This is a genomic window from Micromonospora sp. GCM10011541 (assembly GCF_042650725.1).
GTDB lineage: Bacteria > Actinomycetota > Actinomycetes > Mycobacteriales > Micromonosporaceae > Micromonospora > Micromonospora sicca.
This window is the reverse complement of sequence record NZ_JBHSBP010000086.1, coordinates 1-52,820: the sequence shown is the minus strand read 5'-3', so window position 1 is coordinate 52,820 and position 52,820 is coordinate 1. Positions and strand designations below refer to the sequence as shown.

Here is a 52,820-nt window from a genome sequence, read left to right as displayed (position 1 = left end):
TGATCACGCCAAGGCCGCTTACTGTCCACAATGTACAAAACGATCCCCGGCCGAATCCGCAGCTAATCGGGCCGGGAGGTTAAACGACAAGCTAAGAGCCTGGTAAATAAGGGTTTCAGGTGTTTTGGTGGCGGGTGAGGCGGCGGGTCATGACGATGATCATGGCCCATTGGACCATCGCGGCGTGGTGGGCGGGTAGCCGTTTATAGTCTCGGACGGTGCGTCGGCACCGGTTGATCCAGGAGAACGTGCGCTCGACCGCCCATCTGCGGTGCAGGACGACGAAGGTGGTCTGCCCGGCGAGCTTCGCGACGATCTGCACGGTCAGGGTGAGGTGGGCGGCGGCCCAGCCGACGAGCCGGCCGGCGTAGCCGCTGTCGGCCCAGGTCAGGCCGATGGTGGGAAAGCAGGCGCGTAGCGCCGACAGCAGCGGCCTGGCGGCGTCGCGATCCTGCACGTTGGCGCCGGTGACCAGGATCGCGAGCAGTAGTCCGCAGGTGTCGACGGCGATGTGCCGTTTCCGGCCGTTGACTTTCTTCCCCGCGTCGAAGCCGCGCCCTGGCCGGCCGACGGTCTCCGCGCCGCGTACCGACTGGGAGTCGACCAGCGCAGCCGTCGGCTGCCGGTTACGACCCTCGACCTGTTCGCGGACCTGTTCCCGCAGGCTGTTGTGCATGCGGTTGAGCGTTCCGTCGCGGGTCCAGGTCGTGAAGTAGTGGTAGACCAGCTTGTGGTGCGGGAAGTCGGCAGGCAGCGCGTCCCACTGGCAGCGTTGACACACGCTGACCTCCGGCGCGCCGCTCACGACGCATCGCCGAGCAACTCCTGAGCAGCAGCTTGCCACAGCGGGGACCAAATAGTCCAGGAAAAGACTCGCCCTATCGATGATCTCGCGGACACCCGTTCAATCAAGCTGACGGCGCGTGCGTTCGTTCTTCACCATCACACGAATGCGACATGACGCCGAATGGACTCAAAGGTCCCATTCTCCATAAATTATCTGGCGCGCTGGATACACTCGACCGATGGGCGACGAGCAGGTGGCTGCGCCGACGAAGCAGCGGAGGATCAGTCAACGGGGCATCGCGACGCGAGAGCGGATCCTCGAGGCGGCGAACCGGCTGATGTTCGTGCGCGGAGTGAACGCGACGACCCTTGACGACGTCCGCGAGGCAAGCCAGACGAGCAAGTCTCAGCTTTACCACCACTTCGCCGACAAGCAGGAGCTCGTGCGCGCGTTGGTCAAATATCGAGGCGCGCTTGTGCTTCAGCGCGAGCGCGGAGGGCTCGAACGACTGAGATCGTTCTCAGGGCTGGTCCGGTGGCGTAACGCGCTGGTCCAGGCCAACTCGCTGAACAACGGCAAATACGGGTGCGGCCTCGGGTCGATGGCTGTCGAGCTGTCCGATCAAGATGAGCAGGCTCGATCGATGCTGTTGGAGACGTTTGCGGCATGGGAAAAGCTGATCAGTGACGGTCTGCACCGGATGCGGGACAGCGGTGCACTGCGCCAGGACGCCGACCCGGAGAAGTTGGCCACGGGGTTGATGGCAGCTTTGCAAGGCGGCTACTTGCTGGCGAACGCCGCGCACAACGTCGCACCCATGGAAGTTGCTCTGGACATGGCGCTGGAACACATCAAATCGTTCCTCTCGGAGCCGTCCGGCGAGCCGACCCGTTAATTGAGCCCTTTCATCGTGATCAGGCTGGTCACGGCGGGTGCGAGCAGCCCGGAGATCGATGAGGGCGAGGCTACAGGTAAGACAGCAGTCGACCAAGATCCGATGCCCCGACCGGGAGCCTCGCCGTGCTGTCTCACCCCGCCACGATCCCGCTGTCCAGTCGAACCCTGAACCACCTCGCCGAATGCCTCCGTAACCACCGCCGGCAGCGTCGATCCCGGTGGCGGCGCCTGGAACCCGGCCGGCAAGCCCTACTCACCCTCGCCCCTCTGCGCAACGGCGACACCTACGCCCGCCTCGCAGCCGGGTTCGGCATCGGCGTCGCCACCGCCTGGCGCTACGTCCGCGAAGCTGTCGCTCTACTCGCCGCAGCCGCGGACGACCTGGCCGCCGCCATGGACCGCATCCAAAGGCTGGCGTACGCGATCCTCGACGGCACGCTGATCCCGATCGACCGGGTCGCCGACCAGAAGCCCTACTTCTCCGGGAAACACAAGCGGCACGGCATGAACGTGCAAGTCATCGTGGACGCGGCGGGTCGGCTGATCTGGGCATCGACCGCGCTGCCCGGTGCCACCCACGACCTCAGCGCCGCCCGCGCTGACGGCAATGCTGCGGAGGAACTAGGCCACCGCGCGACAACGTCGTGAGGCCGCGATAGGGCTCGTCCGAGGCGTCTCCGGCGCCCGGCGCGCGGCCCGGTAGTCTCAGCCACCGGCCTTCGCCCGCGCCGACTCGGCAGCAGCACGATCGGAGTAGCCGGGGTGTCGGGCGTCGATCAGATCGACATAGGTGGTCGTTCGCGATAGGTAGTCGACCACAAAGGGGCAGATTGCGGTGATCGTGCCCTCGCGGGCGCGGATCTCGTCGAGTACTCGCCGCACCATCGCGCCCGCCACGCCCTGGTGTTGATGACTCGACTCGACTTCGGTGTGCCGGAGGGCGTACCGGTTGGGCTTCAGGTGGGTGTAGTAGAGCCAGCCGACCAGCTCGCCGTCGCGGTAGAGCTCAAAGCGGCCATGATCGAGGCTGTCGATCAGCTCCTCGGCTACCAGTGCTTGTCCTTCACTGCTCATCGGCTCACCCTTCCAACGTGTAGTTACGCCGCGCGATCAGACAGGCTCCGTCGGACCTTTAGGTCCAAGTATGGCATGAATTTCGCGGTGCCAGGGGTCTGAAGACCATCGCCGTACGCTCAGGCGTTGCCCACGGTGCCCGGTGGAAGTTGATGTACGGCAAGCATCAGCCCGATGGCACCCAGACTGGCGAGCTTCCGATCCAGTCGAGCTCGTCGGTTGTCCATTTGGTCATCAGGTGTTCCTATCCATCACTTTGATTAACTCACCATGTTGGCTGTTCCTGGTCGTGTCGGTGTACGGGTTGCATGCAGCGAGGACAGTGAACAGGGTGGCGACGATGGCAAGTCCGCCGTATCCGAGGGCGATCTGCGGTAGCGAGAAGGTGTTCGAGAGTTCCCCGGAGATGAGGCTGGGGAAGGCGGCGCCGCTGTAGCAGAGGAGGTAGATCGCGCTGAAGATCGGTGCCCGATCGGCCAGGGTGCTGTCGTGCAGCAGGCTTGCTGCCTCCGAGTCCTTATGGACGAACGCGGATGATCGTCTTCCCCTTGGTCCGCTCGGTCGGGTTGAGGGCGGCGACGGCGTCGTCGAGGGCCGCGACGTTGCCGATGTTCGTCCGCACGCGTCCGTCCCGGACCCGCCGGACGATCTCACCCAGCTGGGCGCGGTCGGACACGACAACGAAGTCGATCGCGAGGCCGTCAGCTGGCCGCACCTCCGGCGGCCCGGTGACGGTCACCAGCGTTCCTCCGGCTCGAACCAGACCCGCGGACCGCTTCTGGATGTCGCCGCCGATGACATCGAAGACCAGATCGACTCCGCCGACGTCTTCCAGGGTGTCGTTGTCGAGGTCGACGAACTCGTGCGCGCCGAAGTCGACTGCGGTCTGCCGGCCGCTGGCACGTCCGGTGCCGATGACGTAGGCGCCGGCCTGACGGGCGAGCTGCGCCGCCATCGAACCGACTGCGCCAGCCGCGCCGTGCACCAGGACGCTCTGCCCCGCCAGGAGGTGGCCGTGATCGAACAGCCCCTGCCACGCGGTCAGGCCCGCCATCGCGACGCCAGCGCCCACCGTGAAGTCGACGTCGCCCGGCAGCGGCGCAAGGTTGCGCGCCTCGACGACGACATACTCCGCCAGTGTGCCGTCGCGAGTCCAGTCCGTAAGGCCGAACACCCGCTGTCCCACCGACAACCCCGTTGCTCCATAGCTGAGAGCGGTGACTACCCCGGCCACCTCGTGGCCAGGGATCGACGGCGTCCGGTCACGGCCGAGGCGATCGATCCAGGTCGAGGGCCACTCCAGCTCATTCCCGGTGAATCCCGACCCATGAACTTCAACGACGACATCGCCGTAGTTCGCGCCCTCAAGACTGGCGAGCCTCGCCGCGTCCGGCTCGGGCCGCTCCACCAGCGTCATCCCCGCCGTTCCCGCGGCCCGGTCCGTCACCACGATGGCTTTCATCTGACTACCTCTCTCCCCGCGGGTTCGTGCTGGGGGTAGGCGCCGGCACCGGGATGAACCTTGTCGATGAGATCGAGGTATTCCGGGTTGCGGGCAATGAACTCACCCACGACCGGGCAGATGACCGTGATCTTCTTCCCGCTCTCGCGGATCTCGTCCAGCACGCGAGCGACGAGCTCCGTGGCCACCCGATTGCGTCGGTAGGCGGGGTCGACCCAGGTCGTTAGCAGCACGACACGGCCGCCCACGAACCGGTACGGGAGCTCGGCGATCGCTTCGGCGCCGAGGGCGGCGATCCAGCGACCGCGCTCCGCGTCGTTGATGACATCGAGCTCCCAGCTGGATTCCACCTCGCTGAGACTTGCCTCGTTCAGAGCAGCGATGAGCGCCGCGTTGTTCTCTTCCCGGGTGGCCGCCTCGGCCTCGAGATTGGTCGTCATTGTCACACTTTCTGTCGGGGCAGCTAATAGGTGGATTTAGGACAAATAGGTGTGACCCTGGGTAACTCCCGGGTGCTCGGGGTCGATGAGGTCGGCGTACTCGGGGTTGTGCTCGATGAAGGTGCGCACGATCGGGCACATGATGGTGACCGTCTTGCCTTGCACGCGCACGTCGTCCAGGACGCGTCGGATCAGCTCGGTGGCGATGCCGTGTTTGCGGAACTCGGGGAACACCGAGGTGGCCAGCAGCACGAGTCGGTCGTCTCCGGCGACGTTGTAGGTCAGCCCGGCCACCGCTCGGTCCCCGACGATGGCGTCGTAGATGCCGAGTTTCTCGTCGTTGACGACTTGGAAGTCAAACGCGGGGGCGTGGGGATCGTCGATTACCTCGTCGATGAGGACGGCCTGGTCCTGGCTGAGGGTGCCTTTCTCGTCGGGGTATCCAGCCTCGTCGGGGTACTCGAAGGCGTAGCGGGTCGGCTCGGTTGGGTCGGTCATGGGGCTGCGCCTTCGTTGATGGTCATCAGATCACTCCCGGGTCGTGGCGGTAGTCGTACTCGCGCAGCCGCATGTCGTCGACGGGAGGTGAAGGCCCAGCCGTCGACGTACTTCTCGCTCCTGCGGGGGTCGTTCTCGTGCTTGGGTGTGCCGAGTCCTTACGAGCGAACGCGGATGATCGTCTTTCCCTTGATCCGCTCGGTCGGGTTGAAGGCGGCGACGGCGTCGTCGAGGGTCGCGACGTTGCCGATGTTCGTCCGCAGCCGACCATCCCTGATCCGCTGGACGACCTCGCCCAGTTGCGCGCGATCGGCCTCGACAACGAAATCAACCGTCAGGCCGTCCGCCGGCCGTGCTTCGGGCGGGCCGGCAATGGTCACCAGCATTCCTCCGGCTCGGACCAGACCCGCAGAACGCTTCTGGATGTCGCCACCGATCACGTCGAAAACCAGATCGACGCCGGCGACGTCTTCCAGGGCGTCGTTGCCGAGGTCGACGAACTCCTGCGCGCCGAAGTCGAGCGCGGTCTGGCGGTCGGCGGCACGTCCAGTGCCGATGACGTAGGCGCCGGCCTCTTTGGCGAGCTGGGTCACCATCGAGCCGACTCCACCGGCCGCACCATGTACGAGGACGCTCTGCCCCGCCTGGAAACGGCCGTGCACGAACAGTCCCTGCCACGCGGTCAGGCCCGAGATCGGCAGGCTCGCCCCTACCGTGAAATCGACATCGCCCGGCAGCGGCGCAAGGTTGCGCGCCTCGATGGCCACGTACTCGGCCAGGGTGCCGTCGCGACTCCAGTCCGCGAGGCCGAACACCCGCTGTCCCACCGACAGACCCCTCGTGCCATAGCCGAGCGCGCTGACCACGCCAGCCACCTCATGGCCGGGGATCGACGGCGTGCGGTCCCGCCCGAGGCGGTCGGTCCAGGTCCCGGGCCACGTCAGCTCGCCCGGGGTGAATCCCGACGCATGTACCTCAACGAGGACGTCGTTCGCCGTCGCCTCCGGCTCCGGTCGCTCCGCCAGCGTCATCCCCGCCGTTCCGGCGGCCTCATCCGTCACAACAATCGCTTTCATTTGGACGCCTCTCTGTATCAGTCGTTCGCCGACACGCTTCACTTCCCCCATTTGGTGGCGCCAGACGTCGGTGTCTTACCCAGCTGACCGGAAAGATCTGTGACGCGGAGTGGGGCCCGGTGGAGTCGCGGGAGGCCGACGACGATCGCCGCCCTGATGCGTGAACGGCGGCATATCCTAGCCTTAACGGACTGATGAGTCCATCTCTGGGTTTGGCGTTGAGCGAGTTCAGCTGGGGGCGTCTTGGTCCTAACCGCCTCTCGGTGTAGCTTAAAACACCCGAGGTGATGGTTCACGAGGGCCTGCGCGGTTCTGGCAACGAGCGATCAACTGGACTATCCAGTCCGCGAAGGCTAGCCTGCGGAGGTACTCGGTCATGGGGTGATTCGCCCGGCCACAGCCCCCGCTCAGACTGCGGCTCGGCTGCTGCTGGATCCGAGTATCTGGACCGTCACTACCAGGATCTACAGGAGGGCGCGGCTGATGGAAACCGATCGGGATCGTGTCGTCGCATCCGCCCGAGCTGTCCTTCCGGCGACTGAGCGCCGGCGCACGGACATGACCACCCGCGGCTTCACGTTCGTCGCCGATGAACCGCACAACGGCGCACTCGGCGAAGGCCCGACGCCGACGGAGTACCTGTTGATGGCGCTCGCGTCGTGCACTGCTCAGACGCTGCGGCAGTATGTCGACTATAAGTACGACACCGCCGGTGACATCACCGTCGAGATCGACTACCACGAACCCGGGCAGGAAGGCGCAGAGCGTTACCTGCAGCGCACGATCACGCTGAGCGAAGAACCTGACCCCGACGACTTGAAGGTGATGCATGACATTGCCGAGAAGTCCCCGGTGACCCTGCTGATTCAGTTCGCATGGAGCGTGAGGACCGAGTTCGTCGGGCCGCGCTGAAATCAGGCCGCTTGCTGCTCGGCGATCACGGCCGAGCGGCAAGCGGTTGTCGTTCCGCCCCAGGCGGCGACAGTGTTTCCGTCGACCGCGACAGCTTGAACGCGATGCGGCGCCTTGCATGCGGCGCAGGTCCTGGTCCTGGCGGATGGCCGGTGACTCGTGCCGGCAGCTCAGAACAGAGTCGGTGCGGTCGGCTCGGTGACGGTGGAGCGTCTGCCGAGCAGGGCGAACTTGTCGGAGGTCGTGTCGTCGGGGATCGGCAGCCCGTGGCGCTGCAATGCCTGGTTCACCCGTGCCCGGACGAGGTCACGGTAATGACGGGGCGTGCGCGAGCCGTGCGCGTAGAAGTCGGCGTACGTGGAGAGCAGTTCGGGATGCTGGCGGCGCAGCCAGGCGAAGAACAGGTATTTGGGGCCGCGCATCAGGTATAGCGGTGTCGGGAGAATGTTGCCTGCCCCTGCGTCGGCCAGGGTGCCGATCAACTCGTCGATCTGCTCGGTGCTGTCTGTCAGTTCGGGCAGGATCGGCGCGACGAACACGGTGGGGGTGAGGCCGGCGTCGCGCATGGCTCGCAGGGCGATCAGCCGGGCCACGGTGGACGGTGCGCTGGGTTCGAGCGAGCGTTGCAGTGCCTCGTCGAGGAAGGCGATGGACATGCCGAGCTCGACGTTGACGCGCTGAGCTGCGACAGCGAGCTGATCCAGGTCACGGCCCGGCCGCGCTGATCCTGCTGGCCGGCGCGCTCGGCGACCGCTACGGCCGCAGGCGAATCTTCCTCGTGGGTATCGCCGGGTTCACCATCGCGTCGATCATGTGCGCGGTCGTCCCGACCATGAGCTCACTGATAGTCGCCCGCATCCTGCAGGGATCGGCGGGCCTCGTCGCTCTCTCCGCAGCCGGCCACAGCTGGGCAGCGCGATCAGTACTGAACCGAGGGGTCGCGTGCCCGCATTGCGGCATGTGATCTAGCTATCCATGCTGGCCCGGCCAGCGCGTCGGAAGGTGACGTGTGACCGAAACCAAGATGAGCGGCCGAACGATCTGGATGCCGGATCTAGCGGCACCGCTGCGAGCCTTTCTGCGAACTGAGTCCGGCAGCGCCGGCGTGCTCGTGGCCGCCATCGTCGCCGCACTGCTCTGGGCCAACATCGACCTCGGCTCCTACGAAGCCGTCTGGCGCACCCAACTGTCCCTGCGCCTCGGGCACCTCGAGCTCTCCCGCGACCTGCACACCTGGATCAACAGCGGCTTGATGACGCTGTTCTTCCTGGTCGTCGGGCTTGAGGCGCGGCGCGAGTTCGACCTGGGCGACCTACGCGACCGGCGACGTTTCGTGCTGCCCAGCGTGGCCGGCGTGGTCGGCATGCTGATCCCGGTGCTGATCTTCCTGGTGATCAACCACGGCGGGCCGGGCGCGCATGGCTGGGGCGTGGCTATGTCGACCGACACCGCCCTCGCGTTGGGCCTGCTGGCACTGCTCGGCCGGGGCGTGCCCGACCGGGTCCGGATCTTCCTGCTCACCGTGTTCGTGGTCGACGACTTGATCGCACTCATCGTCATCGCCCTGGTCTACAGCGACGACATCAAAATGATGCCCATCGTGGTGGCCGTAGCGGCGTTCGCGGTCATGCTGGCCATCCGCGCAGCCGGCGTCCGACGTGGCTCGGCGTACGTGCCGGTCGCCATCGTGATGTGGGGCGCGCTGCTGGTCAGCGGAGTCGACCCGGTGGTGGCCGGACTGGCCATCGGGTTGACCGCGTTCGCCTACTCTCCCGGCCGAGCTGAGCTCGAGCAGGTCAGCGGGCTGTTCCGGTCGTTCCGTGAGCAGCCGACGCCCAAGCTCGCGCGTACGGCTTCGATCGGCCTCGCGAATACGCTATCGCCCAACGACCGCCTTCAGCGCATCTACCACCCTTGGTCCAGCTACATCATCGTGCCGCTGTTCGGCCTGGCCAACGCTGGCATCAGCATCGACGGTCCGTTCCTGGCCAAGGCGTTCGCGTCGCCTGTCACCTGGGGCGTGCTGCTCGGGTATGTCGTCGGCAAGCCGCTCGCCGTGATCGGCACCTCGGCCGGGCTCACCTGGATCTCACACGGCCGCATCCGTCCGGCCGTGGGCTGGGCGGGCGTGCTCGGCAGCGGCACGATCGCCGGTGTCAGCTTCACGGTGTCGCTGCTGATCGCCAGCCTGGCCTTCACCGGCGACCAACTGGCCGAGGCCAAAGTCGGGGTGCTCAGTGCCGCGATCGTATCCTCAGCGCTGACCTGGACCGCGTTCCGCGTCACCAACATGTTGCCCAAGGACAAGCGCACCCGGGCGCTCTTCGGCGACATGACGGAGCTGATCGACCTCATCCCAGAGGTCGACGAGAAGCAGGACCACGTCCGCGGCCCAGCCGGTGCGTCGGTAACGCTGGTGCAGTACGGCGACTTCCAGTGCCCGTACTGCGGGAAGGCCGAGCCAGTCGTCCGCCAGTTGCTGGGCCACGCCGACCTGCGTTTCGTGTGGCGTCACCTGCCTCTGTCAGACGTGCACCCGCAAGCCCGGCTAGCAGCCGAGGCCGCCGAAGCAGCGGCCGCTCAGGGCAAGTTCTGGCAGATGCACGACCTGCTGCTCGACCACCAGGACAAGCTGAACATCACTGATCTAATCAAATACGCCGGCGACCTCGGTCTGGATCAGAAACGCTTCCACGACGATCTGATAAGCCAGGCCCACGCCGGCCGCATCGAAAGCGACATCGACTCGGCCGACAACAGCGGAGTGTCCGGCACCCCGACGTTCTTCATCAACGGCCGCCGCCACTACGGCGCCTACGACATCACGGCCTTGACCGCCGCCATTCGTATGGCCCGAGCCCGGGCCCGCCTCGGCCGCGAGGCACCAGCGACCCGTAAATAAGCGCGTTCCGTTGACTCGACAGCACACCGGTCGGCCGTCAGATCCTGCCGCGCGAACTCTTGCCTTGACCGAAGCGATGGGAGCGTCAAGAGGATCCGAGACGGGTCCTGTTGCGTTGCCGGATCGATGAACACGTTGTAGCCCGGGTGGGGGCCGAGGTCAGATCGCCTGGGCGAGCTCAGCAAACGCCGTCGAAACCAGCGTTGCCGGCGGGGCATCGACGGCGAGTTCGTAGTGGCCACGTCGTAGGTTCTGCATCAAGGCGTGTCCAGCGATGATCACCTGTGGTGTCCTGTCGGTTCGTAGTCCGCGCATCGGTCTCAACCGGTTTGAGCTGGCTGTGGTCGGCCTCGATCGGGTTGTTCGCGTACCGTTCGACGTGGTGCCAGCAACACTACCGTGTCCTCGTGACCAGGCGGTGCCGCTCCGGTGGCACGAGGATCAGGTCCCCCTGGCGTCCGGTCCAGCTTGCCGCGGAACCGATCAGTTCGACCCGCCCCCGCAGCACCAGCACTGTCGCCTGGCCCGGGTTCTCGTGCTCGCTGAGCTCGACCCCGCGACGCAACGCGATGATTGTCTGTCGCAGCGTACGTTCATGTCCGCCGAAGACGGTCTCGGCGCTGCGACCCGACTCGGATGCCACCGCCTCGGCGGGGGCCGGAACGTCGTACCTGACGGCGTCGGATAGAGCGAGAATACCGATCTCGGGCCAACAGCCGTGTGGTCGACGGAAGTCGTCAGCGCGGCCGTAGGGCCAGCGAGATGCCAGTAAGGACAACAGCATCACGTGACATCAGCCGCCGCCGACGTGGCGGAGGACGGCCAGGACCCGGCGGTTGTCGCTATCCGAGGACGGCAAACCGAGTTTCGCGAAGATGTTCGCCACGTGCTTCTCCACGACTCCGGAGGTGATGACAAGAGCCGCCGCGATCCCGGCGTTGGATCGTCCCTCGGCCATCAGCGAAAGCACCTCACGCTCCCGGGGGGTCAGCGACGCCACCCCAGCCGTGTCCTGCCCGGCCCGCATCAGGTGGCCGACCACCTCCGGATCCAGCGCGGTGCCACCGGATGCCACCCGGGTCAGCGCGTCCACGAATTCGGCGACGTCGGCGACGCGGTCCTTGAGCAGGTATCCGACGCCGGTCGGCCGGTCGGCGAGCAGGCGGGTCGCGTAGCGGGTCTCCACGTACTGGGAGAACACCAGCACACCGACGTCGGGATGGTCGCGTCGGATGTCGATCGCGGCGCGCAGTCCCTCGTCGGTGTGCGTCGGTGGCATCCGGATGTCGATGATGGCTACATTCGGTACGTTGGCGGCAATCGCGGACCGCAACGCATCCGCGTCGGCCACCGCCGCGCACACCTCGAAACCGCGGTCGGTGAGCAGCCGGACCAGCCCTTCGCGCATCATCGCGGCATCCTCCGCGATCACCACCCGCATGTCGTCGCCTCCGTTCACACCTGTGTGGGCAGCTCGATCTCGACCCGGGTCGGACCGCCGGTCGGACTGTGTACGCGCATCCGGCCGTCCACGACGGCGATGCGGCGGGCCAGGCCGGACAGGCCGGGACCGTCCGGGTTCGCCCCGCCGATGCCGTCGTCCTTGACGGTCAGCATCAGGCGCTCACCGGATCGGACGACGCCGAGCCCGATACGGGTCGCCCGGCTGTGTTTGGCCGCGTTCGCGAGCAGCTCGGAGGCGCAGAAGTAAGCGATGGTCTCGATCGCGGGCGCCGGGCGGTCGGGCAGCTCGACGTTCACCGCGACCGGGATGGCGCTGCTCGTCGCGAGCGTCGCCAGCGCGTCGCCGAGACCGTTGTCGAGGACCGGCGGGTGGATCCCGCGCACCAGGTCGCGCAGGTCGGCGAGGGCATCCTTCGCTCCGCGGTGGGCGAGCGCGACCAGTTCGCGGGCCTGTGCGAGGTCGGGTGGCGGGCCGTCGACACCGAGCTTCTCGGTCGCCATGCCGAGGTTCATCGCCAGCGTGGCCAGCCGGATCTGCGCGCCGTCGTGCAGGTCCCGTTCCAGCCTGCGCATCATCGCGGCCGCGTCGTCGATCGCGCGGGCCCGGGTGACCTGCAGTTCGCGTACCCGCTCGGCGAGCCGACGCGGACCGAGCAGCCGTCGCATCGCGGCAAGGTCCAGTGTCGTACCGGCCCGCATCAACCACGGTGCGACCAGCAGCATGGCGAGGCCGGCCGCGGCGATGAGGAACGTTCCGGCGAACGTCCGCGTACCGATAGTGCCGAACGGCGTCAGCGCCCACACCGGTCCGAGGCGCGTTCCGGCCGGGTGGTTGCGAAACAGCGGCCACCACACCGGGTAGCTGAGGTTGACCAGGCCGAATACGTAGCAGAACGCGCCGTAGCCCTCGGGAATGGCCAGTGGCACCTTGAGCAGGCCGTACCCGACGGCGCGCCAGCCCGGTCCGTCGGAGACCACGGCGCTGATCCGCTTCGAGAGCCGGGGCGGCGGGGCGTCCACGTGCATGTGGAGCAGCCGGTCGGCGAGTGAGCGATGCACGGCTCCCATCGCGCGCCCGGTCGGGGCGGCCAGCACGACCAGGAGCGCGATGGTGAGCGGAAACAGGACCAGGAACACCGGTGCCACGGTAGGTGCGGGCTGGTTGGACATGACTCCGGTCGCCCAGAGGATGAGGACGCCCAGGGCCGGCACGATCGCCGGTACGGTCAGGATCGCGGCCGCACTGACCACGCCGACGACGCAGAACACCGCCCGGCGCAGGGCCAGTGTGGTGAACGGAGCGCGCAGCGTTGTCATCGGCCCATTGTCGCTGGTCACGCGTCGCGATGGCGGAGCAGCACGCCGCCGCACAGGATCGCTACCGCCGCGTACCCGCACATCAGCAGCGCGCTGATCCAGCTGGAGAACAGCCCGGGTACCGGCGAGCTCACCGAGATCGAGTTGAGCAGCATCAACAGCGGGACGAAGCGGCCGACCTGGATTCCGCTCTCGCCGAACAGGCCGGCCACGATCATCGGGACGAATATCAGACCGAACAGCGTGCCGATCGCGGCGCCCGAGTGCCGCACGATCGTCCCGATGCCGACCCCGATCAGCGCGGTGACGCCCAGATACACGCCGGTCAGCACGACCGCGCGCAGGATCGCCGCGTCCCCGAGGGATGCGGCCGGGATGGCGGTGCCGCGGATCGCGAGCTGCCCGCTCAGATAGCCGACGAAGCTCGCGACCAGGCCGACGGTGAGAGCCGCGCCGCCGCACACGGCGACCTTCGCGGCCAAGACGATCCGACGCCGCGGGACGGCGGCGAACGTCGAGCGGATCATCCCGGTGCCGTATTCGCCGGTCACCGTCAGGACGCCGAGCGCTCCGAGGAGCAGCTGGGCCACAATGGCGCCGCCGAGGCTGTTGTTCAGGATCTGGGCGGCGGTGGCGACCGGGGTGTGCGATCGGTATCCGAGTCCCACCCCGGCCCCGGCCGCGGCCATCGAGACCACCGCAGCGATCGCCAGCCACCACGTCGACCGGACGCTGCTCAGCTTGATCCGTTCCATCCGGGCCGCGTGCCGGAATCCGTACCCGTTCATGACGCTCCCACTCCGCGATAGTCGGTGGCCTGCGAGGTGAGCCGGAAGAACGCGTCCTCCAGGCTGTCGTCGCCGGCGGCGAGTTCGGCGACGGTCGTCTCGGCCAGCAGCCGGCCGCGGCCGATGACCACCAGCCGGTCGGCGGTCAGCGCCATCTCGGCGATCAGGTGGCTGGACACAAACACCGTCCGGCCTTCGGCGGCGAGTCCGCGCAGCAGGTCCCGGACCCAGCGGATGCCCTCGGGATCCAGTCCGTTGACCGGCTCGTCGAGCAGGAGGACGCCCGGGTCGCCGAGCAGGGCCACAGCGACGCCGAGCCGCTGGCGCATGCCGAGCGAGTACGTACCGGCACGCCGCGTTGCCGCGTCGGACAGACCGACGATGCGCAGCGCCTGCTCGACCCGGGAACCGGGGATGTCGTTGCTCGCGGCCAGCGCGGTCAGGTGCGCGCGGGCGCTGCGGCCGGGATGGAACGCCCCGGCATCGAGGAGCGCGCCGACCGTCTTCAACGGCCAGTTCAGGTCCGGGTACCGGACGCCGCCGATCAGTGCCTCGCCATGGTCCGGGGCATCTAGGCCGAGGACCATCCGCATCGTCGTCGACTTGCCGGATCCGTTCGGGCCGAGGAAGCCGGTCACCACCCCCGGCTGCACCCGGACGCTCAGCCCGTCGACGGCGACCCGGTCGCCGTAGCGTTTCGTCAGCTCACGTAGTTCGATCACACGATCGACGCTAGGCAACGCCGTCGGCGGTCGGAAGCCGGAAACCATCCGACTCCGCCTGGAGGTTTTCCGCCCCCATCGCGGTCCCGACCCAGCTAAGGGATGTCTCGTAACCCCGGCGTCTGTCCGCTGAGGACGATCGTCAAGGATGTCTGGGTGCAGGTGATCTCCGCAGCACGCCCGGAGTGGATCTTCCCGTTCACGGGTCTGCAGCCCTGCCCCTGCCGAAAACCCCATCCGCCCTGGTGAGGACCGGTGCGTGGGTGTCGGAGCCGTTGGCCCGGTCGCTGGGCGCTGAGCCCGGGTGTAGCTGGTGATCGATGCGGCATGATGGGCTGCCGTGCTGCTGCGACTGGCGTACCTGGGCATGACGAACGCGTTCGCGGTGCTGCGACTGCTGCCGATGAGCGACTGGGACAAGGACGTGGAGATCCTTGCCCTGCGCCATCAGATCACGGTGCTGGAGCGCCAACTGGGCAAGGATAAGGTGCGCTTCGACGCCCAGGTGCGCCTGGCCGACGTCGCCGACGTGAGGGTCGTGGCGAAGCCGGAGGTCATCACACACGACCAGGTCTCCCGCAGCATGGACGTCGTCGCGAACGTGCGCGGGCGTGGTCTGGGCACCGTCACGAGTGAGGTCACGGATCGGCTCGCGCAGGTGACCTTCCCCGTGAGCACCATCTGGAAGTGCTCGGAGAGGCCCAGGCGAAGGCAACGTCCGACTTCCGCGTCTGGACCTTCGTGATCGGCGCCGTGATCCTGATCTTTCTCCTGCTGCAGGCCGGTTTCGGTAGCTGGCGGGTGGCGTCGCTGTACTTCCTGCTCCTACCGACGGCACTGGCGGGCGGGCTGCTGCTGGCGGCTCTCGACCGGTCGGCCGTCTCGGTGGTCGCGCTGCTGGGGCTGCTCACCGTGCTGGCGATGGCCGTACGGGGCGGCACCCTGCAAATCAGGCGGTACCAGCGGCTGGCCGACGAGGGTTACCCCCACGGTGCCGAGCTGGTCGAGCTCGGGTCGCGGCAGCAGGTCATCCCGGCCGTGACGGGCATGCTGGCGGCGGGGTTGGCGGTGGTCCCGATGGTGGTCTACGGCAGCGTCGCCGGCCTCGAGATCGTGAGCCCGCTCGCTCTGATCATCCTTGGAGCCGTCCGGACCGCTGCCCGCGCCCAGGCCGCGCCGCGCTTGGCGAGCCGGAAAGCTGGTCGACCCCGGCTCCGGCCTGAGCGGATTCAGGAAGGTCCCATGCACAGACAGGGAGGCGACCACATGCGACGCAGTGGTCGGTGGATGGCAGCGATCCTGCTCACGTTGGCCTCGGCGGCAGCTTGCACCACGCCCGCCTCGACCACCGCAGCGGGCTCGCTGCCGGTTGCCATCGTCGTTCCGGTCGTGCTCGGTCTGGTGGCCGCAGGTGCCAGATACCGCATTCGGCGCATGGGTTGACGGGAGGAACCTCACACTCGAAATTCAGAGTTGCCGACGAACAGCTGAGGCGCCCGACCCAGACCTGCGGTACGTCGTCAACGCGGCCGTGCAGCACGAAGCGTTACGCTCGCCGCCGCGCGGACCATCGAGCCGGTCAGGCGAAGTCGGTGAGCTTCGGCAGGAGCCGCTCGCCGACCTGCTCGGTGAACTCGACCGGGTGCCGGTCCGGGGTCACCTGGACCTCGGTCACACCGAGTGCGGCGTACTCCTGAGCAGCGGCGAGGAAGGCATCCGGCTCGTCCAGGGGCGGCACCCGCATCACGACGGTCTTTTCGATGCTGTCGTAGTCACGCCCCTCGGCCTCGCAGTGCGACCGGAGCACGTCGAGCTTGTGGCGCAAGTCGTCCGTACCGAAAAGGTTGCACGAGTCGGCGTACCGGGCGACCAGGAGGAGCGTCTTCTTCTCCCCGCCGCCGCCGATCATGATCGGCGGGCGGGGCCGACGGATCGGGGCCGGGACGCTGAGGGTCTCGGCCAACCGGTAGTGCCGGCCCTCGAAGGGACCGTTGTTCTCACTCCACATCTGCAGACAGATCTGCAGCGTCTCCTCGAGCCGCTCGAACCTCTCGCCCACGGGCACCACCGGCACGCCCAGACCACGCTGTTCCCGCTCGTACCAGGAGGCGCCGATGCCCAGGCGGGCACGACCGCCGGAGAGCACGTCCAGGGTGGTGACGATCTTCGCCAGCAGCCCCGGGTACCGGTACATCACGCCGGTGACCAGCACACCGAGCGTCATCCGCTCCGTCTGACCGGCGACGAAGCCGAGCGTGGTGTACGCCTCCAGCATCGGCTCGTCGGCCGGTGCCACGGCCTCCATCTGGAAGTAGTGGTCCATCACGGTGAACGAGGCGAAGCCGGCATCATCGGCGATCCGCGCGGTCCGGGCCAGGGTGGGTGTGATCAGCTCCGGCTCCGGCGGGGTGGTGAAGCTCCAGTAGTGCAGGCCCAGTTTCACAACCACACCCTTCCTCGCGCCACGTGGACGCTGGCGACGTACCCGGGAAAGCGTTCCATTTCGAGGGCACTCGACGTCAAGCCATCGCGCGGCGTCACCCATACGACCGACGGCGAGGCCCCGCCGTTGTGCGTCACCTCGTGCAGGAAACCGTCCCAGTCGCACAGCGGCTCGGGCGACCCGACCTCCGGCGCGGCCCCGGGTAGGTTCGCCGCGCAGACTGTCACAACCCGGGAAGCCGTCTTGTCGTTCCTCTAGACAGTCGCTGTTTGGAGGAATAGATGAGCGCTGAACACACACACCTGCCCCCAGGGGTTGAGGTGATCACGACCCTGCCGGAGGCGACGGCCCGGATCCCGGCTGGCGCCGAGGCCAGGACCATCCGGGTCACCCTGTCGCCCGGTGACCCCGGCGCACCGCCGCACCGGCACCCCGGGCCGCTCTTCGGCTACGTGACCCAGGGCGAGATCCTCTTCGAGCTGGAGGGGCAACCGCCCCGGGTGCTCAAGGCCGGTGACGCCCTGTTCGAGCCCGGGGGCGACGTGATCCACTACCAGGGCGCCAACAACCTTCCGGACGCGCAGTCGCAGCTTGTGGTGACCATGTTCGCGCCGCCGGGTACCCCGGTTCTGACCGTGGTCAGCGCGGAGGAGCTGGCCGCACGCCGACACCTACGAGTTACCCAGCCATGATGACCACCAGTATCCCGGATCTCTCACGCCTCAGGGGCCTTGATCAACACTTAGCGAGAGACCGAGGCTAATCCTTGGGCCGGCGGCGGATGAACCTTCCGTCGCGAAAGCTACAGAGGTTCAAATCCTCTACCCGCCACCAGGTGCGAGAACGGCCTCTGATCATCAGAAATGCGGTCAGGGGCCGATCTTGTTCCGTCCCGCCGAGTCCGACTGTTGCCCACCGTCGATCACAGTCCAGGGGCGTATCGGGGGGAGCATTGCACCCTTTGTAGCCTTTCCGACGTTGAGTGGAGTCGGCTTTGATGCTCTCCTTTGAGCCAGGACGAGCGTCAGGGGCGGTTCTTAGGTGGCCGCAAAGACCGCGTGAAGATCGTCCGGTTGGGCGTTAAGAAGGTGTCAAGATCGCGGCCGAGGGCTTGGGCTCGACGTTGACTAGGCTCGTGCTCGAGTTGATGAAACGCTTGGTCGTCGGCCGGCCCCTGTCCAATGACCGGCTCGGCGAGCAGTTGCTGCCTAAACGGATTGCACTGCCGGTGTTCGCCAGCGACCCGCTGTCGTCGGTGGCCTACGCCACCCAGGAGATCATGCTTGTGCTGACCCTGGGCGGGCTGTCGTACCTGTACCTGGCACCGTGGATCGGCCTGGCCGTCATTGTCTTGCTCGCCGTCGTGGTGATGTCCTACCGGCAGGTGGTGCGTGCCTACCCGTCCGGTGGCGGCTCCTACGAGGTCGCCACCACGAATCTTGGTGCCTCGGCCGGTCTCGTGGTCGCGGCTGCGCTGCTGGTCGACTATGTGATGACGGTCGCGGTGTCCGTCGCAGCTGGCGTCGACAACATCATCTCCGCATTTCCGCAGCTCAACCCCTGGCGGATGTTGATCAACCTCGGGTTCGTGGCCGTGCTGACCGCGATGAACCTGCGCGGTGTACGCGAATCCGGGCGGATCTTCGCCGTGCCCACCTACCTGTTCGTCCTCGGCGTGCTTGGCCTGATCGCGACCGGCTTCATCAAGATGATCTTCGGTGATGCTCCTGTGGCTGAGAGCGCCGGCTGGAGGGTCACTCCCGAACCAGGCCACGTCGGGCTCACCGGGCTTGCCCTCATGTTTTTGGCGCTCAGGGCCTTCTCCTCAGGCTGCACCGCGCTCACCGGGGCTGAGGCGATCTCCAACGGCGTGCCCGCGTTCCGCGCGCCGAAAGGCGATAACGCCGCACGGACGATGGCCGCGATGGGAATCCTGTCGATCACCATGTTCGGCGGGATCACCGCCCTGGCTCTGCTGTCTCACGTGCGCTATGTCGAGAACACCTGCGACCTGGTCGGCTTCCTCGGCAACTGTGCCACCGATCCTCAGCGCACCGTCATAGCCCAACTCGCCGCCGCCGTCTTCGGCGGCACCGACTCGCCGATGTTCTTCTACATCCAGTCGGCGACGGCGCTGATCCTGATCCTCGCCGCGAACACCGCGTTCAACGGTTTTCCGCTGCTGGGCTCGATCCTGGCCAAGCACCGGTATCTGCCCCGCCAGCTGCACAGCCGCGGCGACCGGCTGGCGTTCTCCAACGGCATCGTGTTGCTGGCGCTGGTCGCCGCCGCGCTGATCTATGCCTACAAGGGTTCGGTGACCAGCCTCATCCAGCTCTACATCCTGGGTGTGTTCACCTCGTTCACGCTGTCGCAGGTCGGGATGGTGCGGCATTGGAACCGGCATCTGCGCACCGAACGAGACCCGGCCGCGCGCCGCCGGATGCACCGCGCCCGCTGGATCAACGCGTTCGGCGCCTGCTTCACCGGGCTGGTCCTGATCATCGTGACGATCACCAAGTTCACGCATGGGGCTTACCTGGTGGTCATCGCGATGCCAGTGCTGTTCGTAATGATGCGAGCAATCCGCCGCCACTACGACGGGGTCACCGCCGAACTAGTGCCCGAGCCGGGCGGCATGGTATTGCCCAGCCGTATCCACGCCGTCGTCCTAGTGTCGCGGCTGCACAGGCCCACCATCCGCGCCCTGGCTTACGCTCGCGCCACTCGACCGGACACGCTCACCGCGCTGACAGTGGCGATTGCCCCTGAAGAGGTACGCCAGCTGGAACGTGAATGGGACGAGCATGACATCCCCGTCAGCCTGACGATCGTCGACTCCCCGTACCGCGATATCACCGGCTCAGTGCTGTCCTACATCGCCGGCCTACATCGGGAACATCCACGGGACCTCATCGTCGTCTACATCCCCGAGTACGTCGTGGGCCGCTGGTGGGAGCACCTGCTGCACAACCAGTCCGCGCTGCGGCTGAAGGCAAGGCTGCTGTTCCAGCGTGGGGTGATGGTCACCAGCGTGCCCTGGCAACTGGAGTCCAGCCACGCCGACCAGGAGCGGGCCCAAGACCTGGGCGCATCCGCAGGTCTGACCGGCTAGCTTGATCGGCATGAGCGTTGCCCCGTCCGCCAGCCCGCCGGCCATCCGCCGGACGGGCTGGCGGGCCATGGCGGGCGTGCTGCTGGCCGCTACCGGTCTTGCCGGTCTCACCGCCGTTCTCGTGCCCTCGCGCGCCGACATCGCGCTGGCCAGCGTCGTATTGCTCTACCTGGTCGTGGTCGTCATGACTGCCGTCGTCGGCGGGCTGGCGTCGTCGCTGGGGGCGGCGATCGCCTCCGACCTGGTGGTCAACTTCTTCTTCGTTCCGCCGTATCACACGCTGACCGTGGAAAGCCAGGATCACGTCATCACGCTCGTGGTCTACATCGCCGTTGCGATCACGGTCAGTCTTGCCATGGATCTGGCCGCTCGGCAGCGCGCTGCTGCCGCCCGCACCGGTATCGAGGCCGAACTCATGGCACGCATCAGCGCCGAGCCCGTCCGGGAAGGTTCCGTGCGCAGCCTCCTCGCGCACGTACGCGACGTCCTGCACATGGACACCGCGGCAATCATCGAAACCGCTGGTAACGGCACCAAACGTGTCGTGGCGATCGACGGACGAGATCTCACCGGAGCGCCAACCCTGTCCGTGCCCGCCGCAGCTAACCTCACCCTCGTCGTCGAGGGGCCACCGCTGTTCGCCCCCGACCCGAAGTTCCTCACCCGGCTCGCCGCCGCAGCCGCCCGCACCCTGCAGGCCGAACGCCTGGCCGCCGAGGCCGCGCAGGCCCGGGAGCTGGCGGAGATAGACAGGCGCGGCCCTGCTCACCGCCGTCGGCCACGACCTGCGCACGCCGCTGGCCGGCATCAAGGCCGGCGCGTCCAGCCTGCGCGATCCCGACCTGCACCTGACCGGCCCCCAGCAGGCAGAACTCCTCGCCACTATCGAGGAGTCCGCCGATCGCATGGCCGACCTCGTGGAGAACCTCCTAGCGATGAGCCGACTTCAAGCTGGGGCACTCAGCGTCCAGCCCCGCCCAATCGCCCTCGATGAAGTCGTCGCGGCAGCGGTGCTGCACCAACAAGAAGGGAGCCGGGTCGAGGTGGACGTCCCCGACGACCTGCCCTTGGCCAACGCCGACCCCGGCCTGCTCGAACGGGTCGTGGCCAATTTGCTCACCAATGCCCACCAGGCCAGCCCCGCCGGTTCCCCGGTCCACATCATCGGCCGTACTGCGAAAGACGGCAGCCTGCAACTACGGATCATCGACCACGGACCCGGCATACCAGCCGCCGACCGCGACCGCATGTTCGCCCCGTTCCAGCGCCTCGACGACCGCACCACCACCGGCGGCCTCGGCCTCGGCCTGGCCATCGCCCGCGGCTTCACCGAAGCCATGAACTCCACCATCACCGCCACCGACACCCCGGCGGAGGACTCACCATGTCCATCAACCTGCCAAGCGCCTCATGACCCGCATCCTCATCACGACGATGACCGGCAACTGCTGCGCGCCCTACGCATCACGCTCTCCGCACTCGGGTACGACGTCGCCCTCGCCTACGACGGTCGCACCGGCCTGGCCGCCGCCCAACGCACCCCACCCGACCTCGTCATCGTCGACCTCGGGCTGCCCGACCTGGACGGCGTCAGCATCGTGCAAGCACTGCGCGGCTGGTCCACCGCACCGGTCATCGTGCTGTCCGCCCGCCTGACTGAACAATCCAAGATCAACGCGCTGGACGCCGGTGCCGACGACTACGTGACCAAACCCTTCGCAGTCGGCGAACTGCTCGCCCGCATCCGGGCCGCGCTACGCCGCACGAACCCCACCGATCAGGCGCCCATCGTCCGCACGGAGGCCTTCACGTTGGACCTAGCCGGCAAGCGGGCACAATCCGCCTCCGGCAAAGAGGTGCGCCTCACTCCCACGGAGTGGCACCTGCTAGAAGCCCTCGTTCGTAACCCCGAGCGTCTCCTCACCCACCAGCAGCTGCTGCACGAGGTTTGGGGTCCGCGGTATGAGGCAGAAACCAACTACCTGCGCGTGCACATGGCCAACCTGCGGCGCAAACTCGAACCCGACCCCAGCCGGCCGCGCTACCTTCGCACAGACCCGGGCCTGGGCTACCGGTTCACGCCCGACAGCCCGAGCTGAGGACAGCCCAGACGGCACAGGGACGGGCGCGTTGCTGACGTGGGCAATTCTCAGCTATGTAGTTCACCAACTACAGATAAGACGGTTCGGCCGCTGCTGGTCGTTGCGAAGTGACCCTCCGCAACCTGGGCAGAGGCCGTCGGCAATGGTCGTCTTTAGGTAGCGCTGTTCACCACCTGACGGCCTGGCGACGGCCTGGCCCAGCTCGCGGGCACGGTTGCCCGACCCCTCCGCGCTCCGCCTTCACAGCTGGCATGCCCAAAGTTCGGAGGTCCGGGGTAGGAGCGGCCTGCGGGTTGGTATGCCTGTGGGGTGGCGGAGCGAGCGAGCAACGAGCAGTCTGCGATAGGGGGCGAGGGGCCAACCGAGGATGGTGGGACGGCGTCTCAGACATCGCTGGCGGGTCGCCCGACGGCGGGGCTGGGGTTGCTGCTGGGCGCGTTGGGTGTGGTGTACGGCGACATCGGCACCAGCCCGCTGTACGCGCTGAAGACGGTCTTCACTCTCGATCGCGGTCTGGTACCGGACGCGCCGGACGTGTTCGGCGTGATCTCGCTGGTGTTCTGGTCGATCATTCTGGTCGTGTCGGTCAAATACGTCATTTTCATCCTGCGGGCCGACAACGAGGGCGAGGGTGGGGTGATGGCCTTGGCCGCCCTCGCCCGACGGGCGCTGCTCAGGGCCAGCGAACGGCGCGCCGCCATGGTGTTGGCGCTGGGGGCGCTGGGCGCTGCCCTTTTCTACGGCGACAGTGTGATCACTCCGGCGATCTCGGTGTTGTCGGCGGTGGAAGGGCTGGAGGTCATTTCGCCGGGCTGGGCGGTGGTGGTGTTGCCGGTATCGGCGGTGATCCTCACCCTGCTGTTTGCCATCCAGCGATGGGGCACCGGACGGGTCGGGGCAGTCTTCGGGCCGATCATGCTGCTCTGGTTCGCCTGCCTGGGCGTCGCCGGCGCGCCCGAGGTGATACGTCACCCGGGCGTGCTGGCCGGGCTCTCACCGACGTACGCGGCCCTTTTCTTCATCGACCACCCGGTCATCGCGTTCGTCGCGATGGGTGCCGTCGTGCTGGCGATCACCGGCGCCGAGGCGCTCTACGCCGACATGGGTCACTTCGGCCGCGCCCCGATCCGCCGGGCCTGGTTCGCGATCGTGTTTCCCGCGTTGACACTCAATTACCTCGGCCAGGGCGCGTTGATCCTCCGGGCACCGGCCAGCCGGGACAATCCGTTCTTCCTGCTGCTGCCAGGCTGGGCGCAGCTGCCGATGGTCGTCCTGGCCACCGTGGCCACCGTGATCGCGTCCCAGGCGGTGATCTCCGGGGCGTTCTCGGTATCCCGGGAGGCCATGCGGCTGGGCTTCCTGCCGCACCTGCGCATCCGGCAGACCTCCCGCCGCGAGTACGGGCAGATCTACGCGCCCGGGGTGAACTGGGGCCTGTTCGTGGCAGTCCTGCTGGTGGTGTTCGCGTTCGGCTCATCCACGAACCTCGCGGCCGCCTACGGGGTGGCGGTCACCGGCACATTCCTGATCACCACGACCCTGTTCCTGGTCGTCGCGCGGGTGCTGTGGCGCTGGACCACCTGGCAGCTGGCGTTGTTCGCGGTCGTCTTCGGCAGCATCGAGCTGACCTTCTTCACCGCGAACCTGGCCAAGGTCACCCACGGTGGTTGGCTGACGCTCCTCATCGCGATCATCGTGTTCACAGTCCTGCTGACATGGCGGCGCGGCGCCGAACTGGTCACCTCCCGACGGATCGAGCGCGAAGGGCCACTGGCCGACTTCATCGACACCCTGCACGCCACGAACATCCCCTGGGTGCCGGGCACCGCGGTGTTCCCCCACCCGAACAAGGAGACAACGCCTTTGGCCCTGCGCGCGAACGTCGCGCACAACCATGTCCGCCACGACAGAATTGTGATCATTACCGGTCGCACCGCCAACGTCCCGCACATCCCTTGGGAGCAACGTCTCACCATCGACGATCTCGGCGACCCGAATGACGGCATCATCCACATCACCGCCGTCTTCGGTTTCCAGGACCCCACCGACTTCCCCGAGGTCCTGTGCCGCGCCGCCACCCATCCCCTCGCCAAAGGGATCGACGTGGACCAGGTCTCCTACTTCGTTTCGAGGATCACTCTGCGTTGCACCCGTAGCCCCGGCATGGCCACCTGGCGAAAACGCCTGTTCATCGCCCTCGCCCACAACGCCGCCAGTCATGCCGAGTTCCTTCACCTGCCCGACGAACGCACCATCGTCCTTAGCGCTGAAGTCCCCGTCTGAACCGCCCCGATCAGCCGCGCCGAGTGCTAGGCACCAGAAGCTTCCCGACGACGACGCGCGGCTACGCGCAACTGGCGACCTGGGCTGAGTCCTTCGGCACGGTACATCAAGGTCGGCATGGAAGGCACCGGCAGTCACGGCGCCGGGTTGCTGCGATTCCTGACCGACTACGGACTACCCGTCGTCGAGGTCGACCGGCCAGACCGCTCCACCCCGCCGACGCATCGGCAAGACCGACACCATCGACGCAGAGTCCGCCGCCCGAGCTGTGCTCTCCGGCCGCGCCAACGGCTGAGCAGGTACCTCGAGCGGATCCGGGGCAACGACTATCACGCGGCCTACCAGCAGCTCTGCTCCGACGTGCTGTGGGGGTACACCGAATCGGACCACGCCGCATTCCTGCGGGAGCAGGGGCCGTTCGTGTCGTACTCAATCGGCGATCCGACGAGGTCCACAGGCATCGACGGGACCTACCTGAGCTACCCGGTCAGTCTGGCCCATGCCGACGGAACGGCGCTCGTCGTCCGCTTGGCGGTGCACTTGGAGACCGGCGGCCCCAAGATCTGCGACGACGGTACCTGGCGGAAATGACGCGGCACCCTGGTCGCGGGCAGTCGGGGACGTCCGGTTGCTAAGAACTCCTAACAGAATGATCATCTGAGGAGTCTGCGGTAACAGATGATCGCGCAGGCCAGGCTCATGAACGCTTCGTGGATGTCGTCGCGGATCTCCCAGCGGACGCATAGCCGGCGGAACCAGTGCAGCAGGGCGATGGTCTGTTCGACCACCCACCGGTGCGCTCCCAGGCCGGAGCCGTGTTCGATGCCTCGGCGGGCGATGTGTGGGGTGATCCCCGTGGCGCGGACGGCGCGGCGGTGGGTGTCGTAGTCGTAGCCGCGGTCGGCGTAGAGCCGGTCGGGCCGCCGGCGGGGCCGCCCGCGTCTGCCGCGTACGGGCGGGATGGCCTCGATGAGCTTGTGCAGTTGGGTGACGTCGTGCCGGTTGCCGCCGGTAAGGCTGACGGCCAGCGGGATGCCCGCGCCTTCGGTGATCACATGGTGTTTCGAGCCGGTCCTGGCGCGGTCGACCGGGCTCGGACCGGTTTTGGGCCGCCCTTGAGCGCCCGGACATGGGACGCGTCGATCACCGCCTTGGACCAGTCGAGCTTGCCCGCGGCGTGCAACTCGCCAAGCAGGACCTCGTGCAGGCGTTGCCACACGCCGGCGGCTTGCCACTCGGCCAGTCGCCGCCAGCACGTCATGCCCGAGCCGAACCCGAGTTCTTGCGGCAGGAACTCCCACGGGATCGCGGTGTAGAGCACGAACAGGATCCCGCACAGCACCTGCCGATCCGGGATCCGCTTACGGCCGGGATAGCGCTGTCGTCGCTCGATCTGGGGCAGCAACGGCTCGATGCGCTGCCACAGCCCGTCCGACACGATCCACGGCGGCTGCTCGCCTCGCCTCACGGTCGAACACTGTAGTTGATCGTCTAAACAGGACGCGCGGTCATCCCCTAGATCATTCTGTTAGGAGTTCTTACTCACCCATGCCCCGCAGCATGGCTTCCGCCTCGCGCACCATGTCCTGTTCAAGTTGGGCGCGCTCAGCCGCGTTGTCCTCCCACAGGTCGGCTAGGAAGGCGAACGTGGCACCCGCCCTACGGCATGTTGGCGAGGCGAAGGATCTCATCGACAACGCGCTCGATCGGGGCGGTGGCGTCGATCCCGGTCCCCGCCTGCGGAATCTCCTCTTTCGTCCGGTGCAACCGTGCGATGATCTCTCGCTCCTCCGGCCTTCCGCCCCAGTCGTCGGGGTCCACGGCCACGCGCTCGTCGATCCGCCTCATCGTTCACGCTGGTGTGCTGCGCCTCAATCGACTCATGGCGCTGCACCGGGCTGGCACTGCACGCTTGCTCGCTTCCAAGCCGTGTTAGCCCTCACCGAAGGTGACGGCTAACACGGCTGGTGCAATACCGGCGCCGGAGTGTCGACGATCTGGCAGGTCAGGTGACCCCGATGTTCAGGTAGAAGTGGCCGAGCTTGAGTGATAGCGAGGCGCCTCCGAAGTGGTGAATGAGCAGCGCCAACAGGATGACGATCAAGATGCAGACGACGAGCCAGATCAGGAACCACACGATCCCTGGGATCCCGTAGCGACCGACGCGAGCCATTAGGCTCGCCCCCTCGCGGTCGGCGCTGCAACACGCGCCGCCGCGCATGGACGCGTCGGCTGTCGGTAACTGCGCCCGACGCTAGCGGACGTCTCCATACAGCCTCCTTCATTAAGGTGTCCGCGAAATTTCCCTACCGAGACGCGCGTCAAACCGGGCCGGAGGAGTCCGCTTCAGGATCCCGCCGGAGCCGGGCCGCGTCTGGGCTGTCGGTGAACGGCACGTTCAAGCGTGTCCCGGTCTACAGCAGTGGAGTGGTCCACTCAGGCACACATCAACGCCACGCTTATGGCCGTCCGGATGCTCCTGGAGTCCAGCTGACCGCCTGTGGCGGCGCTCGCCCCGCCGACGATCTCCGTGATCTGTGGGACTGAAAGGTGCGACCGCCTGGGCTACGGTGCTCGGATGGATGACCTTGCCCGTGCCCGTGCGGCAACCCTGGATGCCTTGACGGGAGAACTTGCCTCGCGCCTCGCCGCCTACTACAACGAAGAAGGCAACTATGCCGGTGCATCGTTCTTGGCCATCGCGCCGAACGAGCCTGCAGTTATCTCAGCTGCTGACCTCTTCGTTCGCATATTGGCTCGTCGATCCGTCCATCGACGCGAATGCCAGAATGGGTCGGGGCGTGGCCGCTCAGGCGGCGGACTACGAGGAGCAGCGCAAGTTTGAGGAGGCCAGCGGCCGTACCGTCGCCGATCCTCCTGGCAAGCTGGCGGTTGACCGCTTGTCCGACCTTATGGCCGCAGCACGTGGGCTCAACCTAGTTCGTCAGAATCGCAACGGCGTCGACATCCTCACCGTCGGTGTCCCACCAACCGTTGGGCTGTTCGACCGCTATGAACCGGTTTCGGCCAGGGCCCGCCAAGGCACAGTTCCTCTATCGGCTGTACTCCGGGTATGCCCACGCCAAGCAGTGGGCCGCGATGCTAGGCGCTGCTAAGCAGGCGCCCTTCGACCCGTCTGGGCGCACCCTCGCCCTGACCCAAGGGAGCGATCTTGTCGCCGTTGCCGCAACACAACGCGCCATTAGGGCAGTCGGCCGTGCCCTCGACGCGTTGGAACAGCTGCGGCAGGGACCAAGAACGTCGGAGCCGGAAGCCGCCGCCGACTGATAGACCGTCAGGCCGACGCATACCGGCACGAGTTCCGGCGCACGTGACCCCAGGCAACCAACACGGCGTGCTGACCTGCGCTCTCATGAGCACCTAAGGGACGTCTCGTAACCCCGGCGTCTGTCGGCTGAGGACGATCCGTCAGGATGCCCGGGTGCAGGTGATCACCGCAGCCCACCCGGAGTGGATTTACCCCTTCACTGGGCTGCAGCCGGCCCAGTTCCGCAAGCTGGTTCGCCTGGTCGTCGAGCGTGGCGGTGACGCCATCGCCGACGGCCGGCCGGGCCGGCAGTGGGCCCTGGACCTCGCCGATCGGGTGCTGCTGGTGGCCGCGTACTGGCGCACGAACCTGACGATGCGCCAGATCGGCCCGCTGTTCGGGGTGTCGCACTCCGCGGCGCACCGGGTCATCGACGCTCTCGGCCCGCTGCTGGCCCTGGCGCCGGTGCGCCGGCGGCCGGTCGAGCAGATCGCCATCGTCTACGGCACCCTGATCCCCACCCGCGATCACCGCCTGGCCGCCCGCAGCAAGAACTACCGGTACTCGACGAACCTGCAGGTCGCCATCGACGCCAGCACCCACCTGGTCATCGCCGTCGGCGACCCACAACCGGGCAACCGCAACGACACCATCGTCTACCGCACCTCGGGCATCCAGGAGAAGCTCGACGGGCGCCCGGTGATGGCCGACGGCGGCTACCGCGGCAACCCGGAGGTGATCATCCCGTACCGCAAGCCCGCCGACGGCAGCGACCTGCCGGCCTGGAAAGAAGCCCTCAATGTCGAACACCGGACCGTCCGAGCCGGGGTCGAGCACGCCCTGGCCAGGATGAAGTGCTTCAAAATCCTGCGCGACTACCGACGCGCCGCTCACACATTGGCCGACGCGGCTTCCGGCATCGCCAATCTCCACAACATCATCCTCGCCGGCTGACCGCCGGCCCCGCCCAGGGCAACACCTTCACTCAGTTACGAGACGTCCCTTAGCCCACTCTTCCGGGTCTTGGGCTCCAAGCTCCTTGAACCTCTCCGCGAGCGATACAGCAGAATCGCGGACATCCGGCGGCAGAGTCGCCAGCCACTCGCCCCACGTAGGCCAGGAAATCACCACGTGATCATGCCTTCGCCTCGTCCGCTAGCCAAACCCCAGCGCTCGGCGCGGTGTCCCAGGATGCCGTCAAGAGACGACGTGCCGGAAACCGACCGCTTCGGTTTAAAAGAATGATCGGCGGGCGGTGAGCTGCCCCTGCCCCCCTGCTGACCACGCGCGCCACCTACCGCCGCACCGAAGACGACGAACCCGCCGACACCCTGACCGTCAGTACCCTCACCTACGCCGGCTCGGGGTGGCTCTCCGAAGGCGACGCACTGCTCGCCAATACCGCCGCCCGGCAGCGCCGGGAGAGCAGACGCATCGGCCGGGAAGAACTCGCCCACGAAGCCTGGCTCACCGGGGCCGCCGCATGAGCCGAGACATCACCCCGCGCTGGTACTCCCCCGCCGAGGTCGCCGTCCTGCTCGGCGTCGGCATCTCCAAGGTCAAGATGAAGATCGCCACCGGCGAGCTGCGCTCCATCAAGGACGGCAAGTACCGCCGCATCCTCCCCGAATGGGTCGACGACTACATCCGCGAACAGGTCGAACGCCAGGAGGCCGCCTGATGCCTGGACGCGCCCGCGCCAACGGCGAAGGCTCCATCTTCCCCTACCGCAACGGCTTCGCCGCCTACGTCTGGGTCACCAAGCCCGACGGTCGACGCACCCGCAAGTACGTCTATGGCAAGACCCGCGAGGCCGTCCACGAAAAGTGGATCAAACTGCACCAGCAGGCCAAGGCCGGGCCGGTCGCAACAAGCGTCCCGACGGTCGGCAGCTTCCTCACCCGGTGGCTGACCGAGATCATCCAGCCGAACCGCGCACCGTTGACCTACGCCACCTACGAGACGTTCGTCCGGCGGTACATCGCGCCCGGCCTCGGAGCGAAGCGGCTCGACCGGCTCCAGTCACGCGACGTGCAGACCTGGATCAACCAGGTGGCCCGCACCTGCCAGTGCTGCGCCCAGGGCAAGGACGCCGCCCGCCCGAAGCACAAGCGACGCTGCTGCGCGGTCGGCCGCTGCTGCCAGGCCGTCCCGTCAACGCGCACGGTCAGCGACATCCGAGCTGCGCTGCGAGCCGCCCTCACCGCCGCCTACGCCCTGGTCCTCGTCACCGGACTGCGCAAGGGCGAGGCCCTCGGATTGACGTGGGAGGACATCGACCTCGACGCCGGTGAGCTGACCATCGGCCGGCAACTGCAACGCGTCCGGGGAAAACTGCTCCACCGCGACACCAAGACCCAGGCATCCGACGCCACTCTCCCCCTGCCCGACATCTGCATGACCGCGCTCAAGCTGAGGAGCGAACAACGCGACGAGACACGAGAATCCGCCGGAAAGGCGTGGCAGGAATCCGACCTCGTATTCACCACCCGCTATGGCACTCCCATCGAGCCGCGCAACTTCCAGCGCTCTTGGCAGACTCGCTGCGACAAGGCGAGAGTCAAGCCAATCACCGTTCACGACGCCCGCCGCACCTGCGCCACGCTGCTCGCCGACCTTGACGTCCACCCGAGAGTCGCCATGCAGGTCCTCCGGCACGCCCGCTTCTCCGTGACGATGGAGATCTACACCCAGGTCTCGTCCACAGCGACCCGGGAAGCCCTCAAGCGCCTCGGCGACTCCCTCGGCCGCTGACGCCGATGCTGTACTTAGCTGCTGTACGACAGCAGAAAGGCCACCTCCCGAACCCGGGAAGTGGCCTTTGACCTGCGTGGGCGATACTGGGATCGAACCAGTGACCTCTTCGGTGTGAAGCAGGACGCTACACCAGCCCTGACCTGCAAAGACGAGAAGCCGCAGCTAGCGGTGGGTGCAGTTGAATGCCGTTCGGCGCCGCTGAACGCTGTTCAGCGCCGTTCAGTGCAGGCGGTTGCTCCCAATCCGCTCCCCCGGTTTCGGCCCCGAAAGGGCGTCATGGTTGTGGTCAGGAAGCTCAACGCACCACCAGGTCGTGCAGGGCGTCCACGGCTGGCGGTCTACGCGCTCGGGCAGCGCCCAGATGTCCCGATCGGTCTCCAGCTCGGCACGCAGTCGCAGCATGTCAGTAGCGAGTCGTCCCGCAGCGCCCGCGGGGAGCGGTCCATGCTCGGCCTCCCGTTTTGCGGCAATGAGATCAGGTCCGATCCGTGCGCGTCGACGTGGTCGACGGGAAGGTGCTGCTGGTGCTGTTCGCCCGCGCGGCTGGGCCGAGTGACCGGCGGCCTGCCGGACTGGGATGTGTCGAAGCCGAAAGCTATGGCCTGAGCCCGCGCTCGCGGCGTTGGAGGACGAGGAGGCGCATCTGCTCCGCCAGCTCCGGGTTCGCCGGTGACGGCGGGTGCGCCAGCTTCGGGGTTGGCTGCGACGGCCGTGGGGTGCCATTTGCGGGCTGGTCCGGTCGAGCCTCCTTCCACTCCTTCGACAGGAATCGGCGAAGGAACGCTAGCCAGCCCATCACCCCGCAGCACAGGATCACCCCGGTACCCCATCGCTGAGTAGACGGCCGGTCGACAAGCCAGATCCCTCCGGCGAGAATGGCCACCCGCGCGCCTAGCACCAGCGCAAACCGCCAGCCCTTGGCCTGCCTCCCGATGACGGGACGGCCACGAAGCCACAACAAGCAGCCGAGGAACACGGCGATCGCGGAAGGAATGATCAACTCAAGCCAGCTGGGTGGCTTGGATCGCTTCGACACAAGCGAATTATCGCCGGCCAACGTCCGGTCGCGGGACACCCTAACGTCCCGTGTCCGCCGTACCCTCCACAACGACGAGCGGAAGGGCGGGCGGATGAGCATCGACTACGACGAGAACCCGATGACCGACGACGAGTTGCAAGACGCGGCCCGGGTCGAGGACTGCAGTTCAGTCAGGCCGGACCGCACGCGGGGCCGGGCTTGCAGGGCTGATGCATGCCGGGTCCTGCCCGCTCATAGGTCCCGATAGTGGTGATCACTGGAGTCGTAGAGGACGAGGAAGCCCCGGCGGGTTGGTCGGCCGGTCGTGGCCGTGGACGGTGTGGAAGTGGTCGCGGAACCGGGCCAGGTGCAGGGCGATCTTGTCGGCGACCTCGGCGGAGCGCACGCCACGAACGGCGGCGTCGAGGTACCGGCTAGCCCAGGCCTCGATCGAGTCGGGTGCGGTGAGGCCGTCGATCGGCAGCGGCACAACCTTTCGCGAAGGCAATCTGCGCCGATCCGAGGGTTCCTAGATCAAGCGACTTTGGGGCAGAGCCCCCTTGGCTCCAGTGCAGCTGCAGGAAGCACCCCCAGCGCGATCCCATCCTCATGGAGGCCCGACCGGAGTACGCCGGAAACCGGCAATAGACGGCCGGGGCTTGCGCTGAGCTGGGGATTTCGCACGAACGCTGGCTCAACCCCGCGATCGGGTCGTCGCCCTTCTGCCGTACTACGGCGGCCTACGGCTGGGCGAGGTCGTCGCACTCGATCTGGACGACGTGCAGCTGTCCGCCCGCAAGGGCGTGATCACGGTCCGGGCCGGCAAGGGCGGCAAGTACCGGGAAATCCCGGCGCACGCCGATCTCCGCAAGCACCTCGCCCTCTGGCCCAGTGAATGGGTCAGCGGTCGCCCCATGAATCGGGTGGCGTGCCGAGGATTTTGCGCGAGGACTTGATCACGAACCACCCGAACAGGCCGCTGCCGCTACCGCCGATCACCCCGCCGAGGAGCGAGGAGACCCGTAGACCCAGGACGATCCCGCGGGGACCGGTTCCCCACCTGGTGATGAACCGCTCGCCGAGAAGCTTGTTGGCCCTGTCGATAGCGGATTCGGGAATCGACTCCACGATCTGTCGTCCCCAGTGCGGGGCAGCCTGACCGGCCAGCGGCCCTAGGATCCGCTTCGCAGTCGAGTTCCCGACGAGAACGGAGGTTACCAGCAACTTCCGCGTCTCGATGTCTTCGACGTCGAGGCTGTGGATCTCGGCGACCGACAGCGTGTAGCGCACCGACGCTTCCAGGAAGCCGATCATGCCGGCCCGCGTGCCGGAATCGTGAACCGAGCCGACCTCCGACTCTGCCGCGGCCGCCCCTGCGCGTGCACCAACCTCCGCAACCTCGTGCAGGTAGAACTTGTTCACGAAGGCGATCAGCTCGGCCGGCGTCTTGTCCGGATGCAGCCTTCGCAGACGTTTCACGCTCGCGACTGCCAACGGCTGCTGAGTCTCGATAGCTTCGCTGAGGTCGGCCTTGCTGAGGTCGGCCCTGATCGGGGCCCGACGGACGACCCTCTTCTCCTGTGGCACCACCAGATCATGGCCGACTGTCGACATCCGAGCAATGCGATGTCGGCCGTTCAAGGCGAAGGGACCGGCACGGCGGAATCACCACGCGGCGCACGAGTGGGCCGGCATCGCCGTGGTCGTGCTCGCCAACGCCGCTGCCGTCGCCACCCCCGCCGCGCGCATGAGACACGGCTGCCCGGCTACACGGCGACGTCCGCGGGCCTGCTTGCTCGCGCCCGATCCCCGGACGAGCTCCCGCCGGCACCCACGCCGGACACCCGACCCGACCTGATGACCCACCCGAAAGGGGTGGGCCAGCAGACGGCGGCGACGGCAGTTCGCCAACACGCGCTGGGGGTCCGACCTCGCTTCGGAGCGACAAAAGCAGTTCCGTTGTACCCCGCGTGTATCCACGTGTTGCCGTACGCAATGCCTGGTCCGGGTATCCGCACCGGCCCGTGGAGACGGGCCCGGCCGTGCACGGCCGGGCCGGTCGGGTTACGGCCATCTAGCTCAGATGGTCCAGTGCCCACGTGAAGAGCGTGCGGGCGAGGCCGGAGACGAGGCCGGTGATGACGGCGAGGGTGAGCTTGCGGCGCCAGGCCTTATCGGTGGGCTGCGGGTTCATACGTGTGCTCCCGTTTGCGGTGGAAGCGGGAGGAGCCGGCCGGGTCTCCCTTTCGGACGTCTCCGACGAAACACCGAACGTCGGCGGTACGGCATCGGGTTGGGAGGAAGCCGAACGACACCCCTGCGTACGCCACGGACGACCAGCGAGAACCAGCATCGTTGCGCTCCGTTCTACGCTGGTTCCGTGGTGTTCGGCGGGCCCCGCCGAACAGGTAGGAGGTCCGCGATGAGCGCTGGTTCCGCAGGCGACGACCCCGACGCCGTGCACACCCTGTCCGAACTGGCCACCGCCTTCGACCGGCTTCGCGGCAGCCGCTCCTACGACGACCTGGACAGGGCGGTGAGACCCCCGCGGTTGGCCCGGTCGACGTTGAGCAACATGCTCAATGGCAAGTCCGTGCCGACCGAGGACACGGTGGTCTTGTTCCTGACGGCTTGTGGGCTGGACGAAATAGCGCAGAAGCCGTGGCTGGCGGCACGAGAACGGGTCAGCACCGCACATCTGCGCCGGCCGGCCGGCGCGGTGCGGGTCCGCGAGGCCCGGCCCCGGCTGCTCGGGGTGCACGCCTCGATCCAGGTCGACGCAGCCGCCACCGACTTGCCCGTGTACGTGCCCCGGGACGTGGACGCCGATCTGCGTACCGCGATCTCCGCCGCCCAGCAGGGCGGGTTCGTGCTGCTGGTGGGCGACTCGTCCGTCGGCAAGACGAGATCGTTGTTCGAAGCAGTCAAGGCGGAACTACCGGAGTGGTGGCTGGTACAGCCGGGCGATGCGGCAGCCGTGGCCGAGTTCGCTGGCGACCCGGCGCCGCGCACGGTCGTGTGGCTGGACGAGTTGCAGCGCTACCTCGACGCCACTCCAAGCCTGCCGGCCAAGACCGTCCGCAGCCTGATCGACGCCCGTACCACGGTGGTCGCCACCGTGTGGAAACACGAGTACACGACCCGCACCGCTCCCCGCGTGCCGGACCAGCCTGACCCATACGCCAGCGACCGCGAACTGCTCCGCTTGGCTCACGTTATTGACGTCCCGGACGAGTTCAGCCAGGCGGAGCGTGACCGCGCCGTGACCCTCGCCGCCGACCGACGCATCCGCGTCGCCCTGGATACCCCCGACGCCGGGTTCACCCAGGTACTGGCGGCCGGTCCGGAACTGGTGCGCCGGTGGGAGAACGCGTCCGACCCGTACGGCAAGGCGATCATCACGGCCGCGGTCGACGCCCGCCGTGTCGGCGCCACTGCACCTCCGACCCGTGATTTGCTGGCCGATGCCGCACCCGGCTACCTCACCGATCGCCAGCAGGCCACCGCCCCCGCCGACTGGCTAGACCAGGCCCTCGAGTACGCCACCACGCCACTGCACGGCGCCGCGTCGGCGCTGGACCCGGTCCCGGCCGGCATGGGTCGCATCGCCGGCTACACCGTGGCCGACTACCTGTACCAGCACGCCCTCCGCAGGCGCCGCACGACGCCCGTGCCCGACGCCACCTGGCAAGCCATCATCGACCACCATCACCCGGACGACACCCGCCGCCTCGCCGACAGCGCCGATCGACGGATGCACTTCGCATCCGCCGTGGTCCTCTACCGCCAAGCCGTTAACGCCGGCGACAGGGACGCGGCGCATCGGCTCGTCGAGCTCTTGGCGGATCAGGGGCAGATTGACGAGGCGGTCACCATGCTGCGCGTAGGGGCTGCCGACGGCGACGGCGACGGCGACGGCACACGTTGGCTGATCAGTCTGCTGGCCGGCCAGCAGACTGATCAGCGGCGGATCGATGAGCTGCGCGCGCGGGCCGACGCCGGCAACGGTTACGCCGCGATCCGGCTGGTCGATCTTCTGACGCATGGGGGCCTGATGGATGAGGGCCGGATCGACGAGCTGCGCGCGCGGGCCGCCGCCGGCAACGGCTACGCCGCAGGCCACCTGGCCGGCCTGCTAGCGCGTCAGGGCCGGATCGACGAGCTGCGCACGCGGGCCGCCGCTGGCGACAGGTATGCCGCGCATTGGCTGGCCTGCCTGCTGCCGGACCAGGGGCGGGTAGACGAGGCGGTCAACGTTCTTCGCGCGCAGGCGGACACCGGTGACGGGGATGCCTCGCGTCGGCTGGTCGAGCTGCTGGTTGATCAGGGCCGGCTCGATGAGCTGCGTACGCGGGCGGACGCCGGCGACAGGGACGCCGTGGTCCCGCTGGTCGAGCTGCTGGTTGATCAGGGGCAGATTGACGAGGCGGTCGCCGTGCTCCGCGCGCGGGCCGACGCCGGCGACAGGAACGCCGCGCGTCGGCTGGCAGGCATGCTGGAGGACCAGGGGCAGATTGACGAGGCGGTCACCGTGCTCCGTGCGCGGGTCGACGCCGGCGACAGGAACGCCGCGCATTGGCTGGCCGGCCTGCTGGCGAACCACGGGCGGCTTGAGGAGGCAGTCGCCGTGCTACGCCCCTGGGCGGACGCCGGCGACTGGTACTTCGTGGAGCGGCTGGCCGGTGTGCTGGCGGACCAGGGGCAGATTGACGAGGCAGTCACCATGCTGTGCACGCGGGCGGACGCCGGTGACTGGTATGTCGCGCGTCGGCTGGTCGAACTGCTGGCGGACTACGGGCGGGTTGACGAGGCAGTCGCCGTGCTGCACGCGCGGGCGGACGCCGGCGACTGGTACGCCGTGGAGCGGCTGGCCGGCCTGCTGGCAGACCACGGGTGGGTCGAGGAGGCAGTCGCCGTGCTGCGCGCGCAGGCGCACGCCCGCGACGGGTACGCCGTGGAGCGGCTGGCCGGTGTGCTGGCGGACTACGGGCGGGTTGACGAGGCAGTCACCATGCTGCGCGCGCGGGCGGACGCCGGCAGCAGATCCGCCGTAAGTCACCTGGCCGACCTGCTGGCGAACCACGGGCGGGTTGAGGACGCAGTCGCCGTGCTACGCCCCTGGGCGGACGCCGGCGACTGGTACGCCGTGGAGCGGCTGGCCGAGCTGCTGGCGAACCACGGGCGGGTTGAGGACGCAGTCGCCGTGCTACGCCCCTGGGCGGACGCCGGCGACTGGTACGCCGTGGAGTGGCTGGTCCAGCTGCTGGCGGACTACGGGCGGGTTGACGAGGCAGTCACCATGCTGCGCGCGCGGGCGGACGCCGGCGACGGGTACGCCGGGGAGCGGCTGGTCGAGCTGCTGGCGGACTACGGGCGGGTTGACGAGGCAGTCACCATGCGGCGCGCCTGGGCGGACCCCGGCGACGGGTACGCCGGGGAGCGGCTGGTCTGGCTTCTCTCCGACACCGGCCGCGTCGAAGAACTTGAAGCCGAGGTGCACGCAGGTACGCCGGGCGCAGCCAAGCATTTGCAAAGAATCCGCCTAAACGCGCAGAAGTGAACCCGCACTCTCATGGCAATTCCGCACCTGTGGTGGTCAGCGGTGCTCGGCGCCGCACGCCTGGCACATCCACATCTGGCGGTCACCGGCGCCGGCGCTACCGGCCGGCGGTCAGTGGTAGGTCCGCCACGTGACGTGCACGCAGCCCGGGTCGAGCGGGTGACGGTCGGGCCCAGCGCACTGCGACGCTCCGCCCGCCGGCTGGCCTGATAGGAGATCTCGGCAGCCAGCGCCGGCCGCCGGCGGTCCGGACTCGGTGGCCACGACCCGGGCGAGGATCTTGGCCGCCCGCTGCTGGTCATACTGGTCTTCCTCATCAGTGCCCTGGCTGCTCTTGGCTGCGTTCTGGCCGACATTTCGGAGCTGCCGGCGGTCCGCGGCGGACGCCGGCGCGACCCTGGGCCCAGGCGCCGGGTGGTCCGGCCGGGAAGGATGTGGCGGTGAGCGACGTGACGTCAGCGTGCACGGGACCGTACGGTGACTCCTCGAGCACCATGAGCTCCGGGACCGGGCCGACACGCCACTCGAGTCGGCGCGGGCGATGTCCCCCGCGTCGTCGACCCACTGCGTCGGTCGCAACATCCGGCGTATCGCACCGCACACCTGACCGTCGGCGCGGCGGCGGCGCTACGTGGCGAGTAGGTCGTCGAGTGGGCCGGACAGTTCCCGCCAGCCGTCCTGCAGCGCGGTCCGGCACTCCACGGTGAGGCTGTCCAGGTCGTCGTCGGCGCCGGATGGCCGCACGTGCCGCCACCACAGCCAGCCACGCTCGATCTGCGACTTACGCCACGCCAGTTTCCGGGCATCCTCCTCGAGCTTCGCGGTCAGACGCTTCACGAACGGGCTCTTCGCCCGGTAGGTGCCGTCGACCCGCACCCCCACGAACGGCCACGGGTTGGCCGGGGTCAGCAGCTGCGCCGGGTTCCACTGGACCGCGATCGCGACGCGGTACCCGTCTCGCTGCCAGTGCGGTCGGCGCAGCTCGAATGTCGGCTTCGACGCGTGCGTCAGCGGGTACGCCCAAACTCGTTCGGCACCGGCGACGACGATCTGGTCCAGGGTGCCGGTCGCCTCCGTCACCGCGGCCACGACCTGTGCTACCGCGGCGGCCCGCAGCGCTTCCCACTCCGCCAGCTGCTCCCAGTTGCGCAGGTAGAACCGGCTCTTGTCGTCGGGCATCGACTGTCCTTCCTCATCGTGGAAGGTCTGCAGGGTCTCCAGGAAGTCACGCGCGCCCGCCGACCCGCGCTGCGCGAGGGGCGCCATGATGTCAGCGATCTGCGCCCACGTCAGCGACCGCCACCCCCGCCGCACATGCGAAGCACCCGGCCTGGTCAGGTACACCAGGGTGGCTGCCTCGTTGGCCCACAGCCGTGCCAGGCGGGCGCACTGGTCGCCGTGCTCGCCGGCGTTGACCTTCGCTTCGAACAGCACACAGACGTTCCCGACGCGCACGACGAGGTCGGCCGGGGTCTTCTTGCCGCCAGAGGTGTACCGCGGCTCCTCTCGGACCACCCGTACCCTGGCGCTCGCGTCGAACGGCAGGTTCAGCCGGTTGAAGAGCTCCTTCACGACCGTGTTGCCCAGTCCGTGGTGACCTTCGGGGGCTAGGCCCTGTTTCAAAAATGAAAACCGTCTGATCGTCCGTCGTTGGGCCGGGCTGGGCCGGGGGCGGCGTGTCGATCGATAGATGGCGAGGTCTCCGGTAGAGGGTTCATCGACCAAGACGAACTTTCATACCGGAGACCTCGTGGCCACCTTAGCGGTGACGAGGCGACACGACCTGACCGACGCTCAGTGGGCGGTGCTGGAGCCGTTTCTGCCCAGGCCGCGTGGGTCAGGACGTCCGCCGAAGTGGAGCAGACGGCAGTTGATCGACGGGATCCGATGGCGCACCCGGGTCGGCTCACCGTGGCGGGACGTGCCGGAGTCATACGGGCCCTGGCAGACCGTCTACGGGCTGTTCCGCCGGTGGCAGCGGGCCGGAGTGTGGCGGAAGGTGGTCACCGGGTTGCAGGCCCGGGCCGACGCGGCGGGGATGATCACGTGGGACGTCAGCGTCGATTCCACCAGCGCCCGCGCTCATCAGCACGCCGCCGGCGCCCGCAACCGTGGCCAGTTGCAGGTCGAGTCGCCCGGCGGCGTCGACGACGAACCCGACGATCATGCCCTGGGACGGTCACGAGGCGGGTTGACCACCAAGCTGCACCTGGCCTGTGAACAGGGCCGCAAGCCGCTATCGACGGTGCTCACCGCCGGACACCGCGGCGACAGCCCGCAATTCGTCCCAGTGCTGGCCGGCATCCGAGTCCCCAGGGCCGGCGGCGGCCGGCCCCGCACACGACCGGATCGGGTCCTGGCAGACAAGGCCTACAGCTCCCGCGCCAACCGCCAGCACCTGGCCCGCCGCGGCATCGCCGCGACCATCCCCACCAAGATCGACCAAGCGGCGAGCCGACGCAGGAAGGGCTCAAAGGGCGGCCGGCCACCGACCTTCGACCCCGGCACCTACCGGCAACGCCATGCCGTCGAGTGCGGCATTAACCGGCTCAAACGCAACCGAGCACTGGCCACCCGCTACGACAAACTCGCCGTCCGCTACCACGCCACCGTGCACATCGCCACGATCAACGAATGGCTCCGACCCGGCTTATGAAACACGGCCTAGCTGTTCTGTCCATGGACGTTGGTGACGCGTCCGGGATCTTGAAAGGGTGAGGACCTCCCGAGTAGGTGTGGAGCTACCAGACAGCCGCACCTGACCCAAGGGAGGTCCTCATGCCTCACCGTAATGCCCCGTTGTCGGAGACCGGCAGGCTGCGTCTGGCCCGCTGCGTCGTGGACGATGGCTGGCCGCTGCGCCGGGCCGCGGAGCGATTCCAGGTCAGCCCGACCACAGCGAAGCGGTGGGCCGACCGCTACCGGGCCGAGGGGATGGCCGGAATGGTCGACCGGTCCAGCCGCCCACGGCGGTCACCACGGCGGACGCCAGCGCCGGTGGAGCGCAAGGTGCTGCACCTGCGGGCCAAGAGGCGGTGGGGACCCGCGCGCATCGGCGGCCGGCTCGGGCTCGCCGCGTCGACATGTCATGCGGTGCTGCGCCGGGCCGGGGTGGCCCGGCTGGCGCACCTGGACCGAGCAACCGGCCGGCGCGTACGCCGCTACGAACACGCCGCGCCAGGAGACCTGGTCCACGTCGACATCAAGAAGCTGGGCAACATCCCCGACGGCGGTGGCTGGCGCATCCACGGCCGCGCCCGCGGTGACCGCAACAGCCGGGCCAGCACGAAAGCCCGCCGCAACTGCCACCCGGTCATTGGCTACGCCTACCTGCACACCGCCATTGACGACCACTCCCGGCTGGCCTACACCGAGATCCTCGACGACGAACGCAAGGAGACCGCTGCCGGGTTCTGGCGCCGCGCACACGCCTGGTTCGCCTCCCATGGCATCACCGTCCGGCGCGTGATCACCGACAACGGCTCCTGCTACAAGTCGTTCCTTTGGCGCGACACCCTCCACGAGCTGGGCATCAGCATGAAGAAGATCCGCCCCTTCCGGCCACAGACCAACGGCAAGGTCGAGCGGTTCCACCGCACCCTTGCCGACGAGTGGGCCTACGCCAGGGCGTACTCCTCCGAGGCCGCCCGCCGCAAAGCCCTACCCGCCTGGCTCCACGCCTACAATCACCACCGCGCGCACACCGCACTCGGAGGCCACCCGCCAGCCAGCCGCGTCCTCAACCTCTCTGGGCAGAACACCTAGCACCCACGCCAGGCAGTCGACCATTCTGCGTTCGAGCTCGTGCGCGCCTAGCACTTGCAGCAGCGTGCGCGGCCCGGTCCGCCAACGCCCCGCCGCTTTGACAGCGGCGGCTTCCGCGACGAGAGCGTCCAGCTGCGCTTCCCACGTGTCTGCCGGTGCCCGGTTCGCTGCGGCCCGCCCGTCGGACGGCTCACGCCGTCGCTGCCCGTCGGTTCCCACGGCACGATGGTGGCAGATCCGTCCGACAGAAGTGCTGCGGCCCGCGCGGCCGCGGCCGGTCGGCCCGCACGGGAAAAGTCCGGGGAGTGTCAGAAGAGACTCCCGGCACCTGAACTGTGGAGGTGCCGGGATCGAACCCGGGTCCACGAAGCAGTCGGACTGCGAAGATACGACCATTCCCCGCGCCAGCTACGTGGGGTCAGTCGTTGAAATCCGGGCGGGCAGGAACGCTGACCGTCACGGCGTCCGGGTCGGGCCCAGTCTCGCGCATGACCTCGCGCAGCTCTTCCCAGCTCATGGCACGCCAGTAGGCGATGCGGGCCGCTAACGTCGCGCCCTTCGCTCGCCTACCCTTGTGGTCTTCGTCCGTGCTGGCGCCCATCGCCTTGCCCCCCATCGAACCGTTCGTGAGGTGACTGGTCCGGAGCGCGGGCGCCGCGCGCAATCAGGTCACGTGGCGTCGGGCCCGGTGGTACGACCGGCGGGCTCCCAGGTCGAGAGCTCGCGCACGGTGAGCACCGGGACTCCGAGCGCCGCGGCCCGGCGGGCTCGTGGCGCGGCCTTCGCCGCGGGGCAAACTGACCACGACTGCGGCCAGCGAAGCCTTGACGCGCTCGCCGGTAGTTCCGCCGAGCTCGGCCAGGCGCCGATCAAGGGCCCGCTGCTGCTCCCCTGACAGCGCCAGCGCCAGCACCCGCCGGCCACCCAGTGGTGTGTCGTGCAGGGCCGCAGCCGTTCTGCAGGACGGGTTACGGCTGGACGCATTGCGGGTGGACGACGGTTCCGAAGCGCGCGGCGCGGCACCGGTGTGCGGAAGCGATGCCGCCGGACCAGGGTCGGAGAACGCCGGGTCGACGAAGGTCCACTCCTGCTGGTGACGCGCACCGGAGCCCTTGCTACGCACGCCGTAGTGGCCCGACCAGGCACGGGCGTGGTCGGCCGGGAAGCGGACGTCACGCATGCTCTCGACCGGGAGCCGCATCCACTCCGGGCAGATCACGCCGTGCCACTGCTCGGTCTCGGGCACGTCGAGCACCAGGGAGGCGTAGCTGGTCCGTCCGGCGAGCCGCGCCGCGAACAGCTCACCCTGCCGGAGGCCGAGCGCTGCCGCGAACTCGGCCAGGAGCTTGCCGGTAGCGAAGGAACGACTTGTGGATCCTCACGCCCTTGTCGCCGCTGGGCAGAGGGTTCTGGATCAGCGTGTGGCCGACGACGGCTCCAGAGTGATCGAGTTGGGCTATCAGCACAACGAAGAGCCGTGGGGGCAGGGGCACTGGACGATCCCGTACGACTCTGACCGGGGCTTGGTCCTGACGGCTCGAGCGCTCTTGGCGCACTCGACACAGACTCGCGAAGCTGCGGAGGTTATCGCGGCGAGTTTCGAACGCTATCAGTAGAGGCCCTGGGCATCCGCTCTTCGGCACGAGCGGGCGGCGCCGCCCGCCAGGCGACGGTGACAAAACGCAGCGCCCGGACGGCGGAAGAGTGAGCCGCCGCGACGCGGGGAGTGGGCGCCAAACATCGCGACACCGGCAAGCACCAGTGGCATGCTGGCACTGTTGCATTAAGCCATCGCGCGCACTCGGCACCGCAGATTTTCCGCCGGGAGGCTCAAGACGGGCGGAAGGCCGCCATCATTCGCTGGATAGCGCAGGCAATAGAACAGCTTTTGTCCCGATTCAATGGGGCCAGGTTGACTGCCCAGCATTCGATCTTGCGGGAAGTCTTGCGGCAAGTGATCTTGGGGATCGCTTAATGCTACAGCGCCACGCAACGGACCCGAATGAACGAGTACGTGCCCCATCGGCAGACGTAGGACACAATGGAGATCGCGGGCCGCTTCCTCGGGGCGATGCTGGCACGCGGGGACATCCATTTCGCACAAGGGGCGGGCGTTGGTTGAGGCGCAAGGGGACGCAGTCGACGTCCCATCCGAGCCGCAGGATCTTGTGGCTCTTTTGCTCGCGACCCGTGCTGCTTACCAGGCGAGCCTGCTGGAGGCGGCGCAGGCGCGGAAGCAACTCGATCTTGACCTTAAAGCCGTTCGAGCGAACGCAGGCCAAGACAGCCGAGCCTTCGAACCCGACGGTTCACTGATCGCACGCGTGACCGAGGCGTGGGCGATGTACGGCGATCCCGACATGCCGGCCGGGTCGCTGCCCGCTCCTCCTAGCAGTATCGAAGAGGCCAAGGAAGTTTGGCGAGTAATCGCACAGCGATGCAATGCTGAGCTTGAACGCTTTCGCCGCGAGCACGACGCATGGGCCAATACCAAGGCCGGACTGTTCAGACGACCGCCTGCGGAGCCCCGTCTGCCGTTAAGCTTCCTGGTCGACATCGAGAGTCTCCGTCAGATCCGCGAGGCGCTCCCGACAGTTCGCGACGCCTTCGTTCAGGGCATCGAGGGCACGGCGATGCCCAAGTTGCGGGCAGCCTTCGAGAGCGGAGCAGCAGCCCGTGACCGGCAGCTGACGCAAACCATCCAGAGCAATCTGGCCGCGATTCAGATGGGCGTGGAACTGCTCGGGCCGAGTGGCCAGAGCTGGGAGCGGCGACTAACGGGTCCAACTCTGTTGTCGACGAGTCCGACAGCGGCCGCACGCCTCGGCCTTATCAACAGTGGGCTCCCGGCACCACACTCGGTTGAAGTCCCGTGCGTGATCGGGTTCCCCACGACGCGCGGCCTGGCCATCGCCGCCCCGCTGGGCTCGCGAGAGCGGGCAGCAGACCTGCTGCGGTCAGTGGTGCTGCGGGTCCTCCTTGACGTACCGCCTGGTCAGCTACAGCTGTCGCTCATCGATCCGACTGCGTTGGGCCAGACGTTCTCTGACTTCCTCCACCTGGGTGACTACGAGGAGCGGCTGGTCGAAGGCGGGGTCAAGACCTCAGCCCAGTCCATCGACCGTTGTCTGGGTGAGCACGTTGCCCATCTTGAGACGGTGGTGTCAAGGTACCTACGCGGCCAGTTCCAGAACATTCACGACTACAACCAAAGTGCCGGTGAGATGGCCGAGCCGTACCGTCTCATCGTCGTGGCGGACTATCCTCGTCAGTTCTCCGACCGTGCCGCCGAGCAGCTGCTGTCGCTCGTCGAGAACGGGCCTCGCTGTGGCGTCTACACCCTCGTGCTGTATGCGCCGGAAGACGAAGCACCCCGGAGCGTGCCATTCGCACGTCTGACCCAGTCGATGGACGTGGTGGCCTTTCAGGGTGAGAGCGTCACCTTGAGACTCGCAGGATCCCCGACGCCTCTGGAGTTCATCCCCGACCGATGCCCGTCCGTTGCCTTCGACGCCGACGGTCGGGCCGCGACGCCTGCTGCCGACTTCCTGGAAGCGATCGGTGCCGCTGCAAAGCGGGGAACCGACACGGTCGTCTCCTTGGACAATTTCTTGCCAGTGGTGAATCGGAACCGTTCAGGTGCGCTGCCCGAGTTTGCGCCGGGCGCTCCGCCCCTTGGCCTTGGCCCCGAAAGCTGGTGGACCGCCACGACAGCCGACATGGCCGTCGCTCCCATCGGGCGGGCTGGAGCCCAAGGCGTGGCCTCGATGTTCTTCTCGTCGACCGCCGTGGCGGGCGGCGCGATCATGGTCGGCCTCCCACGTTCGGGTAAGACGACCTCGCTCCACGCCATGATCCTGACCATGGCCATGCTCTACTCCCCGGAGGAGCTGGAGCTCTACCTCATCGACGCCAAACACGGCGTCGAGTTCAAGGCCTACGAACACCTGCCCCACGCGCGCATGGTCTCAGTGCACAGCGAGCGCGAGTTTTCCCTGGCGGTGCTCAAGAGCATCCAGGCGAAGATCAAGGAACGCGCACAACTCATCAAGAGTCACGGAGGCGGCCTGTCCAACATCACCGAATACCGGCGCGCGACCGGGGATACGCTGCCGCGCATCGTCGTGGTCGTCGATGAGTTCCATGAGCTGTTCGAGGAAGCCGACACGATCGGGTTGGAGGCCTTCGCCGCCTTCAGCGACATCGTGCGGATGGGTCCTTTCTCGGGCGTTCACATCGTGGTGGCGTCCCAGACGCTGTCGAGCATGCCGGCCATGGATCGGCAGACGCTCATCCTGCTGCCGCAGCGCGTGGCGTTCATGTGCAACGAATACGACGCCGAGATCGTGATGGGCGACACCAACAAGGCAGCCCGCATGCTGTCCAAGACCGGTGAGGGACTGTTCAACCCCTCGCGCGGGGATGAGTCGAAGAACCAACCCTTCCAGGGCCTCTACGTGACCCCCGAGCAACGCGGCGGACTGGTGCGAGCCCTTCGGCAGAAGGCCGATGCGTCCGGCTGGTCCCGCCACCCCCGGGTGTTCGATGGTGACGCCGTGGTCGAACGGCCCCCGCACCCAGGCGCATTCAAGCCGGGGACCCGGTTCTCCGTCCCCATCGGCGAACCGTTCACCCTGGCAGACTGCGAGTCGATCGTGCTGCCCCGAACACGGGGGGCGAACCTGCTGCTGGTCGGTGACCGAGACGACGACGAAGTACCTGATCTCAGCGTTCGCGGCGTCCTGCACTCGCTGCTTCTGGCGGCCCAGCTCCAAGGGTCTGCGACGACGACCGTCGACTTCATTGGTGACGAGGAGGTCGAGGGCGGTCTCGCGATCATGGAAGTGGTCGAGACTACCGGGAGCCGCTACGTCCGATCCTCATCCTTGGAACCGGTGCTCCGGGAACTGGCTGCGCTGGTCGGGGCCCGGACGGCTGAGGGCAACTACCGGGATGCAACCCACCTCCTCGTGTTATTCGGCCTGCAGCGCGCCCTGTCGCTGGCTCCGCACGACCCCTACAGCCTTGACGGTTCCGACGAACCGTCCATCGCGCAACTGCTCTCGACGATCATGGTTAGCGGGCCCGAGGTGGGCGTGCACGTGGTAGTCGACGCCGATCGCTCACGATCAGTTGAAAGCCGACTTGGCTCGGAGCTGATCCAAGAGTTCATGATCCGGGTGGCGGGCAGCGCGGCCGACGCCAAGGATCTGGGCCTGGTCAGCGGCTCGTACGGTGATATTGCGCCACTGCGGTTCGGGCAACTTCTCATTGGCGATCACCTCAAAGGCACCACCAAACGGGCCCGCGGGTACAAGATTCTGACAGCAGCAACGGTCAGCTCGGAAAAGGAGAGCGCCAATGGCAAATGACAATGACATAGTCAACGCAAGCCCAGCCGATGTTCGGAAACTGGCCACGGCACTGAACGCCTACAAGCAGGAAGTCGTCTCGGCGTCCAAGAAGGTCCGCGGTGCCCTCGGTTCCGCCAACTGGAACGACTCGCGTAAGTCGCAGTTCGAGTCGCGGTACCAAGACCTGCAAAAGCGGATCGATGGCTTCATGACAGGCGAGGTTGATCAAATGATCAAGCAGCTCAACGACCTGGCACGTCGCCTGGACGAGATCCGCAACATCCGGATGTGACCTCGTGAGCGACGACCTTGTCAAAGCCGAAGTCATTGCTGTTCGCGCGCTCAAGCAAGGCGTCGCGCGCTACGCCGAGCAGATCCGCGAGGCTTCTGGTCATGCCCGCCGGGAGATCGCCGCGGCCAATCGAAAGGCCGAGGAGGCTGTCGAGCGCCGTCGCTCGGAGGTACAGAAGCGCGAGCAGGAACTTCGCCAGGCCGAAGCGGCGCTGCGGCAATGTCAGGAGAATTGCGACCGACTCCAGCAGCAGGTGAAGGTAGCCGCGCAGCGCCTGGCCGAGGCTAAGCAGCTGCTCGACCGGGCGCGCAAGGCAGCCCAGCTGACAGCCACGGCACAGTCCGACCTGTTGAAGGTGCTGCAGAACATCGAGGCGACGATCGGCGAACACTCGTCGGTGGCCTCCTCGGCTCTGGCCAGCCTGGACGCCAAGCTCGCGGAGCTCCCGCACTTCGGCGTTGGCCACGCCATACATAACCTCGCCGTTGACACGGCGATCGGTATGGAGATCGTTGGCGCGACTATGAGTTTGGGTCGCGTGGCCGGTGACGCCCTCCAAGCTGCCAGTGTGGACTTTCCGATTCGTGACCAGTCCATCACCGAAATGGTCGAGCACCGCAAGGACCAAGAGCGCGACTACGTTATCGAGCAGGACTTCGAGTCCAAGAAGCGAATGAACTCGGGCGAGGGACTGGAGACCAAGCCATGACCATGGAAGGACCTATCCGCCAGGTAGAGACCGCCCGGGCCGAACTCAGCAAGGTCGCCAGTAGCACCGAGGGCTGGTCGGACAAGCAACGCCACACCTTCGACAGCCAGCGCATGAAGCCGCTAGACACCGCTGGAGGTCGTCTCTTGAGCGCGATGCAGAAGGCTCACGAGCAGTGCGCCCGGGCAGAACGCCTGCTGTCGGGTCGGTGACCGAACAGCAGGCGTTCGCGTTTGGTGGGTGGTTCAGAGGAACCCGTACCGACGCAGCCGGTCGATGGCGTCGGCGTCGCCGCTCTGGACGACCATTGTCACGTAGCGCTGGGCTCGGGCCTGGTCACCCAACTGGTGGTTGAGGTTGATCGCCAGCGACGCCGAGTCGAGATGGCCACGGTCGGCAGCTTGCTCGAGAAAGTCACGGGCGCGGCGCATGGTGGGGACGTCGCGGTTCGCGCCACGCGCCAGGAGCAGCCCGTGCCGCCCCATGCAGAACAGCTGACCGGCCTCCGCGCCCAAGCGAGACCAATGGAACTCCGCAGCCTCGTCGCCGGCCTCGTCTGCAAGCTGTGTCAGCGCGGCATAGCCCTCGGGGTTGCCCGCCTCGGCAGAGCGTTGGAACCACTGCTTGGCGGAGGCGCTGTCACCCCGCTGGATGGCGACGATGGCCGTGTTGTACATGCCGACGGGGTGGCCCGCGTTGGCGGCGCTCTCGTACCAGAAGTTGGCGTCCTCTTGACGCCCCAGGTCCTTGCTGAGGTCGCCCGCCGATGCCATGGCATCGACCGAGCCGAGCTTGGCGGCTTCGGAGTACTTGGCGAGCGCACCTTCATAGTCGCCCTGACCAGTGAGCGCCATGCCGTCGACGTACAAGGAGCTGGCGGTGTCGCCAGCCCTGGATTCCTGGATGGTGTCGTAGAGGCGGTCGATCATCTCGCCGCCACGGTCTGCCTCAGCGTCCGGCAGCGCGCTGATCGTCGGCTGCGGTGCCACTGAGAAGAAGGCCTTCAAGTCGCCTGCCCATGGCTGGTTCGGTGGGGCGATGGCAGTGCTGAGCAACATGTAGTTGCCCTTGTCCATCATCATCCGCTCAAAGTGCGTCATCGTGCCGCCGAACGACGGCGGCTGCCAACCGTTCTCGCGCATGATGGTCATCGCCAGGCGTGCTGCCTTCTGGGCACTGTCGGCGAAGGTCCGGCCGTCAGGTGGCGCACACAGGGAGGTGTAAAGCGTCTTGTGGACCGTCTCAGGAAGCTCGTCGCCCTTGAGGATGCCGGGGCCGTAGAGCGAGTGAGCGAGCGCGGTCGCAAACAGCGTCGCGCATTGCATCATCGAGGCGTAGTCGTCGCGTTCATAGAGCGACAGCGCCTGCTGGTACCGCTGCAGGTCGGTCGCAGGGTCGAGCCCGGCACGGGGCCATTCCCCACGGATGTTCTCGATGTTGGCCCAGTCAACAGCCGGTGCCGCCGGTGGAGGAGGTGCGGCCGGCGTTGACGGCGACTGCGATTTGTTTCGTTTGAACAGTGCCACGGATGTCCCCCTCTGCTTCGCGGATTGTTGGCTAGCTCCAAAAGACGCCACTGACGTCGATGTCAGGTGCAAGTTGTCCGAGAGTGTTGAGACGATCGCGGTACGCGGTGCCGTCGAGGCCATATCGCTCGAAGGTGCTGGCGATCGTCCGAAGCCGGTGGGTCACTTCCACGACCGAGTCTTTGATGGGTGCTCCGGGCCGCAGCGCGCGCACCTGGCCGAGTGCATGCAGGTAGGCGTCGACGATGCCGAGATCACGATTCGAGGGCTGTCGGCTCCAGCCAGCCGGGCTGGGGTCACCAAACCCGGCAACGTAGATGCTGTGCAAGGTGTCGATGGACTTCTGGAAGAAGAATAGGGAAGCAGCGGGATCGCCCAGCTGGCTGCGCTGCATCCCGCCCGCCGCGATGGTGTCGGGCGAGCCATAGTGGTTGCGTACGAGCGTCTCGTACCGGCTCTCGCCGGCCCTGAGCCAAGACGCGTCGTCTAGGAGGGGATCGTTGAAGTTTTCGGGTTCGCGAGGAGCCTTCTTGAACCAAGCCATGCGGCAAGACTAGGCCGTGTTTGGTAAGGGTCATAGCCATTGGTTGATCGCGGCGATGGTGACGGTGGCTTCGTAACGGACGGCGAGTTTGTCGTACCTGGTGGCCATGGCTCGGTGCTGACTGACTCGAAAATCGGTGAGTGAGTGGGCAGGCGGTAGCGCCCGGCGTAGCGCAGTGGAGCCGGGCTGGTGGCTTGGTGGGTCAGGCTGCGGCGGGTAGTGAGGTTCCCCCGGGATGTGGACACCGGGTTATGCCGCGATCTGGTGCAGCGTAGTCGGTGTGAGGGCTTGTTCGTAATCGGCGGGGCTGAGGTAGCCGAGTGCGGAGTGGCGGCGTCGGTGGTTGTAGAAGGCGATCCAGCGGAACACGTCGCGGCGGGCGTCAGCCTCGGATGTCCAGCGCCGGCGGTCGACGTCGAGTTCACGCTTGAGGGTGGCGAAGAACGCCTCGGCCAGGGCGTTGTCGTACGACGAGCCAACACGGCCCATCGAGCGGCGGATGCCGTGCCGTTGGCAGGCGTCGGCGAAGTCACCGCTGCCGTATTGGGCGCCCCTGTCCGAGTGGAAGATCACGCCGTCGACCCGGCCGCCGCGGGCGGCGACCGCGGCGTGCAGGGCGTCGATGATCAGGCCGGTGCGCATGTGGGTGTTGATCGACCAGCCGATCAGCCGTCGGGTGGCGATTTCGATGACGGTGGCCAGATACAACCGCGGCACCCATGCCGAGCTTCGGGTTGCCGTCGGCGCGGGCCCCATAGACTTGCCCGGCCCAGGGCCTATGTCGCTCGGGACGGGCCAACCTTTAGGCGACGCTGCGTAGCCGCCGAACTGGCGTCGTCGGGGCGCTGCCCTGAAGGTTGTCCCAGCGGCGCTGGAGGGCATCCACCAGCTGCTGCTGCATGGCCTCGGTGACGTGACTGTAGATTCCTCGCACTCCGCCGAGGCGGTGTCCGAGGCGGCGGGCTTGGGCGATCTCGGGAACGCCGTCTTCGATGAGCCATGTCTTGTGGGTGTGGCGCAGGTCGTGGAAATGCATGCCGGAAAGGATCGGTGGGACGCCGCGTTTCGGATCGCCGGCGACGGCGGGCGTCCAGGCACGGCGGTTGAAGTTGGACCGGCGCTGGTGGCACCCCCGTGCTCCGGCAAACACGATGTCGTACGGGTGGTCGTTGAGGTGGGCAGCGAGGAGATCCGTCAGGAAGCGCGGTAGCCGGATGCGGCGAACCGAGTCGTTGGTCTTGGGGGGCCCGAGGAACAGCTTCCCCTCGACCTCGTGCAGCGCGCCGATCTCAGGGTGCACGTAGATGCTGCCGTTGGCGAGGTCGAGGTTGACGCGAGCGAGGCCGGCGAGTTCTCCCCATCGCATGCCCGTGTAGGCGGCGGTGAGGATCATTAGCCCGTCCGACGGGCGGGCTTGGCGGGCGACGATGGCGGCCACTTGTTCGGCGGTGGCGTGGGGTCGTTCGGCGCGGATGCCTTTGGGGATGCGGATGCCGCGGCAGGGGTTGAAGGGGATTCGTCGGTCTTGCACCGCCTCTTGCAGGATCATCGACAGGACCATGATCACGTCGGTGACGGATCGGGGTGCAAGTCGCGTGCCGAGGGCGACGGCGAGGGTCTTGATGTGTTGGCGGCGGATGTCGACCAGGGGTAGTGAGCCGAGGGTGGGCAGGATGTGCAGCCGAAGGTGGCTGCGGTAGGCGGCCCAGGTGGCGGGCGATGCCTGGTGGGTCTGCTCCCAGATCGGTACCCAGTCGCTGAGGGGGATGCGTCCGCCGCGCGGGTCGATGAAGGTGTCGCGGCCAACTTCCACGTCGATTTCCTTGACGCGGATGGCGGCGTCGGCGCGGCGTTCGTGCGTGGAGTCGGTGGTGACGGTGCCGTCGGGCATGCGGAGGCGGACGCGGAACTTGGTGCCGCGCTTTTCCACCCAGGCCATGGGTTACTCCGATCGGTTCGATTGCGGTGCGGCGGTGATTGACGCGTGACTTCGGGGCGGGGGCAAGTCGGCGGCCGACGGTGAGCGTGGCCGCCTGGGCCGCCGTCGTCCGGTGGCGGGTTCGGCGGCGGCGGCGAGGTCGGCGGCGAGGTCGGCGGCGGAGAATCGCAGGTGTTTGCCGAGGAAAGTGCGGGGGATCTGGCGGCGGCCGGCGCGGCGGCGCAGCCAGGATTCGGGGACGCGCAGCAGTGCTGCGGCTTCCGCGGGGGTGTAGAGGCGCGGGCCTTGATCGTCGGAGTGATCGTCTGCATGGGCGGGTGATGGTGCGGGCGGCGGTAGGCGGCGCCGGGATCGCGAAGGGTTCGAAGGCATCGAGGGCTCCCATGAGCGTTGGGTGAAGGTGGCCACGACTGATGCCGGCTCTTCGCGGGCGGCCGCATGGGGCCGCCCACGAAGAGTTCCGCGTGGTGTGGCTGTCAGCGGTGGCGGCAGAGCAGGAGACGTAGGGCGGTCGCCGCTTGGGCGGGGACGACGCCGTTGCCGAGGACGCGCAACGCGCCGGTGCGGGGGAGATCGAGCGTGGGGTCGGTGACCCAGTGGGCGGGTAGGCCCATGAGCCATTCCACGAACGGCGGTGCGAGCACGGGCTTGCCGTGCTGGCCGGGTTGGGTGGGCGCGGGGACGGGGCGGCCGATCAGAAGTTCCCAGCGTGCGATCGCCGGTGCGTAGATCCCCCAGGTCGCTTCATCAGGTGTTCCCAGGCTGCTGGTGGCGAGGTGGGCGACGGTGGTGCGTAGGTCGGGGCCGCCGTCGCCGTGGTGGCCGGGGCCTCGCGCGTCGGAGGCCCGGGGCGTCGGTAGGGCAGGCGCTGCACATCGCACGGCTGCGGACGGCAGGGTGAGGCCGCCGTGGGAGCCCCGTTGTCCCGGACAGCCTTTCTGCCCGTCCGTCGCCCGAGGAGTGGGGAAGAGCACCTGTGACAGCGGCGGCCGGAAACCGGCACCGGCGCGGCGGCCGGGGGTGCCGGTGTCGCTGGCGCGTGGGGTCGGCAACAGCTGGTGGCGGGTGCCGTGGGGTTCGATGACGTCGGGCAGGCCGTTCTGGTGTCCGGGTCCCTTGCCGTCACGGGCGCAGGGTGTGGGCAGTGTCCGCACGTTCTCTCCCGCCTCTGGTGGTGGCAAGCAGGAACAACCGGTCGCGTCGGTGGGCGGCGCCGATGTCGGAGGCGCGTAGGCACAGCCAGCTCGTGTCGTACCCGAGCGTGGCCAGGTCGGTGTGGACGACGTCGAGTCCGCGCCTGCGCAGGGCGGCGACGTTCTCCACGAACACGAGCGGTGGTCGAAGAATGCGAAGAGCTGCGGTGATGTGGCGCCAGAGGCTGGAGTGGGGGCCGGTGATGCCGGCGCGTTTGCCGGCGTTGGAGATGTCCTGGCAGGGGAAGCCGGCGGTGAGGACATCGACGGGCGGCACGTGGCTCCAGTCGATGGCGCGGATGTCGCCGAGGTTGGGCACATCGGGCCAGTGGTGGGCGAGGACGGTGCGGGCGTGCCGGTCGGTTTCGGCGTACCAGGTGAGGCGGCCGCCGAGCACCAGTTCGACGGCCAGGTCGAGCCCGCCGTAGCCGGTGCACAGCGACCCGATTCGCGGCCCGGGAACCTGGTCACTCACGCCACCTCCCGCACCCCGGTCCTGGACGTGGCGCCCAGCGGTGGTCGTCAGTCATCGGCGACCTCCGTGGGTAGTAGTACGACATCGCTTGAGTTCGTCGGCGTGTGTCTGGTTATGAAGGTCCTTGAGCTTGTGGGT

General features: G+C 67.6%; 50 protein-coding genes and 7 pseudogenes. 27 read left to right on the top strand and 30 right to left on the bottom strand.

Features of this window, described 5'->3' with window-relative positions; all coding sequences use genetic code 11:
- Positions 1-115 precede the first annotated feature (115 nt).
- A complete protein-coding gene (locus ACFOYX_RS30470; RefSeq protein ID WP_322443191.1) occupies positions 116-805 on the bottom strand; it encodes an IS5 family transposase in 690 nt (229 codons plus the stop codon).
- A 220-nt stretch (positions 806-1,025) separates the two neighbouring features.
- On the opposite strand from ACFOYX_RS30470, the gene ACFOYX_RS30465 reads away from it, so the two are divergent.
- Both ACFOYX_RS30465 and ACFOYX_RS30460 read left to right on the top strand, forming a co-directional pair.
- Positions 1,026-1,682 carry a TetR/AcrR family transcriptional regulator gene (locus ACFOYX_RS30465; RefSeq protein WP_109805765.1) on the top strand — a complete coding sequence of 219 codons (657 nt, stop codon included), beginning with the start codon at positions 1,026-1,028 and terminating at the stop codon, positions 1,680-1,682.
- A 125-nt stretch (positions 1,683-1,807) separates the two neighbouring features.
- A pseudogene (locus ACFOYX_RS30460) lies at positions 1,808-2,290 on the top strand (transposase family protein); the annotation flags it as partial.
- Between the two features lie 99 nt (positions 2,291-2,389).
- Here ACFOYX_RS30460 and ACFOYX_RS30455 read toward each other — a convergent pair.
- The 5 genes from ACFOYX_RS30455 to ACFOYX_RS30435 form a co-directional block, all read right to left on the bottom strand.
- A complete protein-coding gene (locus ACFOYX_RS30455) occupies positions 2,390-2,758 on the bottom strand; it encodes a GNAT family N-acetyltransferase (RefSeq protein ID WP_322443190.1) in 369 nt (122 codons plus the stop codon).
- Positions 2,759-3,275: 517 nt separating this feature from the next.
- Entirely contained in the window at positions 3,276-4,220 is a 945-nt protein-coding gene (locus ACFOYX_RS30450; protein ID WP_322443189.1) for an NADP-dependent oxidoreductase, read from the bottom strand.
- Positions 4,217-4,660 carry a GNAT family N-acetyltransferase gene (locus tag ACFOYX_RS30445; RefSeq protein WP_322443188.1) on the bottom strand — a complete coding sequence of 148 codons (444 nt, stop codon included), beginning with the start codon at positions 4,658-4,660 and terminating at the stop codon, positions 4,217-4,219. The genes ACFOYX_RS30450 and ACFOYX_RS30445 overlap by 4 nt, the downstream gene beginning before the upstream one ends.
- Before the next feature lie 36 nt (positions 4,661-4,696).
- A complete protein-coding gene (locus ACFOYX_RS30440) occupies positions 4,697-5,158 on the bottom strand; it encodes a GNAT family N-acetyltransferase (RefSeq protein WP_322443187.1) in 462 nt (153 codons plus the stop codon).
- A 158-nt stretch (positions 5,159-5,316) separates the two neighbouring features.
- Positions 5,317-6,234, bottom strand: a complete 918-nt coding sequence (locus ACFOYX_RS30435; protein WP_322443186.1) for an NADP-dependent oxidoreductase — start codon at positions 6,232-6,234, stop codon at positions 5,317-5,319.
- A gap of 483 nt (positions 6,235-6,717) precedes the next feature.
- On the opposite strand from ACFOYX_RS30435, the gene ACFOYX_RS30430 reads away from it, so the two are divergent.
- On the top strand, positions 6,718-7,146 hold the full coding sequence (locus ACFOYX_RS30430) for an OsmC family protein (RefSeq protein ID WP_322443185.1): 429 nt from the start codon (positions 6,718-6,720) through the stop codon (positions 7,144-7,146).
- Positions 7,147-7,316: 170 nt separating this feature from the next.
- Here the strand turns inward: ACFOYX_RS30430 and ACFOYX_RS30425 are convergent, their stop codons facing one another.
- A complete protein-coding gene (locus ACFOYX_RS30425; protein ID WP_322443184.1) occupies positions 7,317-7,802 on the bottom strand; it encodes a hypothetical protein in 486 nt (161 codons plus the stop codon).
- Positions 7,803-7,828: 26 nt separating this feature from the next.
- Between ACFOYX_RS30425 and ACFOYX_RS30420 the strand changes: the two genes are divergently transcribed.
- A complete protein-coding gene (locus ACFOYX_RS30420; protein ID WP_322443194.1) occupies positions 7,829-8,110 on the top strand; it encodes an MFS transporter in 282 nt (93 codons plus the stop codon).
- 45 nt (positions 8,111-8,155) lie between these two features.
- Positions 8,156-10,048, top strand: coding sequence for a Na+/H+ antiporter NhaA (gene nhaA / locus ACFOYX_RS30415; protein ID WP_322443183.1), 1,893 nt, complete (start codon positions 8,156-8,158; stop codon positions 10,046-10,048).
- 159 nt (positions 10,049-10,207) lie between these two features.
- Here the strand turns inward: nhaA and ACFOYX_RS30410 are convergent.
- The 6 genes and pseudogenes from ACFOYX_RS30410 to ACFOYX_RS30385 form a co-directional block, all read right to left on the bottom strand.
- Positions 10,208-10,412 (bottom strand): annotated as a pseudogene (locus ACFOYX_RS30410) (DDE-type integrase/transposase/recombinase); the annotation flags it as partial.
- 30 nt (positions 10,413-10,442) lie between these two features.
- Positions 10,443-10,613: a hypothetical protein gene (locus tag ACFOYX_RS30405; RefSeq protein WP_322443182.1), complete on the bottom strand. Its 171-nt coding sequence runs from the start codon at positions 10,611-10,613 to the stop codon at positions 10,443-10,445.
- A gap of 228 nt (positions 10,614-10,841) precedes the next feature.
- Positions 10,842-11,489, bottom strand: coding sequence for a response regulator transcription factor (locus ACFOYX_RS30400; RefSeq protein ID WP_322443181.1), 648 nt, complete (start codon positions 11,487-11,489; stop codon positions 10,842-10,844).
- A 14-nt stretch (positions 11,490-11,503) separates the two neighbouring features.
- Positions 11,504-12,829, bottom strand: a complete 1,326-nt coding sequence (locus ACFOYX_RS30395; protein ID WP_322443180.1) for a sensor domain-containing protein — start codon at positions 12,827-12,829, stop codon at positions 11,504-11,506.
- A 17-nt stretch (positions 12,830-12,846) separates the two neighbouring features.
- On the bottom strand, positions 12,847-13,518 hold the full coding sequence (locus ACFOYX_RS30390; RefSeq protein ID WP_322443179.1) for an ABC transporter permease: 672 nt from the start codon (positions 13,516-13,518) through the stop codon (positions 12,847-12,849).
- A gap of 95 nt (positions 13,519-13,613) precedes the next feature.
- Entirely contained in the window at positions 13,614-14,339 is a 726-nt protein-coding gene (locus ACFOYX_RS30385; RefSeq protein ID WP_322443178.1) for an ATP-binding cassette domain-containing protein, read from the bottom strand.
- Positions 14,340-14,679: 340 nt separating this feature from the next.
- Between ACFOYX_RS30385 and ACFOYX_RS30380 the strand changes: the two genes are divergently transcribed.
- Together ACFOYX_RS30380 and ACFOYX_RS30375 are read left to right on the top strand one after the other, a co-directional pair.
- The gene (locus ACFOYX_RS30380; RefSeq protein ID WP_322443177.1) at positions 14,680-15,084 is read left to right on the top strand and encodes a hypothetical protein; all 405 of its coding nucleotides are present in this window, start codon (positions 14,680-14,682) and stop codon (positions 15,082-15,084) included.
- Positions 15,027-15,782 (top strand): efflux RND transporter permease subunit, encoded by a 756-nt coding sequence (locus ACFOYX_RS30375; protein WP_322443176.1) that lies wholly within the window; start codon positions 15,027-15,029, stop codon positions 15,780-15,782. The genes ACFOYX_RS30380 and ACFOYX_RS30375 overlap by 58 nt, the downstream gene beginning before the upstream one ends.
- 136 nt (positions 15,783-15,918) lie before the next feature.
- Here ACFOYX_RS30375 and ACFOYX_RS30370 read toward each other — a convergent pair whose 3' ends face one another.
- Positions 15,919-16,782: an LLM class F420-dependent oxidoreductase gene (locus ACFOYX_RS30370; RefSeq protein ID WP_322443175.1), complete on the bottom strand. Its 864-nt coding sequence runs from the start codon at positions 16,780-16,782 to the stop codon at positions 15,919-15,921.
- A gap of 320 nt (positions 16,783-17,102) precedes the next feature.
- Here ACFOYX_RS30370 and ACFOYX_RS30365 point away from each other — a divergent pair, with 320 nt between their 5' ends.
- The 7 genes and pseudogenes from ACFOYX_RS30365 to ACFOYX_RS30335 all read left to right on the top strand — a co-directional run bounded on the left by ACFOYX_RS30365 (position 17,103) and on the right by ACFOYX_RS30335 (position 24,873).
- Positions 17,103-17,474, top strand: coding sequence for a cupin domain-containing protein (locus ACFOYX_RS30365; RefSeq protein WP_322443174.1), 372 nt, complete (start codon positions 17,103-17,105; stop codon positions 17,472-17,474).
- 443 nt (positions 17,475-17,917) lie between these two features.
- Entirely contained in the window at positions 17,918-19,897 is a 1,980-nt protein-coding gene (locus ACFOYX_RS30360) for an APC family permease (protein WP_322443173.1), read from the top strand.
- Positions 19,898-19,907: 10 nt separating this feature from the next.
- A pseudogene (locus ACFOYX_RS30355) lies at positions 19,908-20,231 on the top strand (DUF4118 domain-containing protein); the annotation flags it as partial.
- A 427-nt stretch (positions 20,232-20,658) separates the two neighbouring features.
- Positions 20,659-21,207: pseudogene (locus ACFOYX_RS30350) on the top strand (sensor histidine kinase); the annotation flags it as partial.
- A gap of 100 nt (positions 21,208-21,307) precedes the next feature.
- Positions 21,308-21,996 (top strand): annotated as a pseudogene (locus tag ACFOYX_RS30345) (response regulator).
- Positions 21,997-22,422: 426 nt separating this feature from the next.
- Positions 22,423-24,282 (top strand): KUP/HAK/KT family potassium transporter, encoded by a 1,860-nt coding sequence (locus tag ACFOYX_RS30340; RefSeq protein ID WP_322443172.1) that lies wholly within the window; start codon positions 22,423-22,425, stop codon positions 24,280-24,282.
- 117 nt (positions 24,283-24,399) lie between these two features.
- A complete protein-coding gene (locus ACFOYX_RS30335) occupies positions 24,400-24,873 on the top strand; it encodes a hypothetical protein (RefSeq protein WP_322443171.1) in 474 nt (157 codons plus the stop codon).
- A gap of 62 nt (positions 24,874-24,935) precedes the next feature.
- Here the strand turns inward: ACFOYX_RS30335 and ACFOYX_RS30330 are convergent.
- The 3 genes from ACFOYX_RS30330 to ACFOYX_RS30320 form a co-directional block, all read right to left on the bottom strand.
- Positions 24,936-25,723, bottom strand: a protein-coding gene (locus ACFOYX_RS30330; protein ID WP_322443193.1) for an IS5 family transposase whose coding sequence is annotated in 2 segments (ribosomal slippage) — positions 24,936-25,390 and positions 25,390-25,723 — 789 coding nt in all. Because the reading frame shifts where the segments join, the coding sequence is not laid out codon by codon here.
- Between the two features lie 218 nt (positions 25,724-25,941).
- Positions 25,942-26,130, bottom strand: a complete 189-nt coding sequence (locus ACFOYX_RS30325) for a hypothetical protein (RefSeq protein ID WP_322443170.1) — start codon at positions 26,128-26,130, stop codon at positions 25,942-25,944.
- Between the two features lie 157 nt (positions 26,131-26,287).
- The gene (locus ACFOYX_RS30320; RefSeq protein ID WP_260428364.1) at positions 26,288-26,419 is read right to left on the bottom strand and encodes a hypothetical protein; all 132 of its coding nucleotides are present in this window, start codon (positions 26,417-26,419) and stop codon (positions 26,288-26,290) included.
- Between the two features lie 441 nt (positions 26,420-26,860).
- On the opposite strand from ACFOYX_RS30320, the gene ACFOYX_RS30315 reads away from it, so the two are divergent.
- The 5 genes and pseudogenes from ACFOYX_RS30315 (at position 26,861) to ACFOYX_RS30295 (ending at position 30,304) form a co-directional block, all read left to right on the top strand.
- A complete protein-coding gene (locus ACFOYX_RS30315; RefSeq protein ID WP_322443169.1) occupies positions 26,861-27,127 on the top strand; it encodes a hypothetical protein in 267 nt (88 codons plus the stop codon).
- A 597-nt stretch (positions 27,128-27,724) separates the two neighbouring features.
- Positions 27,725-28,504, top strand: a complete 780-nt coding sequence (locus ACFOYX_RS30310; RefSeq protein WP_322443168.1) for a transposase family protein — start codon at positions 27,725-27,727, stop codon at positions 28,502-28,504.
- 314 nt (positions 28,505-28,818) lie between these two features.
- Positions 28,819-29,037: pseudogene (locus tag ACFOYX_RS30305) on the top strand (plasmid replication initiator protein); the annotation flags it as partial.
- The gene (locus ACFOYX_RS30300; RefSeq protein ID WP_322443167.1) at positions 29,034-29,231 is read left to right on the top strand and encodes an excisionase family DNA-binding protein; all 198 of its coding nucleotides are present in this window, start codon (positions 29,034-29,036) and stop codon (positions 29,229-29,231) included. The pseudogene ACFOYX_RS30305 and the gene ACFOYX_RS30300, both read left to right, overlap by 4 nt.
- Positions 29,231-30,304: a tyrosine-type recombinase/integrase gene (locus ACFOYX_RS30295; RefSeq protein ID WP_322443166.1), complete on the top strand. Its 1,074-nt coding sequence runs from the start codon at positions 29,231-29,233 to the stop codon at positions 30,302-30,304. The genes ACFOYX_RS30300 and ACFOYX_RS30295 overlap by 1 nt, the downstream gene beginning before the upstream one ends.
- Before the next feature lie 298 nt (positions 30,305-30,602).
- Here the strand turns inward: ACFOYX_RS30295 and ACFOYX_RS30290 are convergent.
- Together ACFOYX_RS30290 and ACFOYX_RS30285 are read right to left on the bottom strand one after the other, a co-directional pair.
- Positions 30,603-30,787 (bottom strand): annotated as a pseudogene (locus ACFOYX_RS30290) (nucleotidyltransferase domain-containing protein); the annotation flags it as partial.
- Positions 30,788-31,599: 812 nt separating this feature from the next.
- Positions 31,600-31,815 (bottom strand): hypothetical protein, encoded by a 216-nt coding sequence (locus ACFOYX_RS30285; protein WP_322443165.1) that lies wholly within the window; start codon positions 31,813-31,815, stop codon positions 31,600-31,602.
- A gap of 199 nt (positions 31,816-32,014) precedes the next feature.
- Between ACFOYX_RS30285 and ACFOYX_RS30280 the strand changes: the two genes are divergently transcribed.
- Positions 32,015-32,281, top strand: coding sequence for a tyrosine-type recombinase/integrase (locus ACFOYX_RS30280; protein ID WP_369292986.1), 267 nt, complete (start codon positions 32,015-32,017; stop codon positions 32,279-32,281).
- Here the strand turns inward: ACFOYX_RS30280 and ACFOYX_RS30275 are convergent.
- A complete protein-coding gene (locus ACFOYX_RS30275) occupies positions 32,226-32,939 on the bottom strand; it encodes a hypothetical protein (protein ID WP_322443164.1) in 714 nt (237 codons plus the stop codon). The two genes, ACFOYX_RS30280 and ACFOYX_RS30275, sit on opposite strands and share 56 nt — an antisense overlap.
- Before the next feature lie 808 nt (positions 32,940-33,747).
- Between ACFOYX_RS30275 and ACFOYX_RS30270 the strand changes: the two genes are divergently transcribed.
- Positions 33,748-36,885 (top strand): hypothetical protein, encoded by a 3,138-nt coding sequence (locus ACFOYX_RS30270; RefSeq protein WP_322443163.1) that lies wholly within the window; start codon positions 33,748-33,750, stop codon positions 36,883-36,885.
- A 627-nt stretch (positions 36,886-37,512) separates the two neighbouring features.
- Here ACFOYX_RS30270 and ACFOYX_RS30265 read toward each other — a convergent pair.
- The gene (locus ACFOYX_RS30265; RefSeq protein WP_336636585.1) at positions 37,513-38,508 is read right to left on the bottom strand and encodes a PD-(D/E)XK nuclease family protein; all 996 of its coding nucleotides are present in this window, start codon (positions 38,506-38,508) and stop codon (positions 37,513-37,515) included.
- 142 nt (positions 38,509-38,650) lie between these two features.
- On the opposite strand from ACFOYX_RS30265, the gene ACFOYX_RS30260 reads away from it, so the two are divergent.
- Both ACFOYX_RS30260 and ACFOYX_RS30255 read left to right on the top strand, forming a co-directional pair.
- Complete coding sequence (locus ACFOYX_RS30260) at positions 38,651-39,541, top strand: IS5 family transposase (RefSeq protein ID WP_377534621.1); 891 nt, start codon at positions 38,651-38,653, stop codon at positions 39,539-39,541.
- Positions 39,542-39,663: 122 nt separating this feature from the next.
- Entirely contained in the window at positions 39,664-40,650 is a 987-nt protein-coding gene (locus ACFOYX_RS30255) for an IS481 family transposase (RefSeq protein WP_322443160.1), read from the top strand.
- 418 nt (positions 40,651-41,068) lie between these two features.
- Here the strand turns inward: ACFOYX_RS30255 and ACFOYX_RS30250 are convergent, their stop codons facing one another.
- Both ACFOYX_RS30250 and ACFOYX_RS30245 read right to left on the bottom strand, forming a co-directional pair.
- Positions 41,069-41,266 carry a hypothetical protein gene (locus ACFOYX_RS30250; RefSeq protein ID WP_322443159.1) on the bottom strand — a complete coding sequence of 66 codons (198 nt, stop codon included), beginning with the start codon at positions 41,264-41,266 and terminating at the stop codon, positions 41,069-41,071.
- Between the two features lie 48 nt (positions 41,267-41,314).
- Positions 41,315-41,905, bottom strand: a complete 591-nt coding sequence (locus ACFOYX_RS30245; protein WP_322443158.1) for a hypothetical protein — start codon at positions 41,903-41,905, stop codon at positions 41,315-41,317.
- Between the two features lie 859 nt (positions 41,906-42,764).
- Between ACFOYX_RS30245 and ACFOYX_RS30240 the strand changes: the two genes are divergently transcribed.
- The 4 genes from ACFOYX_RS30240 to ACFOYX_RS30225 are packed head-to-tail and all read left to right on the top strand — an operon-like array spanning position 42,765 to position 47,217.
- A complete protein-coding gene (locus tag ACFOYX_RS30240) occupies positions 42,765-46,022 on the top strand; it encodes an FtsK/SpoIIIE domain-containing protein (RefSeq protein WP_322443157.1) in 3,258 nt (1,085 codons plus the stop codon).
- Positions 46,012-46,296 (top strand): hypothetical protein, encoded by a 285-nt coding sequence (locus ACFOYX_RS30235; RefSeq protein WP_322443156.1) that lies wholly within the window; start codon positions 46,012-46,014, stop codon positions 46,294-46,296. Before ACFOYX_RS30240 ends, ACFOYX_RS30235 begins: the two co-directional genes overlap by 11 nt.
- A 4-nt stretch (positions 46,297-46,300) precedes the next feature.
- Positions 46,301-47,005: a hypothetical protein gene (locus ACFOYX_RS30230; protein ID WP_322443155.1), complete on the top strand. Its 705-nt coding sequence runs from the start codon at positions 46,301-46,303 to the stop codon at positions 47,003-47,005.
- Complete coding sequence (locus tag ACFOYX_RS30225) at positions 47,002-47,217, top strand: hypothetical protein (RefSeq protein WP_322443154.1); 216 nt, start codon at positions 47,002-47,004, stop codon at positions 47,215-47,217. The genes ACFOYX_RS30230 and ACFOYX_RS30225 overlap by 4 nt, the downstream gene beginning before the upstream one ends.
- 33 nt (positions 47,218-47,250) lie before the next feature.
- Here the strand turns inward: ACFOYX_RS30225 and ACFOYX_RS30220 are convergent, their stop codons facing one another.
- The 7 genes from ACFOYX_RS30220 to ACFOYX_RS30190 all read right to left on the bottom strand — a co-directional run bounded on the left by ACFOYX_RS30220 (position 47,251) and on the right by ACFOYX_RS30190 (position 52,682).
- Positions 47,251-48,531, bottom strand: coding sequence for a tetratricopeptide repeat protein (locus ACFOYX_RS30220; RefSeq protein WP_322443153.1), 1,281 nt, complete (start codon positions 48,529-48,531; stop codon positions 47,251-47,253).
- A 31-nt stretch (positions 48,532-48,562) separates the two neighbouring features.
- A complete protein-coding gene (locus ACFOYX_RS30215; protein ID WP_322443152.1) occupies positions 48,563-49,075 on the bottom strand; it encodes a hypothetical protein in 513 nt (170 codons plus the stop codon).
- A gap of 249 nt (positions 49,076-49,324) precedes the next feature.
- The gene (locus tag ACFOYX_RS30210; protein WP_336636579.1) at positions 49,325-49,792 is read right to left on the bottom strand and encodes an IS3 family transposase; all 468 of its coding nucleotides are present in this window, start codon (positions 49,790-49,792) and stop codon (positions 49,325-49,327) included.
- A gap of 85 nt (positions 49,793-49,877) precedes the next feature.
- Positions 49,878-51,014, bottom strand: coding sequence for a site-specific integrase (locus ACFOYX_RS30205; RefSeq protein ID WP_322443150.1), 1,137 nt, complete (start codon positions 51,012-51,014; stop codon positions 49,878-49,880).
- A 3-nt stretch (positions 51,015-51,017) separates the two neighbouring features.
- On the bottom strand, positions 51,018-51,386 hold the full coding sequence (locus ACFOYX_RS30200; RefSeq protein WP_322443192.1) for a helix-turn-helix domain-containing protein: 369 nt from the start codon (positions 51,384-51,386) through the stop codon (positions 51,018-51,020).
- A gap of 104 nt (positions 51,387-51,490) precedes the next feature.
- Entirely contained in the window at positions 51,491-51,895 is a 405-nt protein-coding gene (locus ACFOYX_RS30195) for a hypothetical protein (RefSeq protein ID WP_322443149.1), read from the bottom strand.
- 241 nt (positions 51,896-52,136) lie between these two features.
- Complete coding sequence (locus ACFOYX_RS30190) at positions 52,137-52,682, bottom strand: DNA (cytosine-5-)-methyltransferase (RefSeq protein WP_322443148.1); 546 nt, start codon at positions 52,680-52,682, stop codon at positions 52,137-52,139.
- Between the last annotated feature and the right edge of the window lie 138 nt (positions 52,683-52,820).

Bases quoted from the DNA above. Each gene is read 5' to 3' on its own strand.
- ACFOYX_RS30465 (WP_109805765.1), top strand. From the start codon at position 1,026: ATGGGCGACGAGCAGGTGGCTGCGCCGACGAAGCAGCGGAGGATCAGT.
- ACFOYX_RS30455 (WP_322443190.1), bottom strand. From the start codon at position 2,758: ATGAGCAGTGAAGGACAAGCACTGGTAGCCGAGGAGCTGATCGACAGC.
- ACFOYX_RS30450 (WP_322443189.1), bottom strand. From the start codon at position 4,220: ATGAAAGCCATCGTGGTGACGGACCGGGCCGCGGGAACGGCGGGGATG.
- ACFOYX_RS30445 (WP_322443188.1), bottom strand. From the start codon at position 4,660: ATGACGACCAATCTCGAGGCCGAGGCGGCCACCCGGGAAGAGAACAAC.
- ACFOYX_RS30440 (WP_322443187.1), bottom strand. From the start codon at position 5,158: ATGACCGACCCAACCGAGCCGACCCGCTACGCCTTCGAGTACCCCGAC.
- ACFOYX_RS30435 (WP_322443186.1), bottom strand. From the start codon at position 6,234: ATGAAAGCGATTGTTGTGACGGATGAGGCCGCCGGAACGGCGGGGATG.
- ACFOYX_RS30430 (WP_322443185.1), top strand. From the start codon at position 6,718: ATGGAAACCGATCGGGATCGTGTCGTCGCATCCGCCCGAGCTGTCCTT.
- ACFOYX_RS30425 (WP_322443184.1), bottom strand. From the start codon at position 7,802: ATGTCCATCGCCTTCCTCGACGAGGCACTGCAACGCTCGCTCGAACCC.
- ACFOYX_RS30400 (WP_322443181.1), bottom strand. From the start codon at position 11,489: ATGCGGGTGGTGATCGCGGAGGATGCCGCGATGATGCGCGAAGGGCTG.
- ACFOYX_RS30395 (WP_322443180.1), bottom strand. From the start codon at position 12,829: ATGACAACGCTGCGCGCTCCGTTCACCACACTGGCCCTGCGCCGGGCG.
- ACFOYX_RS30390 (WP_322443179.1), bottom strand. From the start codon at position 13,518: ATGGCCGCGGCCGGGGCCGGGGTGGGACTCGGATACCGATCGCACACC.
- ACFOYX_RS30335 (WP_322443171.1), top strand. From the start codon at position 24,400: ATGGAAGGCACCGGCAGTCACGGCGCCGGGTTGCTGCGATTCCTGACC.
- ACFOYX_RS30325 (WP_322443170.1), bottom strand. From the start codon at position 26,130: ATGAGGCGGATCGACGAGCGCGTGGCCGTGGACCCCGACGACTGGGGC.
- ACFOYX_RS30315 (WP_322443169.1), top strand. From the start codon at position 26,861: ATGGATGACCTTGCCCGTGCCCGTGCGGCAACCCTGGATGCCTTGACG.
- ACFOYX_RS30300 (WP_322443167.1), top strand. From the start codon at position 29,034: ATGAGCCGAGACATCACCCCGCGCTGGTACTCCCCCGCCGAGGTCGCC.
- ACFOYX_RS30295 (WP_322443166.1), top strand. From the start codon at position 29,231: ATGCCTGGACGCGCCCGCGCCAACGGCGAAGGCTCCATCTTCCCCTAC.
- ACFOYX_RS30275 (WP_322443164.1), bottom strand. From the start codon at position 32,939: ATGTCGACAGTCGGCCATGATCTGGTGGTGCCACAGGAGAAGAGGGTC.
- ACFOYX_RS30270 (WP_322443163.1), top strand. From the start codon at position 33,748: ATGAGCGCTGGTTCCGCAGGCGACGACCCCGACGCCGTGCACACCCTG.
- ACFOYX_RS30255 (WP_322443160.1), top strand. From the start codon at position 39,664: ATGCCTCACCGTAATGCCCCGTTGTCGGAGACCGGCAGGCTGCGTCTG.
- ACFOYX_RS30250 (WP_322443159.1), bottom strand. From the start codon at position 41,266: ATGGGGGGCAAGGCGATGGGCGCCAGCACGGACGAAGACCACAAGGGT.
- ACFOYX_RS30235 (WP_322443156.1), top strand. From the start codon at position 46,012: ATGGCAAATGACAATGACATAGTCAACGCAAGCCCAGCCGATGTTCGG.
- ACFOYX_RS30225 (WP_322443154.1), top strand. From the start codon at position 47,002: ATGACCATGGAAGGACCTATCCGCCAGGTAGAGACCGCCCGGGCCGAA.
- ACFOYX_RS30215 (WP_322443152.1), bottom strand. From the start codon at position 49,075: ATGGCTTGGTTCAAGAAGGCTCCTCGCGAACCCGAAAACTTCAACGAT.
- ACFOYX_RS30205 (WP_322443150.1), bottom strand. From the start codon at position 51,014: ATGGCCTGGGTGGAAAAGCGCGGCACCAAGTTCCGCGTCCGCCTCCGC.
- ACFOYX_RS30200 (WP_322443192.1), bottom strand. From the start codon at position 51,386: ATGCCTTCGAACCCTTCGCGATCCCGGCGCCGCCTACCGCCGCCCGCA.